58 protein-coding genes (1 of these 58 cut by a window edge) are annotated in these 54,269 nt (G+C 70.1%); 21 read left to right on the forward strand and 37 right to left on the reverse strand.

The features are described 5' to 3' along the window. The 9 genes from OG381_RS13545 to OG381_RS13585 form a co-directional block, all read right to left on the reverse strand. On the reverse strand, positions 1–182 hold the 5' end (the start) of the coding sequence (locus OG381_RS13545; RefSeq protein WP_327716358.1) for a Gfo/Idh/MocA family protein. It extends 964 nt beyond the left edge of the window; the window shows 182 of its 1,146 coding nt (coding positions 1–182); the start codon lies at positions 180–182; its stop codon lies beyond the left edge, outside the window. Then, entirely contained in the window at positions 179–1,468 is a 1,290-nt protein-coding gene (locus tag OG381_RS13550; protein ID WP_327716359.1) for a pectate lyase family protein, read from the reverse strand. The genes OG381_RS13545 and OG381_RS13550 overlap by 4 nt, the downstream gene beginning before the upstream one ends. 199 nt (positions 1,469–1,667) lie before the next feature. Next, on the reverse strand, positions 1,668–2,564 hold the full coding sequence (locus OG381_RS13555) for a carbohydrate ABC transporter permease (RefSeq protein WP_327716360.1): 897 nt from the start codon (positions 2,562–2,564) through the stop codon (positions 1,668–1,670). Further along, the gene (locus OG381_RS13560; protein WP_327716361.1) at positions 2,561–3,496 is read right to left on the reverse strand and encodes a carbohydrate ABC transporter permease; all 936 of its coding nucleotides are present in this window, start codon (positions 3,494–3,496) and stop codon (positions 2,561–2,563) included. The genes OG381_RS13555 and OG381_RS13560 overlap by 4 nt, the downstream gene beginning before the upstream one ends. A gap of 90 nt (positions 3,497–3,586) precedes the next feature. Further along, entirely contained in the window at positions 3,587–5,323 is a 1,737-nt protein-coding gene (gene araD / locus OG381_RS13565) for an L-arabinonate dehydratase (protein WP_327716362.1), read from the reverse strand. Further along, positions 5,320–6,228 carry a dihydrodipicolinate synthase family protein gene (locus tag OG381_RS13570; protein ID WP_327716363.1) on the reverse strand — a complete coding sequence of 303 codons (909 nt, stop codon included), beginning with the start codon at positions 6,226–6,228 and terminating at the stop codon, positions 5,320–5,322. Before OG381_RS13570 ends, araD begins: the two co-directional genes overlap by 4 nt. Then, on the reverse strand, positions 6,225–6,893 hold the full coding sequence (locus OG381_RS13575) for a GntR family transcriptional regulator (protein ID WP_046257634.1): 669 nt from the start codon (positions 6,891–6,893) through the stop codon (positions 6,225–6,227). The genes OG381_RS13570 and OG381_RS13575 overlap by 4 nt, the downstream gene beginning before the upstream one ends. A gap of 145 nt (positions 6,894–7,038) precedes the next feature. After that, positions 7,039–7,791 carry an MBL fold metallo-hydrolase gene (locus tag OG381_RS13580; RefSeq protein WP_327716364.1) on the reverse strand — a complete coding sequence of 251 codons (753 nt, stop codon included), beginning with the start codon at positions 7,789–7,791 and terminating at the stop codon, positions 7,039–7,041. A 94-nt stretch (positions 7,792–7,885) separates the two neighbouring features. Beyond that, on the reverse strand, positions 7,886–8,467 hold the full coding sequence (locus tag OG381_RS13585; protein ID WP_327716365.1) for a TIGR03086 family metal-binding protein: 582 nt from the start codon (positions 8,465–8,467) through the stop codon (positions 7,886–7,888). A gap of 141 nt (positions 8,468–8,608) precedes the next feature. Between OG381_RS13585 and OG381_RS13590 the strand changes: the two genes are divergently transcribed. Then, positions 8,609–9,823 (forward strand): MFS transporter, encoded by a 1,215-nt coding sequence (locus OG381_RS13590; RefSeq protein WP_327716366.1) that lies wholly within the window; start codon positions 8,609–8,611, stop codon positions 9,821–9,823. Here the strand turns inward: OG381_RS13590 and OG381_RS13595 are convergent. Next, the gene (locus OG381_RS13595) at positions 9,760–10,923 is read right to left on the reverse strand and encodes a hypothetical protein (RefSeq protein WP_327716367.1); all 1,164 of its coding nucleotides are present in this window, start codon (positions 10,921–10,923) and stop codon (positions 9,760–9,762) included. The two genes, OG381_RS13590 and OG381_RS13595, sit on opposite strands and share 64 nt — an antisense overlap. Beyond that, entirely contained in the window at positions 10,920–11,864 is a 945-nt protein-coding gene (locus tag OG381_RS13600; protein ID WP_327716368.1) for a 5-dehydro-4-deoxyglucarate dehydratase, read from the reverse strand. The genes OG381_RS13595 and OG381_RS13600 overlap by 4 nt, the downstream gene beginning before the upstream one ends. 168 nt (positions 11,865–12,032) lie before the next feature. Between OG381_RS13600 and OG381_RS13605 the strand changes: the two genes are divergently transcribed. The 8 genes from OG381_RS13605 (at position 12,033) to OG381_RS13640 (ending at position 20,041) form a co-directional block, all read left to right on the forward strand. After that, on the forward strand, positions 12,033–12,842 hold the full coding sequence (locus OG381_RS13605) for an NAD-dependent epimerase/dehydratase family protein (RefSeq protein ID WP_327716369.1): 810 nt from the start codon (positions 12,033–12,035) through the stop codon (positions 12,840–12,842). Positions 12,843–13,129: 287 nt separating this feature from the next. Beyond that, entirely contained in the window at positions 13,130–13,897 is a 768-nt protein-coding gene (locus tag OG381_RS13610) for a DeoR/GlpR family DNA-binding transcription regulator (protein ID WP_327716370.1), read from the forward strand. A gap of 77 nt (positions 13,898–13,974) precedes the next feature. Next, positions 13,975–15,345 (forward strand): ABC transporter substrate-binding protein, encoded by a 1,371-nt coding sequence (locus OG381_RS13615; RefSeq protein ID WP_327716371.1) that lies wholly within the window; start codon positions 13,975–13,977, stop codon positions 15,343–15,345. Then, entirely contained in the window at positions 15,342–16,280 is a 939-nt protein-coding gene (locus OG381_RS13620; RefSeq protein ID WP_327716372.1) for a carbohydrate ABC transporter permease, read from the forward strand. Before OG381_RS13615 ends, OG381_RS13620 begins: the two co-directional genes overlap by 4 nt. Beyond that, positions 16,277–17,113, forward strand: a complete 837-nt coding sequence (locus OG381_RS13625; protein ID WP_327716373.1) for a carbohydrate ABC transporter permease — start codon at positions 16,277–16,279, stop codon at positions 17,111–17,113. The genes OG381_RS13620 and OG381_RS13625 overlap by 4 nt, the downstream gene beginning before the upstream one ends. Further along, entirely contained in the window at positions 17,110–18,099 is a 990-nt protein-coding gene (locus OG381_RS13630; protein ID WP_327716374.1) for a zinc-dependent alcohol dehydrogenase family protein, read from the forward strand. The genes OG381_RS13625 and OG381_RS13630 overlap by 4 nt, the downstream gene beginning before the upstream one ends. Positions 18,100–18,535: 436 nt before the next feature. Continuing rightward, positions 18,536–18,760 (forward strand): hypothetical protein, encoded by a 225-nt coding sequence (locus OG381_RS13635; RefSeq protein WP_327716375.1) that lies wholly within the window; start codon positions 18,536–18,538, stop codon positions 18,758–18,760. A gap of 63 nt (positions 18,761–18,823) precedes the next feature. Continuing rightward, a complete protein-coding gene (locus OG381_RS13640) occupies positions 18,824–20,041 on the forward strand; it encodes a TerD family protein (RefSeq protein ID WP_327722454.1) in 1,218 nt (405 codons plus the stop codon). A 110-nt stretch (positions 20,042–20,151) separates the two neighbouring features. On the opposite strand, the gene OG381_RS13645 is transcribed toward OG381_RS13640, so the two are convergent. The 4 genes from OG381_RS13645 to OG381_RS13660 all read right to left on the reverse strand — a co-directional run bounded on the left by OG381_RS13645 (position 20,152) and on the right by OG381_RS13660 (position 25,421). Then, on the reverse strand, positions 20,152–21,168 hold the full coding sequence (locus OG381_RS13645; protein ID WP_327716376.1) for a 1-aminocyclopropane-1-carboxylate deaminase: 1,017 nt from the start codon (positions 21,166–21,168) through the stop codon (positions 20,152–20,154). Positions 21,169–21,187: 19 nt separating this feature from the next. Beyond that, positions 21,188–21,817, reverse strand: coding sequence for a GntR family transcriptional regulator (locus tag OG381_RS13650; protein WP_327722455.1), 630 nt, complete (start codon positions 21,815–21,817; stop codon positions 21,188–21,190). 120 nt (positions 21,818–21,937) lie between these two features. Then, positions 21,938–23,518, reverse strand: a complete 1,581-nt coding sequence (locus OG381_RS13655; protein WP_327716377.1) for a TROVE domain-containing protein — start codon at positions 23,516–23,518, stop codon at positions 21,938–21,940. Positions 23,519–23,972: 454 nt separating this feature from the next. Beyond that, entirely contained in the window at positions 23,973–25,421 is a 1,449-nt protein-coding gene (locus OG381_RS13660) for an alkaline phosphatase PhoX (protein ID WP_327716378.1), read from the reverse strand. Between the two features lie 330 nt (positions 25,422–25,751). Between OG381_RS13660 and OG381_RS13665 the strand changes: the two genes are divergently transcribed. From OG381_RS13665 to OG381_RS13675, 3 genes are all read left to right on the forward strand, one after another. Beyond that, positions 25,752–25,949, forward strand: a complete 198-nt coding sequence (locus tag OG381_RS13665; RefSeq protein WP_327716379.1) for a hypothetical protein — start codon at positions 25,752–25,754, stop codon at positions 25,947–25,949. A 72-nt stretch (positions 25,950–26,021) separates the two neighbouring features. Next, complete coding sequence (locus OG381_RS13670) at positions 26,022–27,176, forward strand: hypothetical protein (protein WP_327716380.1); 1,155 nt, start codon at positions 26,022–26,024, stop codon at positions 27,174–27,176. A gap of 37 nt (positions 27,177–27,213) precedes the next feature. Beyond that, on the forward strand, positions 27,214–27,660 hold the full coding sequence (locus OG381_RS13675) for a hypothetical protein (RefSeq protein ID WP_327716381.1): 447 nt from the start codon (positions 27,214–27,216) through the stop codon (positions 27,658–27,660). Between the two features lie 75 nt (positions 27,661–27,735). Here OG381_RS13675 and OG381_RS13680 read toward each other — a convergent pair whose 3' ends face one another. Continuing rightward, positions 27,736–29,172 (reverse strand): hypothetical protein, encoded by a 1,437-nt coding sequence (locus OG381_RS13680; RefSeq protein ID WP_327716382.1) that lies wholly within the window; start codon positions 29,170–29,172, stop codon positions 27,736–27,738. Between the two features lie 271 nt (positions 29,173–29,443). Between OG381_RS13680 and OG381_RS13685 the strand changes: the two genes are divergently transcribed. Beyond that, positions 29,444–31,273, forward strand: coding sequence for an endonuclease/exonuclease/phosphatase family protein (locus OG381_RS13685; RefSeq protein WP_327716383.1), 1,830 nt, complete (start codon positions 29,444–29,446; stop codon positions 31,271–31,273). A gap of 28 nt (positions 31,274–31,301) precedes the next feature. Here OG381_RS13685 and OG381_RS13690 read toward each other — a convergent pair whose 3' ends face one another. The 3 genes from OG381_RS13690 to OG381_RS13700 all read right to left on the reverse strand — a co-directional run bounded on the left by OG381_RS13690 (position 31,302) and on the right by OG381_RS13700 (position 33,412). Continuing rightward, the gene (locus OG381_RS13690) at positions 31,302–32,036 is read right to left on the reverse strand and encodes an SRPBCC family protein (protein ID WP_327716384.1); all 735 of its coding nucleotides are present in this window, start codon (positions 32,034–32,036) and stop codon (positions 31,302–31,304) included. A gap of 3 nt (positions 32,037–32,039) precedes the next feature. Beyond that, on the reverse strand, positions 32,040–32,636 hold the full coding sequence (locus OG381_RS13695; protein WP_327716385.1) for an ArsR/SmtB family transcription factor: 597 nt from the start codon (positions 32,634–32,636) through the stop codon (positions 32,040–32,042). A gap of 74 nt (positions 32,637–32,710) precedes the next feature. Beyond that, positions 32,711–33,412 (reverse strand): antibiotic biosynthesis monooxygenase, encoded by a 702-nt coding sequence (locus tag OG381_RS13700; protein WP_327716386.1) that lies wholly within the window; start codon positions 33,410–33,412, stop codon positions 32,711–32,713. Between the two features lie 127 nt (positions 33,413–33,539). Between OG381_RS13700 and OG381_RS13705 the strand changes: the two genes are divergently transcribed. Further along, positions 33,540–34,499 (forward strand): YihY/virulence factor BrkB family protein, encoded by a 960-nt coding sequence (locus tag OG381_RS13705; protein ID WP_327722456.1) that lies wholly within the window; start codon positions 33,540–33,542, stop codon positions 34,497–34,499. Between the two features lie 234 nt (positions 34,500–34,733). On the opposite strand, the gene OG381_RS13710 is transcribed toward OG381_RS13705, so the two are convergent. The 4 genes from OG381_RS13710 to OG381_RS13725 form a co-directional block, all read right to left on the reverse strand. Next, positions 34,734–35,195 (reverse strand): DUF3618 domain-containing protein, encoded by a 462-nt coding sequence (locus tag OG381_RS13710; RefSeq protein WP_327716387.1) that lies wholly within the window; start codon positions 35,193–35,195, stop codon positions 34,734–34,736. Further along, on the reverse strand, positions 35,192–35,602 hold the full coding sequence (locus tag OG381_RS13715; protein WP_327716388.1) for a phage holin family protein: 411 nt from the start codon (positions 35,600–35,602) through the stop codon (positions 35,192–35,194). The genes OG381_RS13710 and OG381_RS13715 overlap by 4 nt, the downstream gene beginning before the upstream one ends. A 94-nt stretch (positions 35,603–35,696) precedes the next feature. Further along, the gene (locus tag OG381_RS13720; protein WP_327716389.1) at positions 35,697–36,389 is read right to left on the reverse strand and encodes a hypothetical protein; all 693 of its coding nucleotides are present in this window, start codon (positions 36,387–36,389) and stop codon (positions 35,697–35,699) included. After that, positions 36,386–36,520, reverse strand: a complete 135-nt coding sequence (locus OG381_RS13725; RefSeq protein WP_327716390.1) for a hypothetical protein — start codon at positions 36,518–36,520, stop codon at positions 36,386–36,388. Before OG381_RS13725 ends, OG381_RS13720 begins: the two co-directional genes overlap by 4 nt. 175 nt (positions 36,521–36,695) lie before the next feature. Here OG381_RS13725 and dapA point away from each other — a divergent pair, with 175 nt between their 5' ends. Continuing rightward, on the forward strand, positions 36,696–37,610 hold the full coding sequence (gene dapA, locus OG381_RS13730; RefSeq protein ID WP_327716391.1) for a 4-hydroxy-tetrahydrodipicolinate synthase: 915 nt from the start codon (positions 36,696–36,698) through the stop codon (positions 37,608–37,610). On the opposite strand, the gene OG381_RS13735 is transcribed toward dapA, so the two are convergent. Together OG381_RS13735 and OG381_RS13740 are read right to left on the reverse strand one after the other, a co-directional pair. After that, positions 37,611–38,861 (reverse strand): WD40 repeat domain-containing protein, encoded by a 1,251-nt coding sequence (locus tag OG381_RS13735; RefSeq protein WP_327716393.1) that lies wholly within the window; start codon positions 38,859–38,861, stop codon positions 37,611–37,613. Further along, on the reverse strand, positions 38,858–39,418 hold the full coding sequence (locus OG381_RS13740) for a SigE family RNA polymerase sigma factor (RefSeq protein ID WP_327716394.1): 561 nt from the start codon (positions 39,416–39,418) through the stop codon (positions 38,858–38,860). Before OG381_RS13740 ends, OG381_RS13735 begins: the two co-directional genes overlap by 4 nt. Before the next feature lie 139 nt (positions 39,419–39,557). Between OG381_RS13740 and OG381_RS13745 the strand changes: the two genes are divergently transcribed. After that, on the forward strand, positions 39,558–40,094 hold the full coding sequence (locus OG381_RS13745) for a hypothetical protein (RefSeq protein WP_327716395.1): 537 nt from the start codon (positions 39,558–39,560) through the stop codon (positions 40,092–40,094). 9 nt (positions 40,095–40,103) lie between these two features. On the opposite strand, the gene dapD is transcribed toward OG381_RS13745, so the two are convergent. From dapD to OG381_RS13760, 3 genes are all read right to left on the reverse strand, one after another. Next, on the reverse strand, positions 40,104–41,093 hold the full coding sequence (gene dapD, locus OG381_RS13750; RefSeq protein WP_327716396.1) for a 2,3,4,5-tetrahydropyridine-2,6-dicarboxylate N-succinyltransferase: 990 nt from the start codon (positions 41,091–41,093) through the stop codon (positions 40,104–40,106). A gap of 74 nt (positions 41,094–41,167) precedes the next feature. Beyond that, positions 41,168–41,716 carry a TetR/AcrR family transcriptional regulator gene (locus tag OG381_RS13755; protein ID WP_327716397.1) on the reverse strand — a complete coding sequence of 183 codons (549 nt, stop codon included), beginning with the start codon at positions 41,714–41,716 and terminating at the stop codon, positions 41,168–41,170. Then, positions 41,716–42,036 carry a DMT family transporter gene (locus OG381_RS13760; protein WP_307032291.1) on the reverse strand — a complete coding sequence of 107 codons (321 nt, stop codon included), beginning with the start codon at positions 42,034–42,036 and terminating at the stop codon, positions 41,716–41,718. Before OG381_RS13760 ends, OG381_RS13755 begins: the two co-directional genes overlap by 1 nt. A gap of 238 nt (positions 42,037–42,274) precedes the next feature. On the opposite strand from OG381_RS13760, the gene OG381_RS13765 reads away from it, so the two are divergent. Then, the gene (locus tag OG381_RS13765) at positions 42,275–43,096 is read left to right on the forward strand and encodes an AbfB domain-containing protein (protein ID WP_327716398.1); all 822 of its coding nucleotides are present in this window, start codon (positions 42,275–42,277) and stop codon (positions 43,094–43,096) included. 63 nt (positions 43,097–43,159) lie between these two features. Here OG381_RS13765 and OG381_RS13770 read toward each other — a convergent pair whose 3' ends face one another. Genes OG381_RS13770 through OG381_RS13805 form a run of 8 tightly spaced genes read right to left on the reverse strand, consistent with a single transcriptional unit; the run spans position 43,160 to position 49,734 of the window. Beyond that, positions 43,160–43,492, reverse strand: a complete 333-nt coding sequence (locus OG381_RS13770) for a metal-sulfur cluster assembly factor (protein WP_005477879.1) — start codon at positions 43,490–43,492, stop codon at positions 43,160–43,162. Then, complete coding sequence (gene sufU / locus OG381_RS13775) at positions 43,489–43,956, reverse strand: Fe-S cluster assembly sulfur transfer protein SufU (RefSeq protein WP_327716399.1); 468 nt, start codon at positions 43,954–43,956, stop codon at positions 43,489–43,491. Before sufU ends, OG381_RS13770 begins: the two co-directional genes overlap by 4 nt. An 18-nt stretch (positions 43,957–43,974) precedes the next feature. Next, entirely contained in the window at positions 43,975–45,231 is a 1,257-nt protein-coding gene (locus OG381_RS13780) for a cysteine desulfurase (RefSeq protein ID WP_046261803.1), read from the reverse strand. Continuing rightward, complete coding sequence (sufC, locus tag OG381_RS13785) at positions 45,228–45,992, reverse strand: Fe-S cluster assembly ATPase SufC (RefSeq protein WP_327716400.1); 765 nt, start codon at positions 45,990–45,992, stop codon at positions 45,228–45,230. Before sufC ends, OG381_RS13780 begins: the two co-directional genes overlap by 4 nt. Before the next feature lie 7 nt (positions 45,993–45,999). Then, positions 46,000–46,329, reverse strand: a complete 330-nt coding sequence (locus OG381_RS13790) for a non-heme iron oxygenase ferredoxin subunit (RefSeq protein ID WP_266828746.1) — start codon at positions 46,327–46,329, stop codon at positions 46,000–46,002. Next, positions 46,329–47,510 carry a Fe-S cluster assembly protein SufD gene (gene sufD, locus OG381_RS13795; protein WP_327716401.1) on the reverse strand — a complete coding sequence of 394 codons (1,182 nt, stop codon included), beginning with the start codon at positions 47,508–47,510 and terminating at the stop codon, positions 46,329–46,331. The genes OG381_RS13790 and sufD overlap by 1 nt, the downstream gene beginning before the upstream one ends. 59 nt (positions 47,511–47,569) lie before the next feature. After that, positions 47,570–48,994, reverse strand: coding sequence for a Fe-S cluster assembly protein SufB (gene sufB, locus OG381_RS13800; RefSeq protein WP_307032278.1), 1,425 nt, complete (start codon positions 48,992–48,994; stop codon positions 47,570–47,572). Continuing rightward, entirely contained in the window at positions 48,991–49,734 is a 744-nt protein-coding gene (locus OG381_RS13805; protein ID WP_327716402.1) for a helix-turn-helix transcriptional regulator, read from the reverse strand. Before OG381_RS13805 ends, sufB begins: the two co-directional genes overlap by 4 nt. A 160-nt stretch (positions 49,735–49,894) precedes the next feature. Between OG381_RS13805 and OG381_RS13810 the strand changes: the two genes are divergently transcribed. Genes OG381_RS13810 through OG381_RS13825 form a run of 4 tightly spaced genes read left to right on the forward strand, consistent with a single transcriptional unit; the run spans position 49,895 to position 53,489 of the window. After that, a complete protein-coding gene (locus tag OG381_RS13810) occupies positions 49,895–50,707 on the forward strand; it encodes an aminoglycoside N(3)-acetyltransferase (protein ID WP_327716403.1) in 813 nt (270 codons plus the stop codon). Between the two features lie 31 nt (positions 50,708–50,738). After that, positions 50,739–51,662, forward strand: a complete 924-nt coding sequence (locus OG381_RS13815; RefSeq protein ID WP_327716404.1) for an ABC transporter ATP-binding protein — start codon at positions 50,739–50,741, stop codon at positions 51,660–51,662. Beyond that, the gene (locus OG381_RS13820; RefSeq protein WP_327716405.1) at positions 51,659–52,429 is read left to right on the forward strand and encodes an ABC transporter permease; all 771 of its coding nucleotides are present in this window, start codon (positions 51,659–51,661) and stop codon (positions 52,427–52,429) included. The genes OG381_RS13815 and OG381_RS13820 overlap by 4 nt, the downstream gene beginning before the upstream one ends. Before the next feature lie 46 nt (positions 52,430–52,475). Then, positions 52,476–53,489, forward strand: coding sequence for a COX15/CtaA family protein (locus tag OG381_RS13825; protein WP_327716406.1), 1,014 nt, complete (start codon positions 52,476–52,478; stop codon positions 53,487–53,489). 30 nt (positions 53,490–53,519) lie between these two features. Here the strand turns inward: OG381_RS13825 and OG381_RS13830 are convergent, their stop codons facing one another. Continuing rightward, the gene (locus OG381_RS13830) at positions 53,520–54,257 is read right to left on the reverse strand and encodes a nucleotidyltransferase domain-containing protein (protein ID WP_327716407.1); all 738 of its coding nucleotides are present in this window, start codon (positions 54,255–54,257) and stop codon (positions 53,520–53,522) included. Positions 54,258–54,269 lie beyond the last annotated feature (12 nt).

Raw genomic sequence — 54,269 nt, forward strand, 5'->3', positions numbered from 1 at the left:
CCGAAGTCGGCGGACTGCTCGGGCGTACCGAGGCCCTCGGGGAGCTCGCCCGCGGTCAGCGGGGTCAGCTCGCAGATGCCCGCCAGGCGGACGATCCCCTTGTCCTGGAGCCGGCGGATGTTCTCCAGGTGCCAGCGGCCGTGGCCGCGCGCTCCCGCCAGGACGATGTCTACGGTGCTCATGGGATCCTCCCTGCGCCCGCGCCGCGTGCCACCTCTCGGTCGGCCGCCTCGGCGCTGTCGATCTTTGTGTGCAGGGTAGGCGTCCAGCCGACGTCGGCCGTGAGGTCACGCTCGCTGCCGGAGTTGTAGGCGTTGTTGATCGCCAGCAGGTCCACCGGGAAGCCGTTGAAGAGGGTGCCCTCGTCGTGCAGGGCGGTGCCGTTCCAGCTCTTGACCAGGTCGGCGACCTCTACATGGCCCGGGGTGGTGAAGGCGTTGTTCTGGGCGTGGATGGCGGACTCGGTGGAGACGCCGATCGAGTAGCGGTAGTCGTGGGCGTCCTCGGGGACGACGTAGCGGTTGTTGTAGACGTGCACCTGGCCGAAGCGGACGCGCGGGGCGCGCTGGACGATCGACTCGAACTGGTTGTGGTGCAGGGTGACCCGGAGCTTGCCGCGGTCGCCCGTCACCGCGTCGCCGTTGCCGATGAGCATCGCCTTGTCGTGGCCCACGAACCGGCTCCAGGAGACGGTGACCAGGTCGGAGCCGTTGGTGATGTCCAGCAGGCCGTCGTGGCGCAGGTAGTTGCGGCCGAGGAGGGTGGGTTCCTTCTCGTCCGGGTGGCCCTTGTCGCTGAGGGTGACGTGGTCGACCCAGACGTGGTCGGAGCCGGTCAGCCAGATGGCGTCGTAGGCCGTCTTCCAGTCGCCGAGGCCGCCGGTGTTGGGCTGCCAGACGGGGAAGCAGTCGTAGGCGTCGCGCAGGTCGAGGTTGCGGATGATGACGTTGGAGGCGTTCTTGACCTGGAGGTTGGCGCCCTTGAGGACCGCGCCCTGGAGTCCGACGATCGTGGTGTTGGAGCCGACGGTCAGCGTGACCCGCTCGGCCTGCCGGGCCGCGGAGGCCTGGCGGGCCTCCTCCTGCGCTCCGCTGGGCTTGGCCTGGCCCCAGGTGCGGGGGTCGTAGGCGGCGAGGTACTTCTTCAGGGTGTAGCCGCCGGTGGCGTAGTCGGCGCAGTCCAGGTGGTCGCCGTCGTCGTCGGTGTTGGCGTCGATCGTCCCGGCGACCTTGATGATCTTCGGGGTGGCGCTGCCGCCGTCGAGGGCGCGGACCAGTCCGGCCCGGTCGGTGACGGTGTGGACGTGCGCCGCGTCGGCGGCGGAGCCTCCGGTGGTGCCTTCTCCCTCGGAAGCCCAGCCGTCGTTCGCGGGCAGGGTGTCCCGGCTGATGTCGCGGGCCTCGGCGTGGGCGGGAAGGCAGAACACCCCCACCATGCCTGCGGCGAGCGCGATATGACGGAACCTCATGCCCTCACCCCCCTGCCAGAACCACAGACCGACCGCTGCCGCACACCTGCGGCCGCCCCCGCCCGACCGCGACCGACCGCCTCGGGCACCCCGGCGTCACTCACACCGAGGAGAACCCTGCCGACGGCACGACCCTCGGCCCGGACGACGACTCCCATCAGGCCCAGCACCACGCCCCCCACCGCGATCCGACGGAGCCTCATCCCTTCACCGCCCCCGCGCTGAAGCCCGTGATCAGCCACTTCTGGATGAAGGCGAACACGATCACCACGGGTACGGCCGCGATGATGCCGCCGGCGGCCAGCGCGCCGAGGTCGACGCTGTCCGCGCCCATCAGGGTGTTGAGGCCGACCGGGATCGTCTGCTTGTCCTGGTTGTTGAGGAACATCAGGGCGAACAGGAAGTGGTTCCAGGAGTGCACGAAGGCGAAGGAACCCACCGCGATCAGACCGGGCCGCAGCAGGGGCAGGACGACGATCCGGAACGCGGTGAAGCGGTTGCAGCCGTCGACCCAGGCCGCCTCCTCCAGGGAGTACGGCACGTTCTTGATGAAGTTGCTGATCAGGATGATCGACAGCGGCAGCTGGAAGACCGTCTCGGCGATGATGACACTGGTCAGCGAGTTGATCATCTGCAGTTCGGCGAAGATCTCGAACAGCGGCACCAGGAGCAGCGCGCCCGGCACGAACTGGGAGCACAGCAGGCCGAGCATGAAGGCCCGCTTGACCTTGAAGTTGAACCGGGCGAGGGCGTAGCCGCCGGCCAGCGCCACGAGGGTCGTCATCACCAGGGTGGCGACGCCGACGAGGACGCTGTTCTCGAAGTAGGTGCCGAACGACCGCTCCGTCCAGACCTTCTCGAAGTGGTCGAAGGTCATCGGCCACGGTACGAGCGAGGTCGAGCCGGACGGGCGGAGCGCGAAGAGCAGGATCCAGTAGAACGGGATCAGGGTGAAGAGCAGGTAGATCGACAGCGGCAGGTAGATGTGCCAGCGGGGCACCTCGTCCCAGGCGCGCTGGTGCTTCTTGGGGCGCGGCGGTGCGGGATCCGCGGCCTGCGGGGCCGGGGCGACCGGGGTGGCTTCCTTGGTGATCACTTGTCGTCGCCTCCGAACTTGCTCAGGCGCAGATAGACCATCGAGCAGAAGAGCAGAATCACGAACGCCACCGTGGTCAGGGCCGATGCGTAGCCGAAGTTGTGGGCGTCGACGCTGGTGTTGGCGATGTAGAGCGGGAGGGTCGTCGTCTCGCCGGCGGGTCCGCCGCCGGTGAGGGTGTAGAGCAGGTCGACGTTGTTGAACTCCCAGACCGCCCGCAACAGCGTGGACAGGATGATCGCGTCCTTCAGGTGCGGCAGCGTGATGTGCAGGAACTGCTTGAACCGGCTGGCCCCGTCGACCTCGGCGGCTTCGTAGAGGTCCTTCGATACGGACTGGAGGTCGGCGAGGATGAGGATCGCGAAGAAGGGGACCCCGCGCCACAGGTCGGCGACGATCGCCGCCGGGAACACGGTGGAGGTGTCCGACAGCCAGCTGGTGCCGTAGGAGCCGATGCCCATGTCCGCGAGGTAACGGGTGATGCCCGTCTGGGAGTTGTAGAGCAGGACCCAGATCGCGGAGGTCAGCACACCGGAGACGGCCCACGGGGAGAAGACCATGGCGCGTCCCATGGCCCGGCCCACGAAGCTCTGGTTGACGATGAGGGCCAGCGCGAGACCGAAGAGCAGCTGGAGACCGACCTCGACGAAGACCCACTTGGCGCTGAAGACCAGCGTGTCCCAGAAGATCGGGTCCTCGGTGAAGGCGTGGACGAAGTTGTCGAAGCCCGCGTATCCGTTGCGCCAGGGCTTGGTGGGGTTGTAGTTCTGCAGGCTGTAGTAGAAGACGCTGATGACCGGGTAGGCGATGAAGCCCAGCATGAGCACGCCGGCCGGTGCGATCAGCAGATAGGGGAGCTTGCGTGGGGTGGCGGAGGCACGGCGCCGCCGGGGTGGCGCTGGCGGTTTCGCCACGGCTGCGGCTTGGGCCATGACTGTTCTCCGATCTCGGTACGTCTTGGTACGACGTGCGGGAAGCGCTTTCTCTCTGGACATGCGGGTGCGCTGTGGTGCTGCTGCGGCTCAGCCGGCGTGCGGGTCGGTCGCCTTGCCCGGACGGGCCAGGAACTCGAAGTCGCAGCCGGTGTCGGCCTGCGTGATCTGCTCGTTGTAGAGCGCGCCGTAGCCTCGCTCGTAACGGACGGGCGGCGGTGTCCACTGCGCCCTGCGGCGCTCCAACTCCTCGTCGTCCACATGGAGATGGAGGGAGCGCGCCTCGACGTCCAGGGTGATCCGGTCACCGCTGCGGACGAGGGCGAGCGGTCCGCCGATGTACGACTCGGGCGCGACATGCAGTACGCACGCGCCGTAACTCGTGCCGCTCATCCGGGCGTCGGAGATCCGGACCATGTCCCGCACCCCCTGTTTGAGCAGGTGGTCGGGGATGGGCAGCATGCCGTACTCGGGCATGCCGGGGCCGCCCTTGGGCCCGGCGTTGCGCAGCACCACCACACTGTCGGCGGTGATGTTCAGCGACGGGTCGTTGATGGTCCGCTGCATGGTCTTGTAGTCGTCGAAGACGACCGCGGGACCGGTGTGCTTGAGCAGGTGCGGCTCGGCGGAGATGTGCTTGATGACCGCGCCGTCCGGGCAGAGGTTGCCGCGCAGGACGGCTACACCGCCCTCGTCGGCGACCGGGTTCTCACGGGTGCGGATGACGTCGTCGTTGTGCACGACGGCACCTTCGAGCTGCTCCCCCAGCGTGCCGTTGACGGTCGGCCGGTCCAGGTGCAGCAGGTCGGTGATCCGGGTGAGGAAGGCGGGCAGCCCGCCGGCGAAGTAGAAGTCCTCCATGAGGTACGTCTGGCCGCCGGGGCGTACGTTCGCCAGCACCGGGACGGTACGGGCGATGCGGTCGAAGTCGTCGAGGGCGAGCTTGATCCCGGACCGGCCCGCCATCGCGATCAGGTGGATCACGGCGTTGGTGGAGCCGCCGAGTCCGAGCACCGTGGTGACGGCGTCCTCGAAGGCCTCGCGGGTCAGGATCTCCGACGGCTTGAGGGCGGTCCAGGCGAGCTCCACGGCACGGCGCCCGGAGGCGGCGGCCATCCGCTCGTGCGCGGAGTCGACGGCCGGGATCGAGGAGGCGCCCGGCAGTGTCATGCCGAGGACCTCCGCCGCCGCGGTCATCGTGGACGCGGTGCCCATGGTCATGCAGTGGCCGGGCGAACGCGCCAACCCGCCCTGGAGTTCGCGGAGTTCGCAGTCCGTCAGATTGCCCGCGCGATGCTCGTCCCAGTACTTCCACATGTCGGTGCCGGACCCGAGGGTCTCCCCGCGCCAGTGCCCCGGCAGCATCGGCCCCGCGGGCACGAAGAGCGAGGGCACATCGGCCGAGGTGGCGCCCATGAGCAGCGCCGGCGTCGACTTGTCACAGCCGCCGAGCAGCACCGCCGCGTCGATCGGGTACGACCGCAGCAGCTCCTCCGTCTCCATCGCGAGGAGGTTGCGGTAGAGCATCGGGGTCGGCTTCTGGTAGGTCTCCGAGAGGGTGGCGACCGGGAACTCCAGCGGGAAACCCCCCGCCTGCCACACGCCCCGCTTGACCGCCTCGGCGCGCTCACGCAGATGGACATGGCAGGGGTTGATGTCGGACCAGGTGTTGAGGACGGCGATCACCGGGCGGCCCCGGTACTCCTCCGCCTCGTAACCCAGCTGGCGCATCCGGGCGTTGTGCGACCAGGTGCGCAACTGGCCCTCGGTGCCGTACCACTGGTGGCTCCGGAGCTCCTCGGGGCTTTTGCGTTCTCTGTCGGTCATATCGACCACCCGGCGGCTATCCCGGCGACCTCGGCCCGCTCGTCCTCGGGCAGCGTCCGGCTCGGCGGGCGCACCTCGCGGCGGCACAGACCCAGGGAGGCGAGGGCCTCCTTGACGACGGTGACGTTGTTGGCGGAGCCGTTGGCGGCGCGGAGCTCCTCGAAGCGGCGGATCTGCTCCCAGACCTTCATGGCGGCCGGGTAGTCGCCGGACCGCAGCGCTTCGATCATGTTCAGCGAGACGGCCGGGGCGACGTTCACCAGTCCGGAGGTGAAACCGGTGGCGCCCGCGGAGAAGTACGAGGGGGCGTAGGGCTCGGCGAGGCCGGCCACCCACACGAAGCGTTCCAGGCCCGCGTCCCGGGCGAAGGCGGCGAACCTCGCCGCGTCCGGGACGGCGTACTTCACCCCGATGACGTTCGGGCAGACGTCGGCGAGTTCGGCGAGACGGGCACCGGTGAGCTGCGCGTTGCGGATGTACGGCACGACGCCGAGCTCGGGCACGGCCTCGGCGATGGCGCGGTGGTAGTCGACCCAGCCGCCCTGGGAGACGTACGGGTGGACGGGCTGGTGGACCATCACCATCGCCGCGCCCAGCTCACGGGCGTGCTGCGCGGAGGCGACGGCGGTGGGCACGTCGTGGCCGACGCCGACGAGGATCACGGCACGGTCGCCGGCCTCGTCGACCGTCAACTCGGTGACGAGTTGGCGCTCTTGGGGGGTCAGGGCGTAGAACTCGCCGGTGTTCCCGTTGGGGGTGAGGGTCGTGACCCCACCGTCGAGGAGACGACGCAGCAGGGCCCGGTGGGTGTCCTGGTCGACGGTGCCGTCCTCGGCGAACGGTGTCACCGGGATCGCCACCACGTCGGCCAGGGCCGCCCGCTGGGTCTCGAACGTCGCTGTCATGCCTGACCGTCCTCTCCCTGGGCCTCGGACTCCGCGTCCGGGAAGGCCCGTTGCACGAACGACGCGATGTGCGCGTGAAGGGCGCGGGCCGCGCCGTCGGCGTCACCGTCGAGCGCGAGCCGCAGGATCTCCCGGTGCTCACCGGCCTCCCGCTCCCACGAGGGTGAGGCCGCCCAGGCGACGGCGGAGACGAGGGCCGCCTGGTCACGGACCTCGTCGAGCATCCGGCCGAGCAGCGGGTTGCCGCACGGCAGATACAGCGACCGGTGGAACTCCCGGTTGGCGAGGGAGCGTTCGGCGGTGTCGGTGGCCTGGTCGGCCCGGGTCAGCGCGTCACGGGCCTCGTCGAGGGAGGCGCCGCGCTTCACCGCCCGCTTCAGGGCCTCGGGCTCCAGGAGCAGCCGGACGTCGTAGACCTCGCGCGCCATGTCCGCGTCCACCATGCGCACCGTGACGCCCTTGTACTGGTTCATCACGACGAGACCGGTGCCGGCCAGGGTCTTGAGCGCCTCGCGCACCGGGGTCTTGGACACCCCGAACTGCGCGGCGAGCTCGGTCTCGACCAGAGCCTGCCCCGGCGTCAACTGGCCGGTGAGGATGCGGCGTTTGATCTCCTCGAGCACGTACTGCGTGCGGGAGGGGATCGGCGTGGGCACAGAGGTCATGCGCGCCTCTCGGATCTCGCGTATCGGATCTCACGTATCGCGTCTCATATATGACGTACGAAGTACGACGGGTTGAACGTAGGAGGGGGCCCGTGTTTCGTCAATGCTTCTGACAAAGGAAGTTGAGGTTGCCGAGCAGAGAGTGTCAGACGGTGTACGTCTCGCCGACACGGGCGGCTGTGGTGCGGCCGCCGAAGACGGAGGCGGCACGGGCGGTGGCGTGCTCGGGGGTGAGGGTGGGGCCGACATGGGTGACGAGCAGCTGTCGGGCCCGCGCCGCCCGCGCCACGCCGCCGGCGTCCTCGGGCGTCAGATGAACCTGTTCGCCATCGCGATGCGCATCGATGTCGGCCTCGCAGAGGAACAGGTCCGCCCCGTCCGCGAGACGCGGCAGTGCGTCGCAGGGCCCGGTGTCCCCGGAGTACGCCAGGGCTCGTCCGCCGCTCTCGGCCCACAGGCCGTAGGCCTCGACGTCGTGCAGGACCTCGCGGGCGGTGAGCGTCAGATCGGCGTGCCGGACGGTGTGCCCGTCGTGCAGCGGCCGGAAGTCGAAGACGCCGCTCAGGAACCCGGAGTCGGGCCGCCCGAAGAATCCGGCGAGGCGTGCGGCGCAGTCGCGCGGCGCGTAGACCGGGACCGGCGCGGGGAGGGTGAGCCCGCCGTACGCGAAGCCGTAGAAGGCGGCGGTGAGGTCGGCGTAGTGGTCGGCGTGCAGATGCGAGATCCAGATCGCGCTCAGCCGCGTCGGGTCCGTGTGCCGCTGCAACTCGGCGAAGGTCCCGGTCCCGGCGTCCACCCACACCTCGGCACCGCCTCCCCGCACCAGATGCCCGGAGCACGGGGTGTCCGGGCCGGGGTGCGGGGAGGCGGTGCCGAGGACGGTGAGGGTGAGAGACATGCGGGGAGCGTAGGTCCGGGTGCCGCGCACACGCCTCTGATTAAGGCCGCTCGACCAAGGCTCCGATCAAGACGGTCCGATCAAGACCGTTCGATCAAGGCCGCTGCCATCCGGGATCCCGCCCGCTCAGTCCGACGGCCCGGTCGAGCAGCGGGGCGCCGTCCGGCACGGGCACCACGGGACCGAAGATGCCACCGCCCTGGTCGTCCTCCTTGGCGGCCGCGAGCAGGAAGTCGTACGACACCTGGAGTGCGGCGGGGTCCGGGTCGTACGGGAGGCCGGTGGCGCGGGCCAGGTCCCAGCCGTGGATGACCAGTTCGTCGATCGCGACCGCTCCGGCGACCTCGCCGGGCAGATCGACACCGCCCGCGCGGGTCATCCCGGTCCAGGCCGACGGGTCGCGCCAGGCGTCGGCGAGTTCGTCGAGGACCTTCGGCAGTTCCTCACGCCAGCCGGGACCGATGTCCGGTACGGCGGAGGCGGGATCGGTGTTCGTCGTGGGGCCGAGGTCCTTGCGGGCGGCGTCACGGAAGGCGACGGACAGGCCCAGCAGGTGGCCCAGCAGATTGCGGACCGCCATCGCCGGACAGGGGGTCGGGTCCGTCAGCTGGTCGTCCCGGACGGCCTGGGCGAGGCGCGCCAGGGTGCGGGTCTGGGGGCCGAGGTCGAAAGTCATGCGTGCTCCTCCGGGATGGGTGCCCTTCGGGAGGTAGACCGACAGGCCTCCCGGAACTCATCGCCGCGCCCCGAAACACCTCTCCTTCTAGGGCATCCGCCCGATCCCCTCACCCCCTCCTCAGTCCCACGATCAACAGGCATGGCACCTCTTCGGACCGTCCTGCGCGACCGCGACGCAGGCCTCTACCTCACCGCCGTCGTCGTCTCCGGCTTCGGCACCTCCGCGCTCTGGCTGGCCTCGGGCGTCTGGGTCAAGGACCTCACCGGCTCCGACGGCCTCGCCGCGCTGTGCCTGCTCGTCATGTGGGCGCCGACGCTGCTCGGCCCGCTCCTGGGCACCCTCGCCGACCGTGTGCGGCGCAAACCGCTGCTGATCGGCGCGAACCTGCTCCTGGCCGCCCTGCTGCCCACCCTCTTCACCGTCGACTCCACCGACGGCCTGTGGCTTGTCTACGCGGTCCTCTTCGTCTACGGCGCGGCGGGCGTCGTCCATGACGCGGCCGAGTCCGCTCTGGTCGCCGCCACCGTCGACCCGGCTCTGCTCGGCGCGTTCAACGGCCTGCGCATGGCGATCACGGAGGGCATGAAACTCGTGGCCCCGCTGGCGGGCGCGGGACTCTACTCCGCGTACGGCGGACCGGCCGTCGCTCTCCTCGACGCCGGCACCTTCGTGCTGGCCACGGTCCTGTACGCCGCCCTGCGCGTCCGGGAGAGCGGGCCGGGGCCGTCGCGGCGCGCCCCGGCCGCCGAGGCCGTCCGCCATCTGCGGGCCCACCCGCTCCTGCGCCCCCTCGTCCTGGCCGGCGGCACCACCATGCTCTTCGCGGGCCTGAGCGGTGCGATGCTCTACGCCGTCATCGACGACCTCGGGCACTCCCCCGCGTACGCCGGTGTCCTCTACGCCGTCCAGGGCGCCGGTTCCGTGGTGGTCGGGCTGCTCTCGGGACCCGCCCTGCGGCTCCTCGGCGCCCGCCGGTTCGCGGCGTACGGCATCGCCCTCGCGGCCGTCGCGACGGGGCTGCGGGCCGTGCCGTCCGATCCGGTGGCCCTCGCGTGCAGCGCGGCGAGCGGGGTGGGGCTGCCCTGTGTGCTGATCGCCGCGCTCACCGCCGTACAGCGCGAGACACCGGACGCACTGCTGGGCCGTACGGTCGCCACGGCCAACACGCTGGTGTTCGCACCGAACGTCCTCGGGCTGGCCGCGGGGGCGGTCCTGGTCGAACTGGTCGACCAGAAGCCGCTGTTGGTCGTCCTGGGCGGGTTGTGGCTGCTGACGGCGGTGCCGTTGGCTCAGAGGCCGGCGAGCGCCGCGCGCACCAGCTCCAGGTCCCCGTCCGACGCCAACCCCGCGTGATAGAGCCGCATCTCCGTGGCGCCCAGCTCCCGCGCGCGCGCCGCGTCCGTCGCGAGCGTGCCGGGGCTGCCGCCCATCCCGGAGACCACGCCGAAGTTGGCGGCGATCACCGCGTCCGTCCGGCCCTGCCCGGCGAACGGCGTCAGCAGGCCCGGTCCGCCCGCGCACGGCACGACCACGCCGTCCGCGACGGAGAGGATGTGCGCGGGGTCCACGCCCGGGTTCGCGCCGACGTGGTACGTCACCGGGTCGGCGTGCAGCAGGATCTGGAAACCGTCGGGAGCCGCCGCGCGCACCGCGCCGACCGCCGCCTCCTGGAGCGTGCGGGCGGTTTCGTCGCGCCACGCGCGCGTGGCCGCAGCCACCGAGGCACCGAGGAGCTTCTCGACCCCCGCCCAGTCACCGTCGTCCGGCGCCCCCTGCCACAGCGGCTCCAGCGCGTCCCGTACCGCGGCGGCGAGTTCGCCGGCGTCCAGGCCCTGGGCGGCGTAGCCCTCCCGGCAGACCGCGCAGAAGCAGAGCGCCATCAGATACATGCCGGCGTCCCCGAGGCCGACCCCGCCGGTCTTGTCGTGGGCGTGCAGATGCTGGAGGCCGTACCAGCCGAGGGACTCCAGTTCGGTGCCGCGCGCGCCCGGGCGTACCGCCGCCTCGGCGGCCAGGTCGACGAGGTACGCGCGCGTGGCGGGCTGGGCGATACAGGGGGCCCACGGGTAGCGGTCACCGTAGGCGTTGACGACCGAGGTGTCCGGATGTTCCGCGCCCAGGCGGGAGTTGTGGGCGAGGACCACCCAGGTGTGCACCTCCAGACCGGCCTCCGTCAGCGCGGCGGCCGCCTCGCCGAAGGCGTCGCCGGGCGCCCAGTCGCCGGCCGGGTAGGGGCTCAGCTCCCGTCCCCGCCAGCGGTCGTCGGTGGGGTAGAGCACGGACGCGTGCTCGGCGGTCACGATGCGGTGGCGCGGGTGGCGGGGCGTCAACGCGCGCGTGGAGTGGTACGCGGAGGCGAGCGTCACCTGGCGCACGCCGAGGGCGGCGATGCGCGCGGCGGCCTCCGGGTCCCCGTTGACGTCCCAGGGGTAGACGAATGTCGACGCCTTCACTTGGTGTCCTCCTCCAGCAGCGCGTATCCACGCTCGATGATCTGAGCGAGCTGCTTCACATGATCCTCGGTCGGCTCGTGCAGCGGCGGCCGCACCTCCCCCACGTCGAGCCCGCGCAGCCGTACACCGGCCTTGACCAGGGCGACGGCGTAACCGCGGCCCTGGGCGCGCAACTCGACGAACGGGCGGTAGAAGCCGTCCAGGAGACGGTTGGCCGTCTTCGAGTCGCCCGACTCCAGCGCCCGGTGGAAGGCGAGGGCGACCTCGGGGGCGAAGCAGAACACGGCGGAGGAGTAGAGCGGGACGCCGACCGCGCGGTAGGCGAGCTGGGTCTGTTCGGCGGTCGGCAGGCCGTTGAAGTAGAGGAAGTCGCCGGGGACCTCGGTGCGCACGGCGCTGACGATCCGCTGGACGAGGTCGAGGTCGCCGAGCCCGTCCTTGAGGCCGACGATCCCTTCGGTGCGGGCCAGTTCGACGACGGTCTCCGGCGTGAACACGGCGTTGTCGCGCTGGTAGACGACGACGGGCAGCGCGGTGGCCGCCGCGATCTCCTTGTAGTGCCGCAGCAGTCCCTCCTGCCCGGCGATCACGAGGTACGGCGGCAGCGCGAGCAGTCCGTCCGCGCCGGCCGCCTCGGCCAGCTTCGCGTACCGCACGGCGAGCGCGGTGCCGTACCCGGCGCCCGCGACGACCGGCACCCGTCCGGCCGTCTCCGCCACGGCCGCCCGCACGCACGCCTCGAACTCCTCGGGCGTCAGTGCGTGGAACTCCCCGGTGCCGCAGCACGCGAAGACGGCGGCGGCCCCGGCCTCCACCCCGCGGCGCACATGCGCGCGGTAGACGTCGAGGTCGACCGAGCCGTCGGGCGCGTAGGCGGTGACGGGGAAGAACAGCGGCCCGCTGGGGATGCCGAGTCGGGTGGCGAGGTCGGCAGTCGTCACGGGCTCTCCCTGGGGTCGATAAACAGAGGTGTGCGGGATTCTGATCAGAGTTTACATTTCTGAACATGCGTAGCACCACCCTTGACGAGGAGTGGTGATGATCCTTAACTTGTCCACGAATGTGAATACTGAGCAGTCGTACGGTCGTCGACTCAAGGAGAACTGAGGATGCCCACGCCCCGCACCGTTCTGCTCACCGGCGCCGCCGGCGGGCTCGGCACCCTGATGCGGGACCTGCTCCCCGGGTACGGCTACGAGTTGCGCCTCCTCGACCTGCTCCCCATCGAGGGCGAACCCGACGCGATCGTCGCGGACCTCGCCGACAAGGACGCCGTGCGCGAGGCCGTCCGGGGCGTCGACGCGATCATCCACCTCGCGGGCATCTCCCTGGAGGCCTCGTTCGAGAAAATCCTCAGGGCGAACATCGAGGGCACCTACAACCTGTACGAGGCCGCCCGCGAGGAGGGCGTACCGAGGATCGTCTTCGCCTCCTCCAACCACGCGGTGGGCTTCACCCCCCGCCCCCAGGGCGACGCCCCCCTGATCCCGATCGACACCCCGCACCGCCCGGACACCTTCTACGGCCTGTCCAAGTCCTTCGGCGAGGACCTGGCCCAGCTCTACTGGGACAAGCACGCCCTGGAGACCGTGTCGGTACGCATCGGCTCCTGCTTCCCCGAGCCCAGCAGCGTCCGCATGCTCTCGGTGTGGATGAGCCCCGCCGACGGCGCCCGTCTCTTCCACGCGGCCCTCACCGCCGAGAACGTCCAGCACACCGTCGTCTACGGCTCCTCCGCCAACACCCGCCTGTGGTGGGACCTCAGCACCGCCCGGGCGATCGGCTACGACCCCCAGGACGACTCCGAGCAGTACGCCGAGAAGCTCATCGCCGAGCAGGGCGAGCTCGACCCGGAGAACATCGCCCACGCCCACCTGGGCGGCCACTTCGTGAGCGACCCGCCGATCTGGCCGTACTGACGGTCACAGAACGGACCGGCCCGCAGATCGATACGGGCATGACGGGCGCCGTGGATCGTGGCGCGCAGCGCCACGTCCAGGGGCGCGGGGAACTGCGCGACCAGCCACAACGAGCCCGCAGCCGCCCCGCAACAGCCGCCCCCGAGCTCGTCGGCGCACCCTGCCCGAACGGGCACATCCGGTCAGCATCCCCGTCGTAACAGACCTGGTCACCGCCACCCAGCCGCTGTAGAACTTCCTCCATAAGGCCCGAACGGGCAGCACCACCGGGGAAGGCGGGTGACGACATGACCGGCACCGCAGAAGACCGCCAGCGGCACATCGTGCAGGCCGCCCGCACCACAGGCGCCGTGGACGTCAACACCCTCGCCACCCAACTCGGCGTGGCGAAGGAGACCGTCCGCCGAGACCTCCGCGCCCTGGAGGACCACGGCCTGATCCGCCGCACCCACGGCGGCGCCTACCCCGTGGAGAGCGCCGGTTTCGAGACGACGCTCGCCTTCCGCGCCACCAGCCACGTCCCCGAGAAGCGCCGCATCGCCACCGCCGCGGCCGAACTGCTCGGGGACGCCGAGACGGTCTTCGTCGACGAGGGCTTCACCCCCCAGCTCATCGCCGAGGCCCTGCCCCGGGACCGCCCCCTGACCGTGGTCACCGCGTCCCTCCCGGTCGCGGGCGCCCTCGCCGAGGCGGACAACGTCTCGGTCCTGCTGCTCGGGGGCCGGGTCCGCTCCGGCACCCTGGCCACCGTCGACCACTGGACGACGAAGATGCTCGCCGGCTTCGTCCTCGACCTCGCCTACATCGGCGCCAACGGAATCTCCCGCGAACACGGCCTCACCACCCCCGACCCCGCGGTCAGCGAGGTCAAGGCACAGGCGATCCGGGCCGCGCGCCGCACGGTGTTCGCGGGTGTCCACACCAAGTTCGGGGCGGTCAGCTTCTGCCGGTTCGCGGAGATCGGCGTGCTGGAGACGATCGTCACGAGCACCCTGCTCCCCACGTCCGAGGCCCACCGCTACTCATTGCTCGGGCCCCAGGTCATCCGCGTCTGAAAAACCAACTCACCACTTAATACGGCACGCCACACCTTGTCGTGCCCTTTATCTCCCCATAAGTCCAGGAGCGATCCATGCGAACCCAGAGCCGACGACGGCCACCGCGAGCCACGCTCGCCCTGGCCGCCGCAGGGACGCTGCTCACCCCGCTGCTCTCCGGCTGCTGGGTCGGAGCCGGCGGGGCGGGGGCGGGCGGCGACGCGATCAACGTCCTCATGGTCAACAACCCCCAGATGACCGAGTTGCAGAAACTCGCCCCCCGCTTCACCGAAGAGACCGGCATCAAGGTCAACTTCACCGTCCTGCCCGAGAACGACGTCCGCGACAAGATCAGCCAGGACTTCGCCAACCAGGCGGGCCAGTACGACGTCGCCACCCTCTCCAACTACGAGATCCCGATCTACGCCCGCAACGGCTGGCTGCACGAGATGGACTCCTACGTCGCCAAGGACCCGGCGTACGACGAACAGGACGTCCTCAAGCCGATGCGCCAGTCCCTGACCGGCGACGACGGCAAGCTCTACGGCCAGCCCTTCTACGGCGAGTCCTCCTTCCTGATGTACCGCAAGGACGTCTTCGCGAAGGCGGGCCTGACGATGCCGGCCCACCCCACCTGGACCCAGGTGGCCGACCTGGCCGCGAGGGCGGACGGCGCCGAGTCCGGCATGAAGGGCATCTGTCTGCGCGGACTGCCGGGCTGGGGCGAGGTGATGGCGCCCCTGACGACCGTCGTGAACACCTTCGGCGGCACCTGGTTCGACCAGAACTGGAAGGCCCGGCTCGACTCCCCCGAGTGGGAGAAGGCGACCAAGTTCTATGTCGACCTCGTCCGTGAGCACGGCGAGTCGGGAGCACCCCAGTCCGGCTTCGCCGAGTGCCTCAACAACATGACCCAGGGCAAGGTCGCCATGTGGTACGACGCCACGAGCGCCGCCGGCTCCCTGGAGGCGAAGGACTCCCCCGTCAAGGGCAAGGTCGGCTACGCCCCCGCCCCCGTCGAGGAGACGAAGTCCGCCGGCTGGCTCTACACCTGGGCCTGGGGCATCCAGGACGCCTCCCGCAACCCCGACAAGGCCTGGAAGTTCGTGTCCTGGGCCTCCGGCAAACAGTACGAACAGCTGGTCGGCGACCAGATCGGCTGGTCCAACGTCCCGGCCGGCAAGCGCGCGTCGACGTACACGAATCCGGCGTACGTCAAAGAGGCCGCCGCCTTCCAGGAGATGACCAAGGAGGCCATCGAAGGCGCTCGGCCCAACGACCCGGGGGTGCAGCCGCGTCCCGCGCCCGGCATCCAGTTCGTCGGCATCCCCGAGTTCACCGATCTCGGCACCAAGGTCTCCCAGGAGATCAGCGCGGCCATCGCCGGACGCCAGTCCGTCGAGTCGGCGCTGAAGAAGTCCCAGCGGCTCGCCGAGAAGATCTCCGAGGAGTACGAGGGACGATGACAGCGACGACAACGGCTCCGATAGCCGCCACTCCCGTACGCACCACCCGTCAGCCGTCGGCCCGTCTGCGCAACTGGGCCACCCGGGCCCCGCTCCTGCCCGCCCTGATCTTCATGATCGTGGTCACCCAGCTCCCGTTCGTGGCCACCCTGGTGATCTCGTTCTTCGACTGGAACGCCCTGTACCCGAAGGCCCGGCACTTCACCGGCCTCGACAACTACCAACAGGTCCTGACCGACGCCGACCTGCGCCACTCGGTGTGGACGACGGTCCTGCTGACGGCGACGGTGGTGCTGGTCAGCCTGGTACTCGGCCTGGCTCTGGCGCTCCTGCTGGACCGTCGGTTCAAGGGCCGCGGTGTGGTCCGCACGCTCCTGATCGCCCCCTTCCTCGTCGTCCCCGTAGCGGCGGCCCTGCTCTGGAAGCATGTGCTCTACAACCCTGAATACGGTCTGCTCAATGGGCTGTTGCACTACGTGGGCGGCCCACAGCCCGACTGGATCTCCAACACCCCGCTGCTCGCCGTCGAAGCTTCTCTCGTCTGGCAGTGGACGCCGTTCATGATGCTGATCCTGCTGGCCGGCCTGCAGAGCCGCGACCAGCAGCAGATGGAGGCGGCGAAGGTGGACGGCGCCAGCGAGTGGCAGATGTTCCGCTACCTGACCCTCCCGCACCTGCGCCGCTACCTCGAACTCGGCGCCCTGCTGGGCTCGATCTACATCGTCCAGAACTTCGACGCGGTCTTCACGATCACGTCGGGCGGCCTCGGCACCGCCAACCTCCCCTACACCGTCTACCAGAGCTTCTACCAGGCCCACGAGAACGGCCTCGCCTCGGCCGCGGGCGTCCTGGTGGTCATCGGCTCGATCATCATCGCGACCTTCGCCCTGCGCGTGGTGTCGTCCCTGTTCCGTGAGGAGGCGGGTCGGGCATGAGTGCAACGACCGTACGCCGTAAGGGCGTTGGCCTGGGCCTGCTGGCCTGGTTCCTGGGAGTGGTGTTCTTCCTCCCCATCGCGTGGATGGCCCTGACGTCCTTCCACTCGGAGACGGACGCGGCGACGAATCCCCCCTCCTTCGGGGCCTCCCTCACCCTGGACGGCTACCGCGAGTTCTTCGGCACGGGCGGCGGCGCGAGCCCCTGGCCCTCGCTGATCAACTCGACGGTGGCGTCGCTGGCGTCGACGGCCTTCGTCCTGCTCCTGGCACTCCCGGCGGCGTACGCGCTGTCGATCCGCCCGGTGAAGAAGTGGACGGACGTCCTGTTCTTCTTCCTGTCCACGAAGATGCTGCCGGTGGTGGCGGGGCTGCTGCCCATCTACCTGTTCGCCAAGAACACGGACATGCTCGACAACATCTGGCTGCTGGTCATCCTCTACACCTCCATGAACCTGCCGATCGCGGTCTGGATGATGCAGTCGTTCCTGGCCGAGGTGCCGGTGGCGATCATCGAGGCGGCCAGGGTGGACGGCGCCCGGCTCCCGACGATCCTGGCGCGCGTGGTCGCCCCGATCGCCCTCCCGGGAATCGCCGCGACAGCGCTGATCTGCTTCATCTTCAGCTGGAACGAGCTGCTGTTCGCGAGGGTCCTGACCGGCGTGGTGGCGGAGACCGCCCCCGTCTTCCTGACCGGCTTCATCACCAGCCAGGGCCTGTTCCTGGCGAAGGTGTGCGCCGCGTCGCTCGTCATCTCCCTGCCGGTGCTCGCCGCGGGGTTCGCCGCCCAGGACAAGCTGGTCCAGGGCCTGTCTCTGGGAGCCGTGAAATGAAGGCCGCCGTCATCGAGTCCGTGGGCCGTGCCGTCGTCGCCGAGGTCCCGGACCCGACGCCGGGTCCGCGCGAGGTCGTCGTCGAGGTCGCCGCGTGCGGTCTGTGCGGCACCGACCTGCACATCCTCCAGGGCGAGTTCGCGCCGAAGCTGCCGATCGTGCCGGGGCACGAGTTCGCGGGCGAGGTGGTGGGGGTGGGTACCCAGGTCACGGAGGTCGCGGTCGGCGACCGGGTGGCGGTCGATCCCTCGCTGTACTGCTACGAGTGCCGGTACTGCCGTACGGGCCACAACAACCTCTGCGAACGGTGGGCCGCGATCGGTGTGACCACGGCCGGCGGCGCGGCGCAGTACGCGGTGGCCCCGGTGGCCAACTGCGTACGGCTTCCCGAACACGTCCGCACCCAGGACGCGGCACTGGTCGAACCGCTGTCCTGCGCGGTCCGGGGCTACGACGTCCTCCAGTCCCGCCTCGGCGCCCATGTCCTGATCTACGGCTCCGGAACCATGGGGCTGATGATGCTGGAGCTGGCGAAGCGGACCGGTGCGGCGAGCGTGGACGTGGTGGATGTGAACCCGGCCCGCCTGGAGACGGCCCGCCGCCTCGGCGTCTCGTCCTCGGCGGCGAACGCGGACGAGCTCGAGCGTCCTCAGGGCTGGGACGTGGTGGTCGACGCGACGGGCAACGCGGCGGCGATCCAGGACGGGCTGGAGCGGGTGGCCAAGGCGGGCACGTTCCTCCAGTTCGGCGTGGCCGACTACGCGACGCGCGTCACGATCGACCCCTACCGCATCTACAACCAGGAGATCACCATCACCGGCTCGATGGCGGTCCTGCACAGCTTCGAACGCGCGGCGGAACTCTTCGCGAACGGCGTCCTCGACCCCGACATCTTCATCAGCGACCGCATCCCCCTGGACCGCTACCCGGAGGCCCTGAACCAGTTCGCGGCGGGCGTCGGCAGAAAGATCGTGGTGGTGCCGTAGAGCGTTACCTCGCCCCCGCCGCCCCTACCCGTCCCATCCCCAGGGGCTGCCGCCCCTTCAACCCCGCCCCCAGAGGGCTCCGCCCCCTGGCCCCCGCTCCTCAAACGCCGGAGGGGCTGAATACAACCCAGCCCCTCCGGCACCCCGCAACGAGGCTGCCGCCGTCCCACCTCCCACCCGCCGGTGGCTTCGCCTCTTTCAGCCCCTCTGGCGTCCCGGGACGAGGCTGCCGCCGTCCCGAACCCCACCCACCCGCCGGGGCTTCGCCTTTCGACGCCGGCCCGCATCTTTCAGCCCGTCCGGCGTTTGAGGACGAGGCCCTTTCGGGGCCGACGGCGGGGGTCTGGGGGCGCAGCCCCCAGGGATGGGACGGGTAGGGGCGGCGGGGGCGAAAAACCGTTGGGGCCCGCCCCCACCGGCCGCCTACCATCCCCGCATGCCAAGCCCCCAGGGATTCCACTACCAGGCCCACACCAACGGAACCGTCCACATCACCCACCACCACCGCCCCGCCACCACCCTCCACGGCCCCCGAGCCGCCCAGTTCCTCGCCGAGGTCGAATCCTCCTCCGACCCCCAGCTCGTCATGGCCCGCTGGACCGGAAACTACAAGCGAGGAAATGAGCGCACCGCCCGCAACCACCCCAGAAACCGCCGCTGACCCGATCGGTCGCAGGTAAGGGAACGGTAAAGCGGGCTCGATCGTTCACCGGGCATGACAGCTATGACCCCCGGCTCGAACATCCCTCTCTCCACCGCGCGCGTGACGGTGGACGTCGCCGCCCCGGTGCGGCTCGACGTATCGGGCCTGCTGCTCACCGCCGACGGCAAGGTGCGCTCCGACGACGACTTCATCTTCTACAACCAGCCCAACGGCCCGGGCGTGACGTACCGCTCCGGCGGCGGCACCGCCCCGGACGCGATCGTGGTCGACACCGCCGCACTCCCGCCCGGCATCGAGAAGATCGTCGTCACCGCCAGCCCGGACTCCGCCGGCCAGACCTTCCAGGGCGTCGAACCGACGGCGACGATCCGCAGCGCCGACGACAACGCCGTCCTGGCCACCTTCACACCCCCGCAGCTCGCCGCCGAGACCGCGCTGGTGGTCGTGGAGATCTACCTGCGCAACGGCGCGTGGAAGGTACGCGCGGTGGGCCAGGGCTACGCCAACGGCCTGGCCGGCATCGCCACCGACTTCGGCGTGAGCGTGGAGGAACCGGCCCCCGTGGCTCCGCCCCAGCCGGCCGCCCCCGTCACCCCCGTCGCCCCGCCGCAGCCCACCGTCCAGACCCCCGTGACCCCGCCCGCCCCGCCGATGACCACTCCGGCGACCCCGCCGCCGCCCGCGCACGCGCCCGGTGCGGGGAAGATCAACCTCGACAAGGGCCGCGTCAGCCTCCAGAAGAACCAGACGGTGTCCCTCGTCAAGGGCGGCCGCCCCCTGCTCTCCTCGGTGAAGATGGGCCTCGGCTGGGAGCCGGCGTACCGCGGCAAGGACATCGACCTGGACGCCTCGGTCATCGCGTACGGCCCGCAGCGCAACCACGTCGACAGCTGCTACTTCGGCAAGCTCCAGATCGTGGGCGGCGCCATCCGCCACTCCGGCGACAACCTCACCGGCGAGGGCGGCGGCGACGACGAGGTCATCACCGTCGACCTCGGACGGCTGCCGCAGGAGGTCAGCGGACTGGTCTTCACCGTCAACTCCTTCTCCGGGCAGAAGTTCACCGAGGTCGCCAAGGCTTACTGCCGGCTGCTGGACGCCACGACCGGCGAGGAACTCGTCCGCTTCGACCTCACCGGCGCCGAGGCCCAGACCGGCGTGATGATGGCGAAGCTGATCCGCCAGTTCTCCGGCGAGTGGGAGATGACGGCGATGGGCGACTTCGTGAAGTCCCGCACGGTCCGCGGCATGGTGAAGCCGGCCGCTCAGGCCCTGTAGTCGGGTAGTCAGTCGTCACGGGTCCGGCCGGCGTCCTCCCCCGGCCGGACCCGACCGCCGATCCGGTGCGCCGGTCCGGTCCACCGAGGTCCGCCGAAGCCCGTCGCAGTTCAGAAGAGCGCGCTGTAGGCGTTCAGCGCGGGCTGCCCGCCCAGGTGGGCGTACAGGACGGTGGAGTCCCGTCCGATCTCCCCGCGCTCCACGAGATCGACGAGGCCGGCCATGGACTTCCCCTCGTACACGGGGTCGGTGACCATCCCCTCGGTGCGGGCGGCGAGCCGCATCGCCGCGAGGGTGGTCTCGTCGGGGATGCCGTAGACGCCCGCGTGGTACCGGTCGTCCAGCTCGACGTCCGCCTCGGTCAACTCCCTTTTGACACCGATGAGTTGCCCCGTGTTGTGGGCGATCCGGGCGATCTGCTCACGGGTGGCGGCGGGCTTCGCGGACGCGTCGATGCCGAGCACCCGGCGCGGCCGCGCCCCCGCTTCCTCCAGGGCGGCGAACCCGGCGACCATCCCCGCCTGGGTGGACCCGGTGACCGAGCACACCACCACGGTGTCGAAGAAGACCCCCGACTCCCGTTCCTGCTCGGCGACTTCGTACGCCCATCCGGCGAAGCCGAGACCGCCGAGCGGATGGTCGGAGGCGCCCGCGGGGATGGCGTACGGCTTGCCGCCCGACTCCTCGACCTCCCTGAGCGCCTGCTCCCAGCTCTCCTTGAACCCGATCCCGAACCCGGCCTTCACCAGCCGTACGTCGGCCCCGGCGAGCCGGCTGATCAGGATGTTGCCGACCTTGTCGTACACGGCGTCCGGCCAGTCCACCCAACTCTCCTGCACGAGAACGCATTTGAGCCCGGCTCGGGCGGCACAGGCCGCGACCTGACGGGTGTGGTTGGACTGCACTCCACCGATCGAGACCAGCGTGTCGCAGCCCTGTGCGAGGGCGTCGGCGATCAGATACTCCAGCTTGCGGGTCTTGTTCCCGCCGTACGCCACCCCGGAGTTGCAGTCCTCACGCTTGGCCCAGATCGCCGCACCGCCGAGGTGGGCGGTGAGCCGCTCCAACCGATGCACCGGCGACGGACCGAAGAGAAGCGGGTAACGCTCGTACGAGGAAAGGGACATGGGTCCTCCCGGGACGGGTTCAGTCGCTGTCGGCGAGTTCGGCGAGGCCGCGCCAGATCTCGGCCGTGACCCGGACCGCCTCGTCCACGTCACCGGCCGCGCAGGCCTCGATGAGCCGTTCGTGCAGCCCTGCGGAGCGGCAGGCGCCGCCCTCGCCGAAGCGCCGACGCTCCAGCCGGCGGACGAGCGGGGTGTAGCGGGCGGCGGTGGCGGCCGCGGCGCGGTTGCCGCTGACGCGGACGAGGACGTCGTGGAGTGCGTCGTCGGCCTGGAGTGCGGCGTCCACGTCACCCGCGGCGACGGCCGCCGCGAACCGCTCGTTGGCCGTGCGCATCGTCTCGACGTCCGCGGCGAACAGCCGGGGCACGGCGACCCGGGTGACGAGTTCGTGCATGGCACCCACCACGGCCGCGGCATCCCGCACCTCACCGGCCATCAACGGGGTCACGCGCGTATAGCTCTGCGGCTTGCTCTCCAGCAGCCCCTCGTCGACGAGCCGCGAGAACGCCTCCCGCACCGGCGCCCGGGACAGCCCGAGCCGCTCCGCGAGGTCGGCGTCCCGCACCACCGCGCCGGGTGCGAGCTCACCGGCGACGATGGCGTCCCGGATGGATTCGTAGGCGCGATCCCTGAGCAAGGTGCGCGGTATGGCTTCCACGAACTGAAATGTTAGATGTCAATCCACGCGACGGACAAGGGCCACGTCAAAAGTCCGGACATGGGTGTGGCCCGCACTCCCCGTGAAAGTGCGGGCCACGCTGGTCACCGGTCAGGCGGCCCAGGGCCAGTCGGCGTCCCGGGCGCTCTCCAGCAGCGGCACCATCCGGAAAGCCGCGTCCGAGAGACCACCGAAGGTGTGCCGGTTCGCCTTGCCGGAGGGGCCGTGGCCCGCGCGGTAGCCGGCCAGGTTCCAGGTGTAGACCGGCACATGGTCGGGGACCTGCTGGGTCGGGTCGCCGTGCCGGTTGAACGTGTACTGCTCGTCGGTGACGATCAGCACCCGGTCCTGCCCCCGGTAGTGCGCACGGACCGCCGAGGTGGTGTCGGTGCCGCCCAGGTCGCCGAAGCGGCCCAGGATCTTCAGCACCGACTCGCCGTTGTCGTACGCCAGGTTCCGGCTCGTGGTGCCGAACTCGACGAGGTCCGCCTGCTCGGCCCGCAGCGCCAGCGCCGTGCCGAAGATCGCCGCCGCGTCGGCCCGGTTGAGCTCCGAGCGGTCCGACAGCCGCGCCCACATCGAGCCCGAACGGTCGACCAGGACCAGCGTCCGGCCGGCCAGCGCGGGCACATTGGCCAGCGAGTGGCCGAGCGCCTGCTCCAGCGGGTACGCCCAGCGCAGCGAGGGCGCGTGCTGGTACGCGGCCAGGTACCGGAAGGGGAACTGTCGCGACCGCGCGACCTCGGCCGGGTCGCTGATGCGCGCCGCGACCTGGGCCGCGACCTCGTCCGAGACACCGGCCTGGTCGAAGTTGCGCAGGTTGCGGACGAGCGCCATGGCACCCATGGACGGGATCACGGCCTCCCAGGCCGCCTTGTCCATCGGGCCCTGGAGCCATCCGGCCAGCGCCTCCCACGTCATCCCGGCCGCCGCGAGCCGCTCGGCGCCGCCCTCGGACGTGACGACCGCACGCCGCCGCTCGACCGGCACCGCCATCAGCTCGCGGTGCGCGGTGAGCACGGTGTTCGACGCGGGCGGCACGGCCGTGTCCGGGTTGTGCCGGCGGTCGAGCGCGTACCGGAACAGCTCGCCCTGCCACGGCTTGTCCGCGTCGGGCGCCGCGTGCACCAGGTTCAGGATGTCCCCGAAGCGGTAGCCCTTGGACGCGGTGTCGTACTTCAGCAGCGACTTGCCGTTGTAGAGACGCTGTACCGCGTCGGCGACTCCGCGCTTGACGGGCTTGGGCACCGCGCGGCCGTACGTCGCCGTCCAGCACCCGAGCAGTTCGCCGGGCTCGTCCGGGCGCCGCAGCACCGAGGCGATGACCTGCCGGTTGGCCGGGCCGTCGGTGACGCCCGCGTCGAGGCGTGCCTTGACGTACTCGGCGGCGCCCACGATCGAGGCCGTACGGAGGTTGCCCTCGCCGCGCAGCCAGCCGAGCAGGCCGGCCGTCCACGCGGGGTCCTCGACGGCGAGCTGCCGCACGAGGCGTACGTAACGGTCGTCACGGTCGGCGCCGGACTCGTAGAAGGTCTGCTGCGAGACGAAGTTGGCGATCGCCAGCAGAAAGAGTTCGGAACGCGCGTCCCGCTCATGACCGCGGCCGCCCTCGTACGACCGGAGTACTCGTCCGGTGGAGGTGACACGCGAGGTGGGCTGAGCTCGTGCCGCCTTCTTGTTGAATCGCGCCATGGTGAATTCCCCCGAATTCATTGTCTTTTCGGAGGGAGGCGCAACAAAAGGAGGGTGTCCGAGGTCGAAGTCGACTGCGGTGACCATAAACTGGCGCGTCTTCCGTTCCGCCACACCGGCCCTGGGCCGATGACGGGATTCGAACCCGCACGAGGGACTCGCCCCCACCAGTTCCCGAAGTATCCGCCGCCTGCGCACCGGGCACCCACCTTGAGCTGCGCCTCCCCGAGATCAAAATGCTTCGCACCGGGAGGTGCATGAAGTTGTGGTGTCCAGAGTTCAGGTCGGCGGAACCGACATTAGGTGCTCTAACCCCTGAGCTACACCGGCGCGTTGTACCGGTGGCGGGACTCGAACCCGCGGCCGCCCCATTATCAGTGGAAGTAGGTCCTGCCTTCGCACCTGGACGTTCATCACTGTAGGAGGGCGGCCGCGGAACGGGCGAGCGAATTAATTACCCGCGCTTGTGGCGCTTCCAGGGTCCGGTGATGGCGAGCATGATTCCGGGCGTCTGGATGTTGGCGTACAGGGTCCGGCCGCTGGGCGAGAAGGTGACGCCGGTGAACTCGCTGTACTCGGGCTCCTCTTCGGTGCCGATGTTGAGTTCGTTGCGGGCGATGGGGTAGGTGCGGCCGCTGTCAGTGGCGCCGAACAGATGCTGGACGCCCTCGCCGTCCTCGGCGATGACGAGGCCGCCGTAGGGGGAGACGGTGATGTTGTCGGGGCCGTCGAAGGCGCCGTCCTTGGAGGGGTCGGGGTTGACGCCCAGCAGGACCTTCAACGTCAGGGTGCGGCGCTTGGGGTCGTAGAACCAGACCTGGCCGTCGTGCTGGACGGGGCTCTCGTCACGGGCGTAGGAGGAGACGATGTAGGTGCCGCCGTCGCCCCACCACATGCCCTCCAGCTTGCGGGCGCGGGTGACCTGGCCGTCGGTGAACTGCTTGCGGACGGGCACCGTCTTGGCGTCTCGGTCGGGGACGTCGATCCAGTCGACGCCGTAGACCGTGCCGGTCTTCGTGGCGCGGGAGAGGTCGTCGACGAACTTGCCGCCGGAGTCGAAGCACTTGAACGCCTGGAGGACGCCGGCGTCGTCGGCGAGGGTGCGCAGCTTGCCGCGGCCGTGCCGGAAGCCCTCGGGCGGGGTCCAGCGGAAGAGCAGGCCGTTGGGGCCCGAGGCGTCCTCGGTGAGGTAGGCGTGGCCGCGCTTGGGGTCGATGACGACCGCCTCGTGGGCGTACCGGCCGAACGCCTTGACGGGCCTGGGGTCGCGGTTGGCACGGCGGTCGGCGGGGTCGACCTCGAAGATGTAACCGTGGTCCTTGGTCATGCCGTTCTGGCCGGCCTTGTCCTCGGTCTCCTCGCCGGTGAGCCAGGTGCCCCAAGGGGTGCTGCCGCCCGCGCAGTTGGTGGAGGTGCCGGCGATGCCGACCCACTCGGCGACCTGTCCGTCGGGGCGGACCTCGACGACGGTGCAGCCGCCGGACGCGGCGGGGTCGTAGACCAGGCCCTCGGTGAGCGGCACGGGGTACTTCCAGTTGGCGCGCGGGCCCTTCAGCTCGTGGTTGTTGACGAGGAGGGTGGTGCCGCGGGGGCCCGCGAAGGTGGCCGTGCCGTCGTGGTTGGAGGGCGTGATCTCGCCGGACTCCAGCTTGGTCTTCCCGCTGTAGGTGATGACGCGGTACTTGAACCCGGCGGGCAGCGCGAGGATGCCGTCGGGGTCGGGGATCAGCGGCCCGTAGCCGACACCGCCGTGGCCGCCCGCGGCCTCGGCTCCCTGGCTCTCGATGTCGGTGGCCGCGAGGGCGTTGGGCGCGGTGGCGAGGGCGCCGACACTGCCGGCCAGCGCGACCCCGGCGCCGGTGATCGCGGATTTCGTGGCGAAGTCCCTGCGGGTGAGCGACATGGTGTCTCCTGTGACGGTGGGTGGCCTGGAGGGTGGGGGACCTCGGGTCGGCGCCACCGTTTCGCCCGCGTCTGAACAGAAGTTGAACAGGGGACGGCTGCGAGGGCCCCGCTTCCGTGAATCCGCCAGATCGCCGCTGTTCGAGCCAACAGGCGGAATAATCTTCGTAATGAAGGTCAACGGGGGCGAATCGTAATGAAATTCGTGATTCATTTCAGAATGCCTTGACTCTCGGAGTCCCGGGACATAGACCGGAAGAGCACACCACCCGAAGGGGAGGCGAGCCCGATGGACGCAAGGCGGGTGAGTCGCCTCCATGAAGGCCGGCTCATGAAGCTGGCCCATGTGAGTGGAGTCGGCACCGGGAGGGACGAGCACTCGGGACAGGACGTGATCATCGTCTTCGTCACCCGGAAAGTGCCCCGTGACCGGCTCCTTCAAGAAGACGTGGTTCCGGACGAGCTCGACGGCGTACCGGTGCGCGTGCTCGCGATCGGTGAAGTGAGCGCTCAGGAAAAGGACGTGTGAGCCCTGTGCGCTGAGTCACCGCGCCGCGGCCCGTGAGGAACCCAGAGCAGAAAACTGAAGAGGTGGCCTGGCGTGAGCCAGCCCGAAATGATGCGAGGACCGACTGGTGGTCAGCTGAGTGACAGCTCCCGCCAGCAAGCGAACTCAGACTTCCTGCGGGCGCAGTCGCCGCTGGCCAACGTCGTAGGCTTCGGCCACGGCGTGAAGTGGATCGACGGACAGCCCACGGGCGAGGCAGCCGTGCTGGTGTTCGTGACCCAGAAGGTTCCGGAGTCCCAGCTTCCCGAGCGGGATGTCGTCCCGCAGATGATGGACGACGGAACTCCCACCGACGTGATCGCGGTCGGCCATGTCGCCGCGCAGCGTCAGCGCACGACCTCGGGCCGCTCCGAGGACCGCAGCGCCCCCTACCGGTCCGACGGCAGCGTGGCCGAGCAACTCGCGGGCCTCTCCCAGCCGTTGCTGGAAGAGCTCAGCGGGCTCGGACAGTTCGAGCCGCAGCTTCTCAAGCGCCGTATGCGCCCGTCCCCTTCCGGCTTCTCGGTCGGCAACGTACGGGTGACCGCGGGCACGCTGGGCAGCGTGGTGTACGACTTCCTGCCGGGCGCCTCCGTGGACCCGCCGGGTCCCGGCCTCGGCACACCGTCGAAGTTCTACATCCTCTCCAACAACCACGTGCTGGCCGACTCCAACCGCGCGCAGCTGGGCAGCTCGATCCTGCAGCCCGGAGCGTTCGACGGCGGTACGGACCCGGCGGACCGGATCGCGACCCTGGACCGGTTCATCCCGATCCAGTTCGCGCCGCAGATCCCGCTGGAGCGCCACAACAACGTCGTGGACTGCGCGCTCGGTGCGGTGGAGTTCCAGGACGCCAGCCGTGAGCAGTACTTCAGCGGTACGCCGCGTGCCTGGCGGCGCAAGGCCAACGTCGCGGTCGGCGACCTGGTGAAGAAGACGGGACGTACGACGAACATCAGCTTCGGCCGAATCATCGCGACCGACGCCACGATCGACGTCGGCTACGGCACGGCGGGCACGGCCAGGTTCAAGGACCAGGTCCTGACGACGGCCATCTCGGCGGGCGGCGACTCCGGCTCGCTGGTGACCTCCCTCGACAACGTCGCGACCGGTCTGCTCTTCGCGGGCTCCTCGGTCGTCACCGTGGCCAACCACATCGAGAACGTTCGCGCACTGCTGCGGGTGGAGATCGCCGAGCAGCTGGCCTGACGGTCGATCGACACCCGCACAGGAAGAGGGAATCAGCATGACCACGCAGGCCAAGCGGCAGAAGAGCCAAGCCGGCTCCGAACACCGCTTCCACAACCCCCAGGGCGCGGAAGTCAAGACGCGTGACGAGGCGTTCGCCTCACCACAGGACGTGTCCCCCGACGCGGTCTCCACGTCCGCCAAGCTGGAACTGCACAACGGGACGGTGACCTTCGCCATGGAGGTGAAGTACAACCCCAACACCTACCCGCACGTCGTGACCAGCGGCAAGATCACCTCCGGCATCAGCGGCGCCCCCTGGGACATCACGGGCGGCTTCGTGGGCGAGACGATTCGCCTGGACGCGAAGCGCTCCGGCCAGGGCTCTCACGCCCACACGATGACCCTCGTCGGCGAGTTCCAGAACCCGTCGGCCTACCGGGGTACGTACGGCTTCAACGGGGCGACGTCGTCCTTCAAGCACACGACGAGGTACCACTGCTGAGGCAGTGAACCGCTGAAGCGGTGAACGACTGAGTGCTGTGGCGGGGAGGCCGGCGACCTCCCCGCCACAGTCGCGTCAACTCCCCTGCTGGGAACGCGCCTTGAAGGCCGCCTTCCGGGCTTCCTTCGCGATCTTCTTGTCCGGATGCAGCCGCCCCATCGCCTCCAGCACATCCGCGGTCGCCGGGTGATCCACCCGCCAGGCCGCCGAGAAGAACCCGCTGTGCTGCTGTGCCAGTCCCTCGACCAGGGACCTCAGTTCATCGGAGTTGCCTTCGGCCGCGAGCTGCGCGGCGACCGTGTCCACGGTCAGCCAGAAGATCATCGACTCGGAGGGCGGCGGGACGTCGGAGGCGCCCTGCTCGCTCAGCCAGACCCGGGCCAGACCGCCGAGTTCCGCGTCGTCGAGCACCTCCCGCAGGGCGGGCTCGGCAGTTGCGCCGACCAGCGACAACGCCTGCTGGCAGCGCAGCCTGCGCAGCGGCGCCCCGGCGTCCCCGCCCCGCGCGGCGGCCAGCAACTCCCGTGCCGCGGCGAAGGGTTCGCGTCGCGCCAGCCACTGCTCGGTCTCGGCCTGGGCGGCGGCGGGCGGGAAGTGGGCGGTGCCGTCGAGGAGCGCGTCGGCGCCCTTGTCGGCGAGGTCCCCGACGGCGGGCGCCGGGAATCCGGCCTCCTGCAGTCGTGCTCGCAGCCCGTACAGGCCGAGCGGGGTGAGCCGCACCATGCCGTACCGGGACACGTCGGTGTCGTCGACCGGCGCGGCGGGCTCCTCGTCGGCGTCGGCCATGAGCGCCTCGTCGACGGGCTGGTACTCGACCAGACCGACCGGCTCCAGGAGCCGGAATTGGTCGTCGAGGCGCATCATCGCGTCGGAGACCTGCTCCAGGACGTCGTTGGTGGGCTCCCCCATGTCGCTGGGCACGATCATCGAGGCGGCGAGCGCGGGCAGCGGCACGGGTCCGTCGCCGGGCCCTTCCTCGTTGACGCTCAGCAGGTACAGGTTGCCGAGCACACCGTCGAGGAACTCGGCCTCCGCCTCCGGGTCCCAGTCCAGCGAGGAGAAGTCGATCTCCGTGACCCCCTCTTCCGGATTCACCGCGTCGACCAGGTCGTCCAGGTCGGGCACGCTCGCGTCGGCGAGCACCGCCTCCAGTGCCGTCTGCCACACGGCGAGCACGTCGTGCGGGGCGCCGCCGGTGAGCAGGGCGAGCTCCTCGCCCGCGGCGACGGTGCCGGCTTCCTCGTCGGTGATCTCGACGAGCCCGGTGTCGACGGCGACCCGCCAGGCCTCGCTCGCCCAGGCGGCGGCGTCGTCCCCGGTCAGGCCGAGCAGTTCGGCGGCGGCGGGCAGCTGCTCCTCGGCGAGCTCGCCGCCGGCGTCGACGCGGGTGTCGGGGCCGGCCCAGCGGGCGAGCCGGGCGGCCCGGGACAGCAACGGCGTGGACAACGCGTCCCGCGCCAGCTCCGCTTCGGGATGCAGCCGCACCGGCGGCAAGGGGGAGCTGTCTGACATCGGCTGGTTCTCCTAGAGGCGCGGCGTGACCACTCAGCCGCTCAGCCTAGACGGATTTCCACCCATGCCGCCCGGTTCATCTACCCGTCGGGCCGCGTACATGGCCGAAACCTTGACAAGTGGCCTGACCAGGCAGGAGATTACGCGCGTAGAAATCTGCTGGACATGTGTTCACTGTAATTTTCTACGCGCGTCGCACCGCCCCACCGGTTCGGCTCCACACACGTTTCACCCTCGTCCCGGCGCTATGCACGTCCCCGGAGGGATTCCGTTGCCGAGCAAGTCCTCTGCGCGCCTCGCCGCGCTCACCGTCGCCGCCGTATGTTCCGCGGCGTCCACCATCGTCCTGACCTCTCCCGCGCACGCGGACTCCGTGGCCATCCATGACATTCAGGGCACCACGCGCATATCCCCGTACGCGGGCAAGGCCGTCACGGATGTGTCCGGAATCGTCACCGGCATCCGCACCTACGGCTCCTCCAAGGGTTTCTGGATCCAGGACCCGAACGCCGACGCCGACCCGGCCACCAGTGAGGGCGTCTTCGTCTTCACCAGCTCCACCCCGAAGGGCGTCGCCGTCGGCGACCTCGTCACGGTGTCGGGCACTGTCTCGGAGTTCGTCCCGGCCGGCGCCGCCTCCGGCAACCAGTCGATCACCGAGATCACCAAGCCGACGTTCACCGTCGTCTCCAGCGGCAACGCCGTCCCGGCCGCGAAGGTCATCGGCGCCAAGTCGGTGCCGGCCGCGTACGCCCCGGCGGGCGACAGTGCCGCGAACAACTCCGTCAACGGCCTGGCCCTGCAGCCGTCGAAGTACGCCCTGGACTACTACGAGTCCCTGGAGGGCGAGAACGTCCAGGTCGCCGACGCCCGCGTGACCGGCGCCACCGACCCGTACACCGAGCTCTGGGTCACGGTGAAGCCGCGCGAGAACGCCAACCGCCGCGGCGGCACGGTCTACGGCTCCTACGACTCCCAGAACACCGGCCGCATCCAGATCCAGTCCCTCGGCGCGACCTCCGCCTTCCCGAAGGCGAACGTCGGTGACGTCCTGACGGGCGCCACCTCCGGCCCGCTGGACTACAACCAGTTCGGCGGCTACACCCTCGTCGCCAACACGATCGGCACGCTGAAGAGCGCCGGCGTGGCCCGTGAGACGACCGAGAAGCAGAAGAAGGGCGAGCTGGCGGTCGCGACGTACAACGTCGAGAACCTCGACCCGTCCGACAACACCTTCGCCGAGCACGCCGCCGCGATCGTGCACAACCTCCAGTCGCCCGACATCGTGTCCCTGGAGGAGATCCAGGACAACAACGGCGCGACGAACGACGGCACGGTCGCCGCCGACCAGACGGTGCGCAAGCTGATCGACGCCATCGTCGCCGCGGGCGGCCCGGCGTACGACTGGCGCTCCATCGACCCGGCGAACGGCACCGACGGCGGCGAGCCCGGCGGCAACATCCGCCAGGTGTTCCTCTTCAACCCGGAGCGGGTCTCCTTCACCGACCGCGCGGGCGGCGACGCCACCACGGCCGTCGGTGTCACCAAGGAGAAGGGCAAGGCCGCGCTGACGGTCTCCCCGGGCCGTATCGACCCGGCCAACGCGGCCTGGGCGAACAGCCGCAAGCCGCTGGTCGGCGAGTTCGTCTTCCGTGGCAGGACGGTCTTCGTGATCGCCAACCACTTCAACTCCAAGGGCGGCGACTACGGTCTGACCTCGCAGTACCAGCCGGTGCCGCGCAGCTCGGAGACCCAGCGCCACCTCCAGGCGACCGCGGTGAACGCGTTCGTCAAGGACGTCCTGGCCACCCAGAAGAACGCGGACGTCATCGCCCTCGGCGACATCAACGACTTCGAGTTCTCCGACACCGCCAAGATCCTGGAGACCGACGGCGCCCTCTGGTCCGCGATCAAGTCGCTGCCGAAGAGCGAGCGTTACTCCTACGTCTACCAGGGCAACGCCCAGGTGCTCGACCAGATCCTGGTCAGCCCCTCGATCCGGAAGTCCTGCGACTTCGAGTACGACAGCGTGCACGTCAACTCGGAGTTCAACGACCAGATCAGCGACCACGACCCGCAGGTGCTGCGCTTCCAGCCGTAAGCGCCGTAGCCCGTGAGGTCATCAGGGCTCAGGACTGGTCGAACACCCCGTTCAGCCAGTCCTGCCAGGCGGCCTCGCACTCCTTGATGTCGTCACCCGGCGTGAAGTCGTGCAGGGAGACACCGACCGGGTGACCCCAGTGGTTGCGCCCGAAGATCCGGGTGAGTCCCCGGTCGGTGCGCAGCCCGATGAAGTAGGGGTTGCGGAAGTCCACGACGGCGTCGAACTCGTCGGGCCCCTGGACCCGCACCGGGGTCCCGGCGGACACGCCCTCCCCGACCCCGAGCGCCCGTGCGACGGCTTCCAGCGCGTCCGCGGCCTTCGACGCCTCAGGTCCGTCGAAGGTCGCGAAGGCGGCGGGCCGGGGCGCGAAGTGGGTGAGGTACTCGCGCAGGGTGTGCAGATAGAAGTCGGTGTGCTTGGCGGCGCCGTCGTACTGGTTGTCCCAGTCGTCGACGAAGATCCCGCTGTGCACGTACCGCACCCAGGCGCGGCGGCCGTCGTCGCGCGGCTCGACGGTGTAGTCGAGCTGGTTCATGGTCTGCTCGGAGATGCCGTCCACGTTCGCGACCCGGTTGGTGTAGCGGTGGGGCGGGTCCCAGGCGGTGACGGTGGACCCGAAGGGCCCCTTGCCGCCGACCTTGGGCTCCGGTGGCTCCATCGGCCACAGATAGCCGTCGGTGCCGGTGGTGACGGCGTCCCACACCTGCTGCGGGGTGGCGTCGACCTCGAACTCGCGGACGATCTCGAACTCTTTGGACATGATCTACTCCAACTCGGTCTGCTTGAGGGTGGGGTGGACCGCCACGACGATCCGATGGTCCCGGCCGCCCTCGGAATCCGGGGCGTCGTACTTGCGGATCAGCGCGGTGACTCCCGCGGTCAACTCCTGGATGAACGCGGCCCGTTCGGCGGCTGACGCGAACCGCACCTCGCCGTCCAGCGCGTAGGTGGCGAGCCCCTTGCGCGCCTTTGCCGCACCGGTGATCAGCTGCCCGACGTCCCGTACCAGCCGGGCGCCGAGCGCGAGCAGCCAGCGCGCGGAGAGCTGGTCGCGGAAGCGGTCCGGGTCCGGCTGCACGGAGGCGAGCGCGAGCGGCGAGATGACGTACGACGCGGCCGTCGCCCGCATCAGCCGCTCGGTGACATTGCCCTTGCGGCGCTCCCCGGCCAGCTCGACCAGGCCGTGCCGCTCCAGCGCCTTGAGGTGGTAGTTCACCTTCTGCCGGGGCAGCCCGACCTTGCCGGCGAGCATCGCCGCCGACGCGGGTCCGGCGGCGAGCTCGGCGAGCAGCCTGGCCCTTATGGGGTCCAGCGAGACGGCTGCGGCCTCGGCGTCCTCGATCACGGTCACGTCCAGCATGCGTCCACCGTCTCACCGAAAACTTTTTTTGTCCAGGAGAGAATAGTCTTCGGTGAGTGTCCCCGCCGGACGGGTCACTCGGGCACGAGCCCCAGCGCGTGGTCGTACCGGCTGACCGTGCTGCTCCTGAGCCCCGGCCAGGTCTGGACGCGCTCCCACAGGGCGCTCCCCGAGCCGATGCCGTCCCCGGGTGCGGCCATGGCGTCGATGTGGGCCTGGGCGCTCTCCCATCCGGCGTAGTTCAGGACCCGGGTGCCGTCGGTGCTCACGTGGAAGTGGCCGGAGATGCCTCCGGCATGCGGGGTCGGTTCGCTCTCCAGCGCCTCGAAGACGGCGTCCACCCAGGCACGCTGCCGCTCCGGATCGGGGCCCTCGAACTCCACGTCGACGATCACGATGCACCCCGGCACCCGTGTGTCGCCCTCCCGGACGGCACTGCGGTAGCGCCGGTAGCGGCCGAGCCACAGGCGCTCGATGCCGGGCACGGCGGTGTCGATCTCGTCGACCCGCTCCTGCCGGTGCGTCTTGACGAAGGCCTCGTACGCCGCCTCGCTCGTCCACTGCGAGTGATGGAGCAGAGTGCCCGTGTCATGGCCGGTGTAGACGTGGTACGAGCGCAGATCGGGGGTCGGCCAGGGCCTGCGCTCCCAGGTGCGGGCGATTGTCTCGACGGTGTCGCGCTGCCGTTCGGGGGTGCCCACGCGCCAGGTGCTGAAGAAGGGGGCGCCGACTCGGGGGTCGGTCAGGTCGGGGTGGTCGAGGGTACGACGGGTCATGGTGGACTCCCTCACTCGTGATCGCTCGTGATCTCCCGCGATCGGTGTGGGACCCACCCTCCAACCTCAACCAAGATTCAGGTCAAGTCCGCGCTTGGCCAGGGGATTTCGGGTGACCCGCCTGCTCATGGCCGACAAGGACAGTCCCTCCGAATTGCCCGCGCGTTCCTGGCGGGCGGTGTTGCGGCGCACGGTGACGGAGTTCCTGGACGACGAACTCTCCGACCGGGCCGCCGCGTTGACGTACTACGGCGTCTTGTCGATGTTTCCGGCGCTGCTCGTCCTGGTGTCCCTGCTGGGGGTGGTGGGGCGCAGCGCCACGGACAAGATCCTCGACAACATCGGGGACCTGGCCCCGGGTCCGGCACGGGACATCCTGCGGGACGCGGTGGTGCAGCTGAGCGACTCGGGAGGCACGGGGAGCGTGCTCGCGGTGCTCGGCCTGTTGGCCGCGCTGTGGTCCGCGTCCGGTTACGTCGCCGCGTTCATCCGCACGTCCAACGCGGTGTACGACCTCCCCGAGGGCCGCCCGGTGTGGAAGCTGACGCCGCTCCGGCTGATCCTGACCGTGGCCCTGATGCTGATGCTCGCCGCCAGCGCGGTGATCGTGGTGTTCACCGGCCCGCTGGCGGAACGGGCGGGCACGGCGATCGGGCTCGGGGACGCGGCGATCGCCCTGTGGGGCATCGCCAAATGGCCGGTCCTGCTGATCCTCGTGGTGATGATGATCGGCCTGCTGTACTGGGCCGCCCCCAACGTCCGCGGCCGCGGCTTCCGCTGGATCTCCCCCGGCAGCTGCCTCGCCACCCTGATCTGGCTCGCGGCCTCCGCCGGTTTCGCCGTCTACGCCGCCAACTTCGGCTCGTACAACAAGACCTACGGCACCCTCGCAGGCGCCATCGTCTTCCTCGTCTGGCTCTGGCTCTCCAACCTCGCCATCCTCCTCGGCCTGGAATTCGACGCCGAACTGGCCCGAGAACGAGCCATCACCGACGGCCGCCCCCCAACCGAGGAACCGTACGTCGAGCCCCGGGACACCCGAAAATGGCCCCCGAAATGGCGAGCGGCCCGAGAGCAGCGACCGTAACGTCAGTCGGTGTCCTACAACCGATCCGCACCCCCTTCAGCCCGTCCGGCGTTTGAGGACGAGGCCCGTTCAGGGCCGACAGCGGGGGTCTGGGGGCGCAGCCCCCAGGGACGGGACGGGTAGGGGCGGCGGGGGCGAGAAAAGCCCGGCGCGCACCCCGCCACCACCACCCCGGCACGCCGACGCCGGCCGGGCTGCACTCACCCGGCCGGCGCCACACAACGTCTCGCTCCGCTAGCGTCCGTTCCGCCGCCGCACCATCTCCTCCACGACCACGGCACCCACCACCGCCCCCACGACCAGCACCGGCCGCGGATTCCGCAGCGCGGCCTGGACCACGGTACGAACAGGCCGCGGCACGTTGTGCTCGACGGCATGACCCGCATGCGACGCCTTGTCCTGCACCGTGTGCCCGACCTCGCTCGCCCGGCCCTGCACGGCATGCCCCGCCCGGCTCGCCCGGTCCTGAACGGCGTGACCGGCCTCAGCCGCACTGCTGCGCAGCTGCACGGTCATCGCACCGGCCTTGTCCTTGAGATCCGCGGCACGCGCCATGGCCCGCCCCTTCACATCAGCCTTGCTGGCCAACTCCTCGACGGTGTCGCCGAGTTGGCCCCTCGTTTCCTCGATCTGCCGACGCAGCTCCTCGGGGCTCTTGGCCCCGTCCGCCACGCCCGGCGTCGTCTTGTCCGTCATCGGTGTGCCCTTTCCCTGATCTCCTCGACATCGGCCCTGACGCTGCCGAGGGCCTCCTCGGGCGTGGGGGGTGCGGCGCGGCGCAACTGGGCGCGACCGCGAGCGGCGAGCACCGCCGCGATCACGAACAGCACCGCCGTCACGATGAGCGCCGCGGCCCAGACGGCCAGCGCCAGCGAGAGCGCGGCGGTCGCCGTACCCGCCAGGGCGAGCAGACCGGCGTAGGCGAATGCGCCGGCGGCGCCGAGCAGCCCGCCGCCGCGGCCTGCTCGCCGGCCCTTCTCGGCCAGCTCCTCCTTGGCGAGGGCCACTTCCTGTCGTACGAGCTGAGAGAGCTGTTCGGTGGCCTGTCCGACGAGTTCGCCCACGGAGTGCTGGGTGGGCCCGGGGGCCGTGGAGTGGGTCACGATGTCCGCCTCCTCTCTGGGTTCGGAGCGGACGAGTACCCGGTTGCGGCTCCCACAAGCGCTGTTTCGCGAGTTCGGTCACCGGACCGTCGCCCTAGCCATCCCCGCCCTTCCCACGCTCCCCGAGCCTCGCCAGCTGACTCTGGAACCAGTCCAGCCGCGCCTGCAACAAGGCCGCCTCCGCAGCGAGTTCGGGCACCCCGAGGCCGTCGGCAACAACATCCCCCACCGCCGCCCCACACTCCGCAGCCCCACTCCCCGCCACCACCCGCAACCCCTCTCCCGCCAGCCGCGCGAACGACGCGAGCGAGACGGACGTACGACCCCGCAGGCACCCCGCACACGAGGGCGCGAGCGCGCGCCAGCCGGGGCGGCCCCAGCCGGCGTCGGCCAGCGCGGAGGCGACCGTGCCGCAGGTGCAGGGGCCCACGGTGGCGACCCGGATCCGCTGGCGGGCATAGCGGAAGCCGCGTTCGAAACGGAGGTAGCGTCCGATGACCGAGACCTCGAGCAGGACGGCCGCCCGGTGCTCGGCCGTGCACAGCAGCGCCTCGGCCGTCGAGCGGTCGTGCACACAGTGGAAGCCGCAGTCGCAGCGACGGTGCGGCGCCTGGTGCCGCAGACCGTAGACGCAGGACGCGTCGGCCACGACTCCGTACGGCAGCGCGCCGCCCAGCGACACACCGGTGAACCCGGCCCGGGTGCCGTCGTGGGACAGCACCGGGTGGGCGATCTTGTATCCGGTCGGCGGCTCCGTCGGGCGTTCCTCCGGAAGCCGCAGCCTCATCGGGAAGCCGGGACCTCTTCGGGCGCCTTCAGTTCCTTGATCTCTTCCGGAAGTTCGAGTTCGGGTGCCTGCTCGTGCGCCTGCGGCCGCTCTTCCGCGACTCCGGTGGCGAGTGCCTTACCGAGCTTCATGACGCCTCCCATGACCAGGGGCCTATGACCGTCCTGGCCATGGTGACCCATGAAGTGCCGATTTGGACATAGGGCCCTGGCACCGCCCGCCACCAGCAACCGCTTAGCATCGCTTATCAATATCTCGTAGAAGAATTAAGTGGAGCTTCACGATGGCCCCGCCGAGACTACCCCCATGACGTACTCCCCTGCCTCCTCCTCTCCCTCCACCCCTCCCTTCGGCCGCGCCCTCTGCGCCATGATCACGCCGTTCACCGAGGGCGGCGCCCTCGATCTCGACGGTGCCCAGCGGCTCGCGGAGCGGCTGGTGGCGGAGGGCTGCGACGGGCTGGTGCTCTCCGGGACGACGGGTGAGTCACCCACGACGACGGACGCCGAGAAGGCGCGGCTCGTCCGGGCGGTACGGGAGGCGGTGGGCGAGCGGGCGTCGGTCCTGGCGGGCGTCGGCACCTTCGACACCCGGCACACCGTCGAACTCGCCCTGGAGGCCGAAAAGGCGGGCGCGGACGGCCTGTTGGTGGTCACCCCGTACTACAGCAAGCCCCCGCAGGAGGCGATCGAGGCGCACTTCCGCCAGATCGCGGACTCCACCGGCCTGCCGATCACGCTCTACGACATCCCGGGCCGCACCGGCACCCGTATCGAGCCCGACACCCTGATCCGACTCGCCGAACACCCCCGGATCGTGGCGGTCAAGGACTGCTCCTACGACTTCCTCGCCGCCCAGAAGGTCATCTCCCGCACGGAGTTGGCGTACTACGCGGGCTGCGACGAACACAACCTCGCCCTGTACGCGGTGGGCGGCGCGGGCTATGTGAGCACTGTCGCGAACCTCGTCCCCGCCCAACTCCGCGCGGTCCTCGACCTGTTCGACGCGGGCGACACGACGAAGGCGGCCCGCCTCCAGCAACGCGCGACACCCCTCGTCGAGTTGACGATGTCGGCGGGCCTGCCCGGCACCGTCACCGTGAAGGCCCTCCTCAACGACCTGGGCCTGCCCTCGGGCCCGGTCCGCGCACCGCTGCTGCCCGCCGGCCGGGATGCGGTCGACGGGCTGCGGGCGGCCTACGAGGAGCTGACGGCCGGCTGATCAGCGCTCGGCGAAGACGGGCTCCCATTGCACCTGGCCGGTCTCCGGATGGTCGCGGACGCCACTCAGCGGTACGACCGTGTCGCTGCCGATCGTGACCAGCACGAGCCGGTCCTTGTACGGCTCCTTCAGGCCGGTGGTCCGCTCCCAGGCGATGAGCCGCTGGTTGTCGACCCAGGCGAGCAGTTCGGCGCCGCGGACCTTGGTGATCTCCTTGCCGGTGAGGGGATCCTTGATGGAGGAGTACGACTTGCCGGCCGTGGGCCTGTCCCCCGGGGCGATGGCAGGCTGGACCTCCTTCGCCAGGCCGAGGGCGGCCAGCTTGCCGTTCGGGGACAGTCGCGCGGGCACGTCCCAGCGCAGGTGCTTCTCGTTCGCGGGCGCGGCGGTCTCCTTGCCCGACAGGTCGTAGAACGTCGGCCGGACGAGGGTGCCGAGACCTCCGCCGACTCCGAACAGGTGCTTGCCGTCACGAGTGAAGGCGAAGTCGGCGCGGCCCCCCGTGGAGGGACTCGGGGCCTGGTGCCAGATACCCCCGCCCCTCCCGGCCAGGTCCAGGAGGAGGAACCCGGTCCGGGTCATCCTGTTCATGGACGTCCACGCGCCCTCGCTGTCCCCGGGGTTCGTGAACTTCTCGAGCGAGTCGGGGTGCTCGGAGTACGTCGTGGCGACCAGCTCGGTCCCGCCGTTCGAGAACGCCAGCCCGCCGACCCCCTGCCCGACCGGGATCCACCGCTCGACCTCCCCCGTCGTGAGGTCGAGCAGCCCGATCCGGGCGGCGGGCAGGGTCCGCTCCAGCACGGCGGCGGTCTTCAGGCCCGGTGCCACGGCGACGAAGGACCATCGGGTGTCCTTCTTGTACTTGCCGGTGTCGGGATCGAGCAGCCAGTAGGTCCGCTCGAGGGTCGCCTCCTTCTTGTTCTTCGGCACGAGCGCCGTCTTGTAGTACGCGGCGAGCGCGGACCGCCCGGCCGCGATCAGGTCACTCGGCGGCGACTGATCGGCGTGGGCGCTGACCCCGTCCTGCTGCGTGACCCTCGCGGGGCGCGTGCCGTCGTGTCCTTCGTTCAGCAGCGGCACCGCCACCGAGACGGCCACCACGGCCGCGGTGGCGGCGGCGACGGCCACGAGCCGGCGGGTGCGGCGGCGCCGGCGGACGGCCAGTACCCGGTCGGCGAACCCGGGGCCCGCCGACGCCTCTTCGACGGCCAGCTCCCGCAGGGAGTCACGCACGAGTTCCTCGACGTTCACGGACGTACCTCCATGGGTGTGTAGTCGTGAGCCGGCGGCTGCCGGGTGTCCTCGCCACCGCTCAGGGCGGCCAGTTCGGGCGCGAGGGTGCGCAGCCGGGCGAGCGAGCGGTGGGCGGTGGACCGTACGGTGCCGACGGAGCAGCCCAGGATGCGGGCCACCTCGGCTTCGGGCAGGTCCTCGAAGTAGCGCAGCACCAGCACGGTGCGCTGCCGGGCGGTGAGCCGGGCGAGCGCGCCGCGCATCACGAGCCGCAGCTCGGCGGCGGACGAGGCGTCCGCGTCCGCCCGTCCCTCGGGCGGCTCGGCGACACTCAGCTCACGTCTGGGCCACTTCAGCCGCCAGCGGCTGATCTGCTGCCGGTAGAGGATCTGCCGTACGTACGCCTCGGGTTCGTCGATGCGGTGCCAGCGGCCGGCCGCCTTGATCAGCGCGTTCTGCAGCAGGTCCTCGGCGGTGTGCCGGTCCCCGCCACTGAGCAGCACGGCCGTCTTCAGCAGCGCGGACGACCGGTGCTCCACGAACTCCCGGAAGCTGTCCTGCGCTTCGGCATCCATCGTCACCTTCTCTTCCCCCGGGGCGGACCCGCTGTCCGCCCCCTGTGCCCCTACTGACGCGCGCGACCGCACCCCGCTATGTCTGCGCGCACGAGAAAATTCCACCGCCCCACCGGGGCCCCTCCCGTACGGTGACCCGATGAGCCGCCCGCGCCCCCGCCCGCTCCTCTTCCTCGATGTCGACGGCCCCCTCAACCCGTACGCGGCGAAGCCCGAGCGCCGCCCCGAGGGCTGTACGACGATCAGGGCGACCTTGCACCCGGGCCGCCCCCTGCGCGTGTGGCTCAACCCGTCCCACGGCGCGGCCCTCCTCGCGCTCCCCTACGACCTGTGCTGGGCGACGACCTGGATGGACGCGGCCAACCGCTGGATCGCCCCGGTCATCGGCCTCCCCCGGCTGCCCTACGTCGACTTCGGCGACTCCCTGCTCGTCCACCGCCCCGACGGGATCCACTGGAAGACGCAGGCCATCGTGGCGTACGCCGAAGGCCGCCCCTTCGCCTGGGTCGACGACGAGCAGACCCCGGCGGACACCACCTACGTCACCGAGCACCACCCGGCCCCCGCCCTCCTCCACCACGTCGACCCCCGACTCGGCCTGCGCGAGGACGACTTCACGATGCTGCGGACATGGGTGAGCGCCCTCCCGAACTCGGCGGAAGGGCGCTCACCGTGACGTCGGACGTCAGTTGTGGCTGTGCAGGACCTCGTTCAGCCCGCCCCACACGGCGTTGTTCGGCCGGGCCTCGACCGTGCCGGTGACCGAGTTGCGGCGGAAGAGGATGTTCGAGGCGCCGGAGAGCTCGCGGGCCTTGACGATCTGGCCGTCGGGCATGGTGACGCGGGTGCCGGCGGTGACGTAGAGACCGGCCTCGACGACGCACTCGTCGCCCAGCGCGATACCGACGCCCGCCTCGGCGCCGATGAGGCAGCGCTCGCCGATGACGATACGGACGTTGCCGCCGCCGGACAGCGTGCCCATCGTCGACGCGCCGCCACCGATGTCGGAGCCGTCACCGACCACGACACCGGCGGAGATACGGCCCTCGACCATGGACGTGCCGAGCGTGCCGGCGTTGAAGTTGACGAAGCCCTCGTGCATGACGGTGGTGCCCTCGGCGAGGTGGGCACCGAGGCGGACGCGGTCGGCGTCGGCGATGCGGACACCCTTGGGCGCCACGTAGTCCGTCATGCGCGGGAACTTGTCGACGGAGGTCACCTGGAGGTGCAGCCCCTCGGCGCGGGCGTTGAGCCGCACCTTCTCGATGTCGTCGACGGCGACCGGGCCCAGCGAGGTCCAGGCGACGTTGGCGAGGAGGCCGAAGATGCCGTCCAGGCTCTGGCCGTGCGGCTTGACCAGGCGGTGCGAGAGCAGGTGCAGGCGCAGGTAGACGTCGTGCGTGTCGGTCGGCTTCTCGTCCAGCGAGGAGATGACCGTACGGACCGCGACCACCTCGACGCCACGCCGGGCGTCCGGCCCGACCGCCTTCGCGGCCCCCTCACCGAGCAGCTCCACGGCCCGCTCGACGGACAGCCGCTCGGTACCGGACGGCCCGGCCTCCGCGGTCAGCTCGGGCGCGGGGAACCAGGTGTCGAGAACAGTGCCGTCGGCGGCGATCGTGGCGAGGCCGGCGGCCACGGCGCCGGTGGTACGAGAAGCAGTCGTATCGGTCATGAGGGCAACCTAACCGCCCCACACCCACAGAGGCCAACCAGCCACCCACGACGAGGCCCCTCAAGAGCTTCCCGTCAATGAGAGCCCGCAGGGATGACCCGCCCCAGCACCTCCCGCGCATACTCCTCGTCGTACACCCCGTCCGTCAGCAGCACCTGCAGACAGATCCCGTCCATCAGCGCCACCAGCGCCCGCGCGGTGACCGCGTCGGTGCGTCGGCCCAGCCGCTCGGCGAGATCCTCGGCCCACTCCGCGGCGACCGGCCGCAGCGCGGGGCGCCGCAAGGCGGCGAGATACAGCTCGCACTCCAGCTCCACGCCGGTACGGTCACCCGCGAGCCACTCACCCAGCAGACCGGCGAGTTCGGTGGCCAGGTCCGCGCCCCGGTCCTCCAGCCCGCCCCGCGCCACGACGACCTTCGCGAACCCTTCATTGGCCTGCCGCAGCGCGGCGACCATCAGCTCGTCGAGGGTCTTGAAGTGGTACGTCGTCGAGCCGAGCGGCACATCGGCCTCGGCGGCGACGGAGCGATGGCTCAGCCCGGCGAGGCCATGGCGGCCCACGACCCGGATCGCCGCGTCGATGATCCGCTGCCGGCGCTCGGGGTCGTAGCGGCGGGCCATCAGTGCGCACCGCCCAGGTTCAGCACGACCACCCCGGCGATGATCAGCACGATCCCGGCGGCCTTGGCGGGGCTCATCCCCTCGCCGAGGAAGGTGAACCCGATCGCGGCGATCACCGCGGTACCGACGCCCGCCCAGATCGCGTAGGCCGTACCGACGGACACCGTCTTCAGCGTCTGTGCGAGCAGCGCGAACGCCAGGGCGTACCCGAGGACGGTCAGCAGCGAGGGCAGCAGCTTGCTGAACCCCTCGCTGTACTTCATGGCGGTCGTCGCGGCCACCTCGGCGGCGATCGCTCCGGCGAGCAGCACGTATCCCATGTGTACGAGTGTACATAACAGCGCTCCCACAGCGGCGCCGCGCATGGACGAACCGCGCGCCCGGGAAGGGCCGCGGGATCTCCTAGAGCGCGCGGCCGAGAGAACGATGTGGAAACCGCTCACACAAAGGGCTGCTCGAAGAGCGCAAGTCCACTACTGTGCGATCTGCTTCACCGTTCATCCACCGCGCCGTCACGGCTGCGGCCTCCCCCCATGGGCTCCGCCAGAGGAACTGCGCATGCCAGACACCAAGTCCCAGCCCCCACATGACCGACCGTGGGAGACCGGCTGGGCACCCGACACCACCCGGGCACCGGGAACCCGCCGGCTCTATCTCGCAGGTGTCCTCGCCGTGGCCACGGTCGTCGCCTGCGTCACGGCGATATCCATGACGGGCAACCCTCCTGACGCCGTGTCGAAGTCGGCGCCTGTCTCGGACGGCGGGACGATACCGGGCCTGGCCGGTTACGCCAGCCCCTCGGACACCACGACGGTCCCCCCGAAGGGCAAGAGCGGCCTGGCGACCTCCGAGGAGACCGCCTCCGCCGCGCGCCAGCAGGGCTCCTCCCCCTCGCCCGCCCCGGATCCGACCTCCAAGTCACCGTCGTCCAAGCCGAGTTCGTCGTCCCCGAAGCCGGCGGTCACGTGGCGCTCGATCCGCTCGGCGAACTACCCCGACCGCTACTGGCATGTGAGTGGCGGTTACGTGAAGCTCGACGCGGTCCGCGGTTCGGAATCCCGCGAGGACTCCACCTTCAAACTGGTCAAGGGCCTTGCGGACAGCTCCTGCTACTCCTTCGCCACCCAGGACGGCAGGTACCTGCGCCATCGCAGCTTCGTCCTGATCGCCGACCGCAGCGACGGCTCGTCCCTGTTCAAGCAGGACGCGACCTTCTGCGCCCGCTCCTCCTCGGTGTACGGCGCGATCATGCTGGAGTCGGTGAACTACCCGGGCCGCTTCCTGCGCCACCAGAACTTCCAAGTGAAGCTGGACCCGTACCAGTACAGCGACCTGTACCGGTCGGACTCGGCGTTCCAGCTGGTCGACGGGCTGACCTGAGCGCACACACGGAAAACGGCGACGTCCACGAGGACGTCGCCGTTTCTTCGTACGCGGTCGGTCTCAGACGTTGAACCCGAGCGCCCGAAGCTGCTCGCGCCCGTCGTCCGTGATCTTGTCCGGGCCCCACGGGGGCATCCAGACCCAGTTGATGCGCAGCTCGTTGACGATGCCGTCCGTGGCGGACTTGGCCTGGTCCTCGATGACATCGGTCAGCGGGCAGGCCGCCGAGGTGAGGGTCATGTCGATCGTCGCGATGTTCGCGTCGTCGATGTGGATGCCGTAGATGAGGCCGAGGTTGACGACGTCGATGCCCAGCTCGGGGTCGACGACGTCGTACAGGGCCTCGCGGACTTCCTCTTCGGAGGCCGGCTTCATCTCAAGGGTCTCGCTCATGCCGTCTTCCTTTCGGCGTCGGCCCCGCCCAGGGCCTGGGCCGTCGCGTCCTTCCACGCCATCCAGCTGAGGAGGGCGCACTTGACCCGGGCCGGGTACTTGGAGACACCGGCGAACGCGACCGCGTCCTCCAGCACCTCCTCCATGGCGTCGTCGGGCTCGATCTTCCCCTTGGACTGCATCAGCTCCAGGAAGGTCTCCTGGATCTTCTGCGCCTCGGCGAGGTCCTTGCCGACCAGGAGGTCGTTCAGTACGGAGGCGGAGGCCTGGCTGATCGAGCAGCCCTGGCCCTCGTACGAGATGTCGGCGATCTGCTCGCCGTCGTACCTCACGCGCAGCGTGATCTCGTCGCCGCACGTCGGGTTGACGTGGTGCACCTCGGCGTCGCCATCCCGAAGACCGCGCCCGTGCGGGTGCTTGTAGTGGTCCAGGATGACTTCCTGGTACATCGAATCCAGCTTCACGGTCTCAGCTCACGCCCTTCAGCCGAAGAAGTTCCGTACGTGCTCCAGCCCGTCGACCAGAGCGTCGATCTCGGCCGGCGTGGAGTACAGATAGAACGACGCTCGCGTGGTCGCAGGAATTCCGTAGCGCAGGCAGACCGGGCGGGCGCAGTGGTGGCCCACGCGGACCGCGATGCCCTGCTCGTCCAGAACCTGGCCCACGTCGTGCGGGTGGATGTCGCCGAGCGTGAAGGAGATCGCCGCGCCCCGGTCCTCGGCCGTCGTCGGGCCGATGATCCTGAGGTCCGGGACCTCGCCGAGCCGCTTCACCGCGTACTCGGTGAGCGCGTGCTCGTGGGCGAGGATCTTGTCCATGCCGATCGAGTTCAGGTAGTCGATCGCCGCGCCCAGACCGACCGCCTGCGCGATCGGCGGGGTGCCCGCCTCGAACTTGTGCGGGGCGGGAGCGTAGGTCGACGAGTGCATCGACACCGTCTCGATCATCTCGCCGCCGCCCAGGAACGGCGGCAGGTCCTCGAGCAGCTCCTGGCGGCCCCACAGGACGCCGATGCCGGTCGGACCGCACATCTTGTGGCCGGTGAAGGCCACGAAGTCGGCCTGCAGCGCCTGCACGTCCAGCGGCATGTGCGGGGCGGCCTGCGAGGCGTCGATGCAGACGAGCGCACCGACCTCCTGCGCACGGCGCACTATCGCCTCGACGGGGTTCACGGTGCCCAGGATGTTGGACACCAGCACGAAGGAGACGATCTTCGTCTTCTCCGTGATGACCTCGTCGATGTTGGAGAGGTCGAGGCGGCCGTCGTCGGTGAGGCCGAACCACTTCAGCTTCGCGCCCGTGCGCTGCGAGAGCAGCTGCCACGGCACGATGTTGGAGTGGTGCTCCATCTCCGTGATGACGATCTCGGTCTCGTGGTCCACGCGGTAGGGCTCGTCGGCCCAGCCCAGCATGTTCGCCACGAGGTTGAGCGACTCGGAGGCGTTCTTGGTGAAGATCACCTCGTCGCGGCTGGGCGCGTTGATGAACGCGGCGGCCTTGTCGCGCGCGCCCTCGTACAGCGCCGTGGCCTCCTCGGCGAGCACATGCACACCGCGGTGGACGTTGGCGTTGTAGCGCTCGTAGTACTCGTTCAGGGCGTCCAGGACCTGGCGCGGCTTCTGCGAGGTCGCCGCGTTGTCCAGGTACACGAGCTTCTTACCGTCGTGGACCTGGCGGTCCAGGATGGGGAAGTCCTTGCGGATCGCCTCTGTGTCGAGGAGGCCCGGCAGCTGTGTCACGCGGATGCGCCACCCTTCACGTACTTGTCGTAGCCCTCGGCCTCGAGCTGGTCGGCGAGCTCCGGGCCACCGGACTCGGCGATACGGCCGTTCGCGAACACGTGCACGTGGTCGGGCTTGATGTAGCGCAGGATGCGCGTGTAGTGCGTGATCAGCAGGGTGCCGACCTCGCCGGACTCACGGACGCGGTTGACGCCCTCGGAGACGATGCGGAGGGCGTCGACGTCCAGACCGGAGTCCGTCTCGTCGAGGACCGCGATCTTCGGCCGGAGCAGCTCCAGCTGGAGGATCTCGTGGCGCTTCTTCTCACCGCCGGAGAAGCCCTCGTTGACGTTGCGCTCGGCGAAGGCCGGGTCCATGTTGAGGCGCTGCATGGCCTCCTTGACCTCCTTCACCCACAGGCGGAGCTTGGGGGCCTCGCCGCGGATGGCGGTGGCGGAGGTGCGCAGGAAGTTGGAGACCGAGACGCCGGGGATCTCGACCGGGTACTGCATCGCCAGGAACAGGCCCGCGCGGGCGCGCTCGTCGACGGACATCTCCAGGACGTCCTCGCCGTCGAGGGTGACGGTGCCGCCGGTGATCGTGTACTTCGGGTGGCCCGCGAGCGAGTAGGCGAGGGTCGACTTGCCGGAGCCGTTCGGGCCCATGATGGCGTGCGTCTCGCCCTGCTTCACGGTCAGGTCGACGCCCTTGAGGATCTCCTTCGTGGCGTTGTCGGCCTCGACGGTGACGTGCAGGTCGTGGATTTCAAGCGTTGCCATGGGTTCCTCAGGACTCCTGGGTGAGGGAGACGAGCACGTCGTCCCCTTCGATCTTTACGGGGTATACGGGGACGGGGCGCGTCGCGGGAAGGCCGGACGGCTTGCCGGTGCGGAGGTCGAACGCGGAGCCGTGCAGCCAGCACTCGATCTGGCAGTCCTCCACCTCGCCCTCGGAGAGCGAGACGTTCGCGTGCGAGCAGATGTCGTTGATAGCGAACACCTCGCCCTCGGTGCGGACGACCGAGACCGGCGTGCCGTCGAGTTCCACCCGCTTGGGGGTGTCCTCCTCCAGCTCGCTGAGCCCACAGGCGCGCAGGTACGTCGAAGAGGCAGTCATCAGACCGACGCCTCCAGCTCCTCGTCGATCTTCACGAGGAGGCGTTCCTGGATGTCGTCGACACCGATCTGCTGGACCAGCTCGGCGAAGAAGCCGCGGACCACCAGGCGACGGGCCTCGTCGGCGGGGATGCCGCGGGCCATCAGGTAGAAGAGCTGCTCGTCGTCGAAGCGGCCGGTCGCGGAGGCGTGTCCGGCGCCGACGATCTCGCCGGTCTCGATCTCCAGGTTCGGCACCGAGTCGACGCGCGCGCCGTCCGTGAGGACGAGGTTGCGGTTCATCTCGTAGGTGTCCGTGCCCTCGGCCTTGGCCTCGATGAGCACGTCGCCGATCCAGACCGCGTGGGCGCCCTCGCCCTGCAGCGCGCCCTTGTAGACGACGTTGGACTTGCAGTGCGCCTCGTTGTGGTCGACCAGGAGGCGGTGCTCCTGGTGCTGGCCGGCGTCCGTGAAGTAGAGCCCGAAGAGCTCGGCCTCACCACCGGGGCCGGCGTAGGTGACGCGCGGGTGGAGGCGTACGAGGTCGCCGCCGAAGGTGACCACGAAGGACTTGAAGGTGGCGTCCCGGCCGATCAGCGCGTTGTGCTGGGCCACGTGCACGGCCTTGTCGTCCCAGTCCTGGACGGAGACGACGGTCAGCTTGGCGCCGTCGCCCAGGAGGTAGTCGACGTTGGCGGCGAGCACCGCGTCACCGGTGTGGTCGATGACGACGACGGCCTCGGCGAAGGCGCCCAGCTCGATCACCTGGTGGGCGAAGGCGGTGCCGCCCTCGCCGTGCACGGCGATCCGGATCGGCTCGGTGAGCACCGTCTCCTTGGGGACGGTGATCACGCCGGCCTTCTCGAACGCCGAGTACGCCTGGGCGGCGATGCGGTCCACCGGGGTGCCCGCCTTGCCCAGGCGCGCGTCGTCGCGGTCGACGGCCTCGACCGTGACGCCCTCGGGCGCCTCGACGTCGACCTTCAGGCCCTCGCCGGTGGCGACGGCGGTGCCGTCGTGCAGCCCGCGCAGCCGCTCCAGCGGGGTGAACCGCCACTCCTCCTCGCGGCCGTGCGGGACCGGGAAGTCCGCGACGTCGAAGGACGGGGGCGCGCTCATGCGCGTGGCGACGGTCGACTCGGCGGCCACCGCGATCTGGCCGGCGGTCGTGCTGCCCACCGGGATGTTCTGAGCCTCAGCCATGGCTGTCGGTCTGCTCTCTTCCTACGTCAGATTTCGCTAGCTGCTTGGGGAGACCGGTCTCAGCCGACCGCGCCTTCCATCTGCAGCTCGATCAGCCGGTTGAGCTCGAGGGCGTACTCCATGGGGAGTTCCTTCGCGATCGGCTCGACGAAGCCGCGCACGATCATGGCCATCGCCTCGAACTCGGTCATGCCGCGGCTCATCAGGTAGAAGAGCTGGTCGTCACTGACCTTGGAGACGGTCGCCTCGTGGCCCATGGACACGTCGTCCTCGCGGACGTCCACATAGGGGTACGTGTCCGAGCGGGAGATGGTGTCGACGAGCAGCGCGTCGCACAGCACGTTGGACTTGGAGCCGTGGGCGCCCTCGCCGATCTCGACGAGACCGCGGTAGGACGTACGGCCGCCACCACGCGCCACGGACTTCGAGACGATGTTCGAGGAGGTGTTCGGCGCCATGTGGACCATCTTGGAGCCGGCGTCCTGGTGCTGGCCCTCGCCCGCGAAGGCGATGGAGAGGGTCTCACCCTTGGCGTGCTCGCCCATCAGGTAGACGGCCGGGTACTTCATGGTGACCTTGGAGCCGATGTTGCCGTCGATCCACTCCATGGTCGCGCCCTCGTACGCCACGGCGCGCTTGGTGACCAGGTTGTAGACGTTGTTCGACCAGTTCTGGATGGTCGTGTAGCGGCAGCGGGCGTTCTTCTTGACGATGATCTCGACGACCGCGGAGTGCAGGGAGTCCGACTTGTAGATCGGCGCCGTACAACCCTCGACGTAGTGCACGTAGGCACCCTCGTCGACGATGATCAGGGTCCGCTCGAACTGGCCCATGTTCTCCGTGTTGATACGGAAGTAGGCCTGGAGCGGGATCTCAACCTGCACGCCCTTCGGCACGTAGATGAAGGAGCCGCCGGACCACACCGCGGTGTTCAGCGACGCGAACTTGTTGTCGCCGACCGGGATGACGGTGCCGAAGTACTCCTTGAAGAGCTCCGGGTGCTCCTTCAGCGCGGTGTCGGTGTCGAGGAAGATGACGCCCTGCTCCTCCAGGTCCTCGCGGATCTGGTGGTAGACGACCTCGGACTCGTACTGGGCCGCGACACCGGCGACGAGGCGCTGCTTCTCCGCCTCGGGGATGCCGAGCTTGTCGTACGTGTTCTTGATGTCCTCGGGCAGGTCCTCCCAGGACTCCGCCTGCTTCTCCGTGGAGCGCACGAAGTACTTGATGTTGTCGAAGTCGATGCCCGACAGGTCCGAGCCCCAGTTCGGCATGGGCTTCTTGTCGAACAGCCGCAGGCCCTTGAGGCGGAGCTTGGTCATCCACTCCGGCTCGGACTTCTTCGCGGAGATGTCCTTGACGACGTCCTCGTTGATGCCGCGCCGCGCGGAAGCACCAGCCGTGTCGGAGTCCGCCCAGCCGTATTCGTACTTACCCAGGCCCTCGAGCTCGGGGTGGGCAGTCTCCTCGATGGGGAGAGTCATGCGGGGTTCCTCCCGGCCGTGCTTGCAGATGCGTTATGTGTGGTGTGGGAAATCTTTGGGATGAACGTCGTGCAGACGCCGTCACCGTGCGCGATGGTCGCCAGTCGCTGGACGTGCGTTCCGAGCAGCTGGGAGAAGATCTCGGTCTCCGCCTCGCAGAGCTGGGGGAACTTTTCCGCGACGTGGGCGACGGGGCAGTGGTGCTGGCACAGCTGCTCGCCGACCGGTGCGCTGCGCGCCGTAGCAGCGTACCCGTCCGCGCTCAGGGCCTTGGCCAGGGCTTCGGTGCGCGCCTCGGGGGCGGCGGCCTCGATCGCCCGGCGGTACACGGTGGCCTGCTCGGCGATCCTCGCGCGGGCGAAGGCCACGACCGCCTCGTCCCCGCCGAACCGCTCCGCGATCCAGCGCAGGGCGTCCGCGGCGAGCTTGTCGTAGGACTGGTCGAAGGCGTCGCGGCCGCAGTCGGTGAGCGCGAAGACCTTGGCGGGACGCCCCCGCGTCCGCGCGCCGTAGATCTTCTGCTCGCGTGCCTCCACGACGTCGTCGACGACCAGCGCGTCCAGGTGCCTGCGTACGGCGGCCTGGGTCAGGCCGAGACGGCCCGCCAGTTCGGCGACCGTCGACGGCCCGTGGTCCAGGATGGACCGCGCGACCCGGTTGCGGGTTGACCGCTCTCCGGTCGCGAGCTCCTCCTGCAGGGCCCCCGTGGGGGTCTCCTGAGCCTCGCCGACGTTTTTCACAACACCATTGTTGCGTAATTCCTCAGAGGCGGGCAACCCGCATCCGCCCCATGGACGGTGCGGTGCATCACTTAGGTAAAGCTAACCTGACCTGCGGAAACGATCTTTGATCGATCAATCGGGTGGCATCGCCGGGCCACTTGCGGGACACTCCACAACCATGCCCATACCCCCTCCGACCGGCCCTCTTGTCACCCGCGGCACAGTGGCCGCGCAGCTGCGCGAGCTGGGCGTCGAGGACGGCGAGGCCCTCCTCGTCCATTCCTCCCTGAAGTCGCTCGGCTGGGTCTGTGGCGGCCCTGTAGCCGTCGTCCAGGGACTTCTGGACGTTCTCGGCCCGGAGGGCACCCTGGTCGTCCCCACGCAGACCGGAGACCTCTCGGACCCCGCCCTGTGGGGAAACCCGCCGGTCCCCGAGGGGTGGTGGGACACGATCCGCGTCTCCATGCCGGCCTACGACCCCCAGGTCACGCCCTCGCGCGGCGTCGGCGTGCTCCCGGAGACCGTCCGCACCTGGCCGGGCGCCCTGCGCAGCGCGCACCCGCAGACGTCGTTCGCGGCGATCGGCCGCCGCGCCCGTCAGATCACCGACAAACACGCCACCGACTGCCGCCTCGGCGAGCACAGCCCCCTCGCCCGCCTCGAGGACCTGGACGCGCGCGTGCTCCTGCTCGGCGCCGGCTACGACACCTGTACGAGCTTCCATCTCGCCGAGTACCGCATCCCCTCGCCCCTGGTGAAGGTGGGCCGGCCGGGCCCGGCCGGCTGGGAGACGGTGACCGAGGTGTCGATCACCTCGGACCAGTTCGGCGAGCTCGGGCACGACTTCGAGCGGGACCGTCCCGTCGTCCGGGGAAAGGTGGGCGCGGCCGACGCGCGGCTGTTCCCGGTGGCCGACGCGGTGTCCTACGCCGAGCGGTGGCTGACGGCGCACCGCCCCCGTGAGGAGGAGATCCTGCACCCGCCCGTCTGAGGCGCGCACCGCGTACCTAGACTCTTGAGCCATGCGAAGCGAGCCCGTGGTCCAGGTCCAGGCCCTGGTGAAGCGGTACGGCACGAAGACCGCGGTGAACGGCCTCGACCTGGTGGCCACGCCGGGGGTGACCGCCGTACTCGGTCCCAACGGGGCAGGCAAGACGACCACGGTCGAGACCTGCGAGGGGTACCGCAGGCCGGACTCCGGCACGGTGCGCGTCCTGGGCCTCGACCCGGTCCGGCACTCCCGCGAGCTGCACACCCGGATCGGCGTGATGCTGCAGTCCGGTGGCGTGTACTCGGGTGCGCGGGCGGACGAGATGCTGCGCCATGTCGCCGCGCTGCACGCCCACCCGCTGGACGTGGACGCGCTCATCGAGCGCCTGGGACTGGGCAGTTGCGGCAGAACGACGTACCGCCGGCTGTCGGGCGGCCAGCAGCAGCGGCTCGCCCTCGCGATGGCCGTGGTCGGCCGCCCGGAGCTGGTGTTCCTGGACGAGCCGACCGCCGGGCTCGACCCCCAGGCCCGCCACGCGACCTGGGACCTGATCCGCGATCTGCGCACGGACGGTGTCTCCGTCGTCCTCACCACCCACTACATGGACGAGGCCGAACAGCTCGCCGACGACGTCGCGATCATCGACGCGGGCAAGGTCATCGCACAGGGCTCCCCCGAGGAACTGTGCCGGGGCGGCGCCGAGAACACCCTCCGCTTCACCGGCCGCCCGGGCCTGGACGTGGGCTCGCTGCTGAAGGCCCTGCCCGCCGACTGCACGGCCGCGGAGCTGACGCCGGGCTCCTACCGGGTCGGCGGCAAGGTCGACCCGCAGCTGCTGGCGACGGTGGCCTCGTGGTGCGCCCAGCACGGGGTGATGCCGGACAAGATCTCGGTCGAACGGCACACCCTGGAAGACGTCTTCCTGGAGCTCACGGGCAAGGAGCTGCGTTCATGACCACGACCGGCACGTACACCCCGAGGCCGGGCGCGGCTCCCCTGGGACGCATGATCGCGGCACAGGCGGCGCTCGAGACGAAGATGCTGCTGCGCAACGGCGAGCAGCTCCTGCTGACCGTCGTGATCCCCACCCTCCTGCTGGTCCTGTTCAGCTCGGTCGACATCGTCGACACGGGCGCGGGCGAGGCGGTGGACTTCCTGACCCCCGGCATCCTCGCCCTCGCCGTCATGTCGACGGCCTTCACCGGCCAGGCGATCGCGACGGGCTTCGAGCGCCGCTACGGCGTCCTGAAGCGACTGGCCGCCTCCCCGCTCCCGCGCTGGGGCCTGATGACGGCCAAAACGGCGTCGGTCCTGGTCACGGAGATCCTCCAGATCGTCCTGCTGACGGTGATCGCCTTCGCCCTGGGCTGGGAGCCGCACGGCAACCCCGTGGCCGTCCTGCTCCTCCTGGTCCTGGGCACCGCCGCCTTCTCCGGCCTGGGCCTGCTGATGGCGGGCACCCTGAAGGCGGAGGCCACCCTGGCCGCCGCGAACCTCGTCTTCCTGCTGCTGCTCGTCGGCGGCGGCGTCATCGTGCCCATGGACAAGTTCCCCTCCGGCGCACAGGACGTACTCGCGCTGCTTCCGATCAACGCCCTGTCGGACGGACTGCGAGACGTGCTCCAGCACGGGGCCGGTATGCCGTGGGGCGACCTGGGGATCCTCGCGGTGTGGGCGGTCGTGGGGCTGGCCGCGGCGGGCAGGTTCTTCCGTTGGGAGTAGGCCCGTGCCGGACCCTCGTGAAAGCGTGCACAAGCGGCGGCCTACGATGGGACACGTGCCGAACCTGACCCCCGCCGACGCCGCAGCCGCCGTGCGCAACCCGCTCGCCTTCATCGCCGCACGCTGGACCCCGGACCCCCGGACGGTACAGCGGGCGGCTCTCGCCGCTCTCGTCATGTCGGTGGTCATCGTGGTCACCGGCGGCGCGGTGCGGCTCACCGGCTCGGGCCTCGGCTGCCCGACCTGGCCCAAGTGCACCGACGACTCGCTGACCACCACGAGCGCCATGGGCGTGCACGGTGTGATCGAGTTCGGCAACCGCATGCTGACGTACGTGCTGTGCGCCGCGGTCGGCTGGGCGATCATCGCCGCGCGCTCCGAGAAGCCCTGCCGGCGCGGCCTCACCCGGCTGGGCTGGGCGCAGTTCTGGGTCGTGATGGGCAACGCGATCCTCGGCGGCATCGTGGTGCTGGTCGGCCTCAACCCGTACACGGTCGCCGCGCACTTCCTGCTGTCGACGGCGCTGATCGCGGTGGCCACGGTGATGTGGCAGCGCACCCGGGAGGGCGACGGGCCGGCGCGTCCGCTGGTCGGCACGTCGGTGCGGCAGCTGGTGTGGTTCCTGGTCGCCGCGTCCGTGCTGCTGATCGCGGTGGGCACGGTGGTGACCGGGTCGGGACCGCACGCGGGCGACTCCAGCGAGGTCGAGCGGATGCCGCTGGACTGGGAGACGGTCAGCAAGCTGCACGCCGTCCTCGCCTGGATCGTGGTGACGCTGACGTTCGCCCTGTGGTTCGTCCTCAAGGCGGTCGACGCGCCGAAGGGCCCCCTGCACCGCACCCGTGACCTCTTCCTGGTCCTGCTCGCACAGGGCGTCATCGGCTACGTCCAGTACTTCACCGATCTGCCCGAGATCCTGGTCGGCCTGCACATGTTCGGCTCGTGCCTGGTCTGGATCGCGGTCCTGCGGGTGCTGCTGGCGCTGCGGGAGCGGCCCGAGACGGACACCGAGGTGCCGCTCCCGGCGCAGGCCACGTCATCGCTCTCCGCCGGGATCTGACCCTCCGTCCCGTAACACCGCGAGCGGCCGTCAGGCGTACGCCGCCACGAGCCGTTCGATCGCCGGCCCCAGGTATCCCCGGGTCAGTTCACCCCTGCGCGCCGTCCACTCCTCGGTGGGCGGCGCGGGATTCTCGTACCGCCGCCGCCTGATGTCCTCCACCACCTCGGCCGGCGCCCCCAGCTCCGGCAGCAGCTCCAGCGCCTCCCGCTTGGTGATGAGCCGTCCGTCGCGCAGGGTGGCGGTCGCGCGGGCGAAGGTCGTCAGGCCGACGTCGACCCAGGGGGCCTGCCGCCAGCGGTCCGCCTTCTCCAGCTTGGGCCGCCAGAAGTCGCGCTGGTCGCGGACGACGAACTCGGCGAGTTCGAGGTCCGGCACCGGCGGCAGCAGTCCGGCCGGGGCCTTCCCGTGCAGCACCCGCCCGAACGTGTGCAGTTCGCGCCGGGTCACCGGCGTCACGGGCCGCTTGAACAGCTGCTCGTGCGCCCAGGTCAGGTGCGGCCAGGCGGAGTTCTCCACGGCGTCCGGTGTCAGATACGTGCAGTGCAGATGCGGGGCGAGCGGTTCGTGCCGCAGCCGGGCGTGCGCCTTCGCCAGCCGCCAGGTCGTGCGGGGCGAGATCGGACGGTCCAGTACGGCGATCAGGTCCAGGTCGCTGCGGCCCTCCTGGTAGTCGCCGCCGGCGAGGGAGCCGTGGGCCCAGACGGCGAGCGGCGCGAGCGGTTCGAGGCCGGTGAGGAAGCGGTCGAGTAACGCGTCGGTCTGCATGCCTCCATCCTG

The sequence above is a fragment of the Streptomyces sp. NBC_00490 genome (assembly GCF_036013645.1).
In the GTDB taxonomy this organism is placed as follows: Bacteria; Actinomycetota; Actinomycetes; order Streptomycetales; family Streptomycetaceae; genus Streptomyces; species Streptomyces canus_F.

Bases quoted from the DNA above. Each gene is read 5' to 3' on its own strand.
- OG381_RS13645 (WP_327716376.1), bottom strand. From the start codon at position 21,168: ATGTCCCTTTCCTCGTACGAGCGTTACCCGCTTCTCTTCGGTCCGTCG.
- sufB (WP_307032278.1), bottom strand. From the start codon at position 48,994: ATGACTCTCCCCATCGAGGAGACTGCCCACCCCGAGCTCGAGGGCCTG.
- OG381_RS13830 (WP_327716407.1), bottom strand. From the start codon at position 54,257: ATGCAGACCGACGCGTTACTCGACCGCTTCCTCACCGGCCTCGAACCG.
- araD (WP_327716362.1), bottom strand. From the start codon at position 5,323: ATGACCGACAGAGAACGCAAAAGCCCCGAGGAGCTCCGGAGCCACCAG.
- OG381_RS13770 (WP_005477879.1), bottom strand. From the start codon at position 43,492: ATGAGCGAGACCCTTGAGATGAAGCCGGCCTCCGAAGAGGAAGTCCGC.
- OG381_RS13690 (WP_327716384.1), bottom strand. From the start codon at position 32,036: ATGTCCAAAGAGTTCGAGATCGTCCGCGAGTTCGAGGTCGACGCCACC.
- OG381_RS13695 (WP_327716385.1), bottom strand. From the start codon at position 32,636: ATGCTGGACGTGACCGTGATCGAGGACGCCGAGGCCGCAGCCGTCTCG.
- OG381_RS13765 (WP_327716398.1), top strand. From the start codon at position 42,275: ATGCCAGACACCAAGTCCCAGCCCCCACATGACCGACCGTGGGAGACC.
- OG381_RS13790 (WP_266828746.1), bottom strand. From the start codon at position 46,329: ATGACTGCCTCTTCGACGTACCTGCGCGCCTGTGGGCTCAGCGAGCTG.
- OG381_RS13590 (WP_327716366.1), top strand. From the start codon at position 8,609: ATGGCACCTCTTCGGACCGTCCTGCGCGACCGCGACGCAGGCCTCTAC.
- dapD (WP_327716396.1), bottom strand. From the start codon at position 41,093: ATGACCGATACGACTGCTTCTCGTACCACCGGCGCCGTGGCCGCCGGC.
- OG381_RS13720 (WP_327716389.1), bottom strand. From the start codon at position 36,389: ATGAGGCTGCGGCTTCCGGAGGAACGCCCGACGGAGCCGCCGACCGGA.
- OG381_RS13740 (WP_327716394.1), bottom strand. From the start codon at position 39,418: ATGGATGCCGAAGCGCAGGACAGCTTCCGGGAGTTCGTGGAGCACCGG.
- sufC (WP_327716400.1), bottom strand. From the start codon at position 45,992: ATGGCAACGCTTGAAATCCACGACCTGCACGTCACCGTCGAGGCCGAC.
- OG381_RS13580 (WP_327716364.1), bottom strand. From the start codon at position 7,791: ATGTCTCTCACCCTCACCGTCCTCGGCACCGCCTCCCCGCACCCCGGC.
- OG381_RS13550 (WP_327716359.1), bottom strand. From the start codon at position 1,468: ATGAGGTTCCGTCATATCGCGCTCGCCGCAGGCATGGTGGGGGTGTTC.
- dapA (WP_327716391.1), top strand. From the start codon at position 36,696: ATGACGTACTCCCCTGCCTCCTCCTCTCCCTCCACCCCTCCCTTCGGC.
- OG381_RS13665 (WP_327716379.1), top strand. From the start codon at position 25,752: ATGAAGCTGGCCCATGTGAGTGGAGTCGGCACCGGGAGGGACGAGCAC.
- OG381_RS13605 (WP_327716369.1), top strand. From the start codon at position 12,033: ATGCCCACGCCCCGCACCGTTCTGCTCACCGGCGCCGCCGGCGGGCTC.
- OG381_RS13675 (WP_327716381.1), top strand. From the start codon at position 27,214: ATGACCACGCAGGCCAAGCGGCAGAAGAGCCAAGCCGGCTCCGAACAC.
- OG381_RS13755 (WP_327716397.1), bottom strand. From the start codon at position 41,716: ATGGCCCGCCGCTACGACCCCGAGCGCCGGCAGCGGATCATCGACGCG.
- OG381_RS13625 (WP_327716373.1), top strand. From the start codon at position 16,277: ATGAGTGCAACGACCGTACGCCGTAAGGGCGTTGGCCTGGGCCTGCTG.
- OG381_RS13585 (WP_327716365.1), bottom strand. From the start codon at position 8,467: ATGACTTTCGACCTCGGCCCCCAGACCCGCACCCTGGCGCGCCTCGCC.
- sufD (WP_327716401.1), bottom strand. From the start codon at position 47,510: ATGGCTGAGGCTCAGAACATCCCGGTGGGCAGCACGACCGCCGGCCAG.
- OG381_RS13575 (WP_046257634.1), bottom strand. From the start codon at position 6,893: ATGACCTCTGTGCCCACGCCGATCCCCTCCCGCACGCAGTACGTGCTC.
- OG381_RS13815 (WP_327716404.1), top strand. From the start codon at position 50,739: ATGCGAAGCGAGCCCGTGGTCCAGGTCCAGGCCCTGGTGAAGCGGTAC.
- OG381_RS13610 (WP_327716370.1), top strand. From the start codon at position 13,130: ATGACCGGCACCGCAGAAGACCGCCAGCGGCACATCGTGCAGGCCGCC.
- OG381_RS13620 (WP_327716372.1), top strand. From the start codon at position 15,342: ATGACAGCGACGACAACGGCTCCGATAGCCGCCACTCCCGTACGCACC.
- OG381_RS13615 (WP_327716371.1), top strand. From the start codon at position 13,975: ATGCGAACCCAGAGCCGACGACGGCCACCGCGAGCCACGCTCGCCCTG.
- OG381_RS13700 (WP_327716386.1), bottom strand. From the start codon at position 33,412: ATGACCCGTCGTACCCTCGACCACCCCGACCTGACCGACCCCCGAGTC.
- OG381_RS13705 (WP_327722456.1), top strand. From the start codon at position 33,540: ATGGCCGACAAGGACAGTCCCTCCGAATTGCCCGCGCGTTCCTGGCGG.
- OG381_RS13820 (WP_327716405.1), top strand. From the start codon at position 51,659: ATGACCACGACCGGCACGTACACCCCGAGGCCGGGCGCGGCTCCCCTG.
- OG381_RS13630 (WP_327716374.1), top strand. From the start codon at position 17,110: ATGAAGGCCGCCGTCATCGAGTCCGTGGGCCGTGCCGTCGTCGCCGAG.
- OG381_RS13725 (WP_327716390.1), bottom strand. From the start codon at position 36,520: ATGAAGCTCGGTAAGGCACTCGCCACCGGAGTCGCGGAAGAGCGGCCG.
- OG381_RS13745 (WP_327716395.1), top strand. From the start codon at position 39,558: ATGAGCCGCCCGCGCCCCCGCCCGCTCCTCTTCCTCGATGTCGACGGC.
- OG381_RS13570 (WP_327716363.1), bottom strand. From the start codon at position 6,228: ATGACAGCGACGTTCGAGACCCAGCGGGCGGCCCTGGCCGACGTGGTG.
- OG381_RS13760 (WP_307032291.1), bottom strand. From the start codon at position 42,036: ATGGGATACGTGCTGCTCGCCGGAGCGATCGCCGCCGAGGTGGCCGCG.
- OG381_RS13560 (WP_327716361.1), bottom strand. From the start codon at position 3,496: ATGGCCCAAGCCGCAGCCGTGGCGAAACCGCCAGCGCCACCCCGGCGG.
- OG381_RS13710 (WP_327716387.1), bottom strand. From the start codon at position 35,195: ATGACGGACAAGACGACGCCGGGCGTGGCGGACGGGGCCAAGAGCCCC.
- OG381_RS13640 (WP_327722454.1), top strand. From the start codon at position 18,824: ATGACCCCCGGCTCGAACATCCCTCTCTCCACCGCGCGCGTGACGGTG.
- OG381_RS13825 (WP_327716406.1), top strand. From the start codon at position 52,476: ATGGGACACGTGCCGAACCTGACCCCCGCCGACGCCGCAGCCGCCGTG.
- OG381_RS13660 (WP_327716378.1), bottom strand. From the start codon at position 25,421: ATGTCGCTCACCCGCAGGGACTTCGCCACGAAATCCGCGATCACCGGC.
- OG381_RS13810 (WP_327716403.1), top strand. From the start codon at position 49,895: ATGCCCATACCCCCTCCGACCGGCCCTCTTGTCACCCGCGGCACAGTG.
- OG381_RS13655 (WP_327716377.1), bottom strand. From the start codon at position 23,518: ATGGCGCGATTCAACAAGAAGGCGGCACGAGCTCAGCCCACCTCGCGT.
- OG381_RS13680 (WP_327716382.1), bottom strand. From the start codon at position 29,172: ATGTCAGACAGCTCCCCCTTGCCGCCGGTGCGGCTGCATCCCGAAGCG.
- OG381_RS13635 (WP_327716375.1), top strand. From the start codon at position 18,536: ATGCCAAGCCCCCAGGGATTCCACTACCAGGCCCACACCAACGGAACC.